Genomic DNA, 57080 nt, shown 5'->3' with positions numbered 1-57080 from the left:
CGGGCGCCCGCTGCTCCGCGTCCAGTGAGACCTGCAACAGCAGATGGTGCGAGCGCCCCTCCAGCCACAGCGCGGGTATGCCCCGGCAATGAACCTGGAACTCGGCATCTCGGCGCCGCTCGACGAACTGGAAGCCCTGTCGTGGCCGAGAGTCCACGAACTGCATCGCCTGGCGGCGCAGTTGTGAGAATCGATCGTCGTTGATGTTTTGGAACGCGACAGGCGAGGGCACTAGCGTCGCCGGCCACTGCGCCTGTGCCGCAACCACCACCACAAGACAGAGCGCGGTGGCCGCCCAGCGCCACCAGGCCACTCAGCCCTCCGGATGCAGTCGGGTACTGGCGTGTGCGGCAAGGCCGATTCCGGCCATGATCAGGCCCTCCATGACGCGAGGGCCAACGTATTGCTCCAACTCGCCGTTCTCGCGGGCGCGCTGCGCGGCCAGCAGGATCTCCAGCACCACGCGAAGGCCGGCCAAGGAGCAGTCGGTGTCCGCCAGGGCGATGCGTCGACCTGGCATCTGATGGCGTTCCGGCCAGGGCTGGCCATCGGAGGCGGCGCCCGAGCCGATGCTGTGCAGCAGGGCGATGAGGGTGTTCGGGTCCAGCGCAGGGCCATTCGCAGGCGTGTCGCGAATCGGGTGCGGGGCAGGGGAGTGGGGCTGGTTCATGGCTGGCTCCTTGCGTGCATGCAGAAGCCGCCACCGATAAAGGTGGCGGACGGTGCGAGGTTCGAAACCCGGTGTGCAATCAGACCGGCGGGCGCAAGGCCCCCACGCACCGCCCGCCATAGCCGGCTGACGGATTGCCAGTCGGCACCACGGGGGGTGGTGCCGACTAGCAAGCGCTTTTTACGATTGCACAACCGGGGTTTCGAAGCCCGGCCACCTGTTCAAGGTGGCACAGCAAGGAATACGCCCGGTTGTGCCCGTTGCCAATGCAGTAGGGCCGATGCCGTCACCACATTCAACATTTTCAGAATCGTTGCATATGGCGCAACGGGCCTGGAGCCTTGCGCCGCAAGGCTGTTGTCGATGTCGGCGGTGCACGCCTGACGAGTGTCGGCATCCGCCCGGCGAGGCCGTGAGCGAGGCGGATACGACAGAATTGCCAGAGGCTGCCAGGCGTCAGTAGCCCTTCAACGCGACCTTGGTTCGCTCCAACCATGCGGCATTGTGGCTGCGCGCGTGCCGCGACCAGTGCTGCGCATCGTCGATGATGCTGGCGAACAGGCTGCGGGCCTGCTCACGATCGTCGGGCTGCGGCTGCGCCATCAACCATTCGGCGTACAGGCAGCGAGCGGCCGCATCGTTTCCGCATTCCACGGCGCGCTCGAATGCGGCGCGGGTGCCGGGCGCTTGGGCGGCAGCCAATGCCTGCGCGTAGAGCAGGGTCTGTTCCGCCTTGCGGCGCACATCCGGATGGCGGGCGAACAGGCCGTCCAACGCATCCACCGCAAGCGAGGGCTGCCCGGAATCGAGGCGGGCACGCGCCAGACCAGTAAGGATGTGGGGGTCGTCGCCCAGTGGCGAGCTTGCGGCCTGCTCAAGCAGGGTTCTGGCTTCCTCCGCCTGGCCAGCATCCAGCAGCGTCATGCCCAGGCGAACCCGATTCTGCACGGTGGGCGTACGCGCCAGTTCGGCACGCGCGTTGCGCAGGTCCTGGCCCGGGTCCATGAGCTGCTTGGCGGAGCGGATTGCCTGCCGCGCGCCGCGCGAGTTGCGGACTTCCGGGAAGTAGATCGCCAGGAAGTAGACGACGCTGCCGAGCAAAGGGAACGAGAAGAGCAGGATGAGCCAGTAGAGGCTCTGGCCCGAGCGGATGGCGTGTACCGCGAAGTAGATGGCGGCCAGTACGTGGAGTCCGATTCCGATATAGGGCATGTGTGCCGCCTCGTCCTTGTGAGGGGTGGAACTATAGTGGGGGAGGGGTGGGGCGCCAATGGGCGGGGTGATCGAGCGTGACGCGTCACGTTAATGGGGTGGGTTCTGCAGGACGGAGCGCTGCATGCCACTATGTGGCGGGGCTGCATTGATCGAAGGGGATACATGGAACGTACGCAGAAGACGCTAACGATGGCTGATGTTGCTGGATGGGGTTCGGCGCTCGTCACCTTTGGATTGATTCAAGGCGCCTTCTACCTGAAGGCGTATTGGGGCCACTTCGGCCTGGATCCCTTTCAGTTTGTTGCGGTGAGTGAGCTTGCGCTGGCAGGGCTTGCAGGGATCGGCATGGTGTTGTTCTTCATACTGATTGCGCTGCTGCTTGGAGGGTGGGTCGAGGGAAAGGTGACAACGACGCCGTCCCAAGCCAATCTGCTGATGTGGCTGATCCTGACTCTTTGTCTTGTTGGAATGGGTGCCTTGCTTTGGTGGTCCAATGCCTGGCCCGTTTTGATAGGTGTGGCGCTGACGGGCATATGTGCAATGGCAGTACGCCTGTCTCCAGTGTTGCCGGCCGCCGTGAAGGAGTCGCCCTGGCTGGTCTATGCGCTCGTGATGATTGTCTATGTCCCGATCTCGTCAAACTGGCTTGGCTTCGAGCGCGCCAACGCGATTACTTCTGGCGGCAGCAAGTACACGGTCAATGTGACTATTGATGAGAATGTGCAAGGCGGCCTGGGCCTAGTGGGGCGTTTGGGTGATAGCTATGTGCTTTGGGACCCGGTACAGAAAGCTGCAGTTCTTATGCCAGTGGAAGACGTGAGTAGGCTGGAGATTGCGCAAAAATCCGTTCCGCCTGCCAAATCAGCTCAGTCGCGATAGGGGATTTTATTGGGAGTGTCGAAGACATCATGTTTCAAGCCGACTGCGCTGGTACGGGGAATAGGCCAGAATCAAGGCTTGAGATCGCACTTGGCCGACGACGCCACTGACTGATGGCATTTCCCGTTGATGAACTCTGCAATGGGTGACAATCTAGCTGGAACTACCTCAGGCCTCAAACGGATGATCGAGTCAACTTATTGGCGGCAAGAGCTGCGCGCAGAAGTGCTGTGGCTTAAGCGGCATCGCAATTATCGAAGATGGTCCGAGAAGCAGCTGGTCTTGTATGAACGCCGTCTAATGCTAGTAGCCTTCCAGGTCCGCTCCTTGCTTGAGCGCCCCAAGGTCAACGATTGTGCTCGAAGCGTTCGACTACCTGCAATTCGCTACAAGAAGATCGGCATCAAGCCATTCACATTTTTAGGCGCAGGATTTCCGGAAGATCGATTTGATATTGCGAACCCTGAGGCTGTTGATCTAGGCGTTCTCGATGTTTGCAATCAGCTTATTCACTACTATTGGATGCAGACATGGTCAGAGGGCACTGAATTCAAGGGCATGCTCGTCTTCTCCGACTACATGCGGCACAAGTGGGCCTACGAATTCTTGATCGAAGACCTTATATACATCTTCAGCGTATTTGCTGATGAATCGTCTGCGGCCACCAGTATCAGCTTTGAGTGGAACGAGAAGAGGCAAGACTACGTGACTCACTTCGCTCGTTGATGGCGAATGGCACGGCACCTAGCCATTGCTCCGCAGCATCTCTTCTTTACGCACCTTTAAGGCAATAGGCTCTTAGCTGGGCAGGGAAGTCCTGGCCGGGCAGGGGGTTAGCAAGATCTATCGGGGTAGGTAAGGGGCTCTGTCGAACCGTAGCAGACAGGCCACTCTGAGGGCTCGAGGCGATCGGCGTTTTGGGGATGAGCGCCTATCGCGCCCTTGAGGAATTTATGGCGGCGCGTTCTGGCTATCTTTTGTTGCAATGAAGGCCTGACACGCGATAGTTGGACCGAAGGCTTACGTCATTCACAGAGAGGGGGCGATGATTAAATCTGTAGCCATAGAGAACATTAGGGGCATCAAGGACTCCACGTTTCAACTCGACATTATTCCTAACAAGCCTTCACTCCTTGTCGCTCCAAATGGATTCGGCAAAAGCTCGCTTGCCGCGGCGTTCGCCGCGCTCAAGACCAAGAGGTTAGAGCTTCCAAAAGATCAGTTCCACCTTGGAGATGAATCGCTCGCCCCAAAACTGACCCTCACGATTAGGAAGAATGGCGAAATTTCCACCCTCGTTGCAGATGAGGGCTGCAACGGAATTGCGGCATCCTTTGATGTCCATGTGATCGCCAGCCGGCTTCGGGCGAAGGTCACCAAGCACAACTTAGGCAGGTTCACGACCGCAACAGCGTCACTGGATATCAGCGACTTGGTGCTGGTCCAGACCATTCCCGCCAAGGCAAAACACGCCTACGACGTAACGGAGATGCGCACTCGCTTTGGGCCATCCGGCAAGGCCTTCCAGAACCTCAGCAAGACACTCGGGAACCCAGCGCTAGCCGACGGCTTGATTGATCTGTATGGCGTGATGGACAAGATGACGGGTGTCCGCATTCAAAATGACATAGAAGAGGTAACTGCGTTGCTTCAGGCTCAGGCCGGAACCGTCGACGAAATACGAGCATGGGCTAGTGATGCCCTCGCGCTACGCCTTGAAGCGATCGACGCCGTCAAGGCGTTGGCTGATCTCTTGGCGATGGCTGCCGGCCCCGCCCAAGCCCGTATCGACGCTCTGCTCTCGGGCCTGCAAGTGGCGCTGACCTACCTAGGTAACAAGAAGGCCTTCAAGGAAGCGTGCAAGTATCTCTCGTATGTCAACGAAAAGGAGAGCTTTGAGGACATCATCAAGGCGTTCGGTTCCACATGGAAGAGGGTGAGGCCTGCTGAGCGCAATGGGAGTCTCGTCGTCTCCTTCCCGCCAGCCCTGCATATATCTAATGGCCAGCGTGACTCTCTGTGCTTTGCGGCGGAGCTAAGGAAGATTGAGCGATCCATCTCGTCGCGCGACATCATCCTCGTTATTGACGAGGTGTTTGACTACCTGGACGACGCCAATCTCGTAGCGGTTCAGTACTACATCACCAGGCTTATCAAGAAGGTCCGCGAGAAACAAAGGAACATGTATCCATTGATTCTTACGCACCTGAATCCTTACTACTTTAAGAACTTCACGTTCGCTAGTCAGAAGATCTATTTCCTAAAGAAGTCCAAACCGACCATCAACAAGGACTTTCGCGCCCTTATCGCAAAGCGTGAAGATCCATCCATTAAAGAAGACATTGGCCGCTATTATCTGCACTATGATCCGTCGCCGGTTGACGTAACGGCACAGTTCCAGGCTCTTGGCCTGAAGGAGTCCTGGGGAGATTCGATCGCATTTCATGCTTACACAGAAGCGGAGTGGAACAAGTACGTCAACGAATCGGACAACTATGATCCATTTGCCGTCTGCTGCTTTGTTCGTGTCAGAATTGAGAAGATTACCCATGACGCGATCCAAGGTCAGGCTCGGAAAGCGGATTTCCTCGACAAGTTCATGACGAAGAAGAAGCTGGATTTTGCCGTCGAGAACGGTGTCGACGTTGACGACACGATCTACCTCCTGGGAATTATCTACAACGAGGGCATGCACGTTCACGAAAACGTAGATGACAGTAGCCCCATTGTTTCTAAGCTGGAGAATCGGACTATTCGCCATATGCTCATCGAGAGCGTAAGGGAGTAAGCCGCTCTTGTGCCTGGCAGGCGGTGAGCGACAGCCAGGCCAGATATTCGGGAAACAGCTCGCGGCCTTCGGGCGTGATCAGACGATCACCGAGGACAGAAAAACCAGCCCAAGGGCCGGTCAGTCAATGCGGTGGTGCGGGTCGAACTCAATCATGCCGCGATCTCATCCTTGGCCGGGGACTGAGGGCGCAGGCAAGAGCCGAGCCAGAGGCCCAGCCATTGCCATGCGGAAGAGACGAAGGCTCGGATTCGGCCGATCCATGATTTCGCATTCTTGGTACATATCCAATGTGTTGCGCCCGTTTTCACTACGCGACAGTAAGCTCTTCCGCTCAACGACTACGTAAATCCGTTGCGTTTCGGCCATGCGCTCCGGTGTTGCGTCTGCATCGCCCCCGAACGCAACGTTTAGGCATTCCCACCTAGGCGCCACTGTTGCACCGATTGCGGCCCACTGGCTCAGATTGACGACGAGTCCGAAGTGGGGATGTCCCGATATTGCCAATGCCCCATAGCGTGACACACGTCACATTTGATAGGCTGCTGTCGACACAATGGGTGTCATCTTCGAAGGATCGATATGGCGGTTTTCGTCGTGACATGGAACTTGAATCGAGAGGGGGCAAATTATGATGCCCGCCGCACCGCTCTGCTCAATCAGATTGGGCGATACCAGAACGCCAGTGATCCAGGCCTTGAAAGCGTTCGGTGGGTTGCGGCAGACACTGCTGAGAAGTTGTGTGGGGATCTGATGCAGCGCTTGGATAAGAACGATCGAATATTCGTTTGCCAGCTACATCGTGGGGCCTATCAGGGCTTCCTTAGCCAGCCCGTCTGGGACTGGATCAACCCGCGGCTATAAGCACAGCGGCGCCGTCGATAGAAACGGCGGCGCCGAGAATTCCTTGCACCATACGCACAGCCAGTATTTCGGGGTAGAACCCGGTCATTCAGCTATTGAGCCGAAGCGGACATCCTGCCTATCCCAGCAGATCTACCTTCACGGACCAATCCGGCGATCCTTTGAAATGGGTTTAGAATCCACTAAGAGAGCGAGCCCTTTGGGACAGGCGCTGAAGATTCGGACAAAATCAAACTGAGTAGGGGTGCCAGATGCACTTGAAGGTGTTGGCTGTCCGCAATTTCAGGCGGCTTAAAAATGTTGTAGTTGACCTTGCTTCCGACATCTCTATTTTTGTCGGTGCCAACAACAGCGGCAAGACATCAATCGGGCACGCACTCCAGTTATTCACTGGCTGTGGCCGCTTCAACATTCACGACTTTAGTGCCGACCTTTGGGCCGACATCGTTGCGTTTGGTGAGGGCGATGGCGAGGCGAGCCTTCCCACAATGGAAATTGACGTTTGGTTCGAAATCGGCCCGGACGATGTTCATCGTGTCATCGATCTTCTTCCCAGCCTTGCTTGGGAAGGCAAGCTGGTTGGGATGCGTATTGCCTACGCGCCCACCAATCCCGCGGCGACGCATGCACGCTATATCGAAGTGCGCCAGCGCGTGCTCGATGCGGTCGCAAAGGGTAAAGACGGAGCGCCCGCCTTCGATCCCTCGCCACGTAACCTGCGGGAGTTCCTGCGCGACAGGCTACATTACGAATATGAGCTGCGCTATTTCGTACTCGACCCCGCGCGGTTTGATGCGAACATGGCGGCAGAGCCTGGCTATGACCCGGCTACGCTCACCGGACGCGACCGGAGCGGCCGTGAGATCTTGAAGGGCCTTCTCCACATTGACTTCTTGAACGCACAACGCCATCTCTCGGACGGCCCAGGTAGCTCTCGCGCCGAGGATCTCTCCCGTGTACTCAGTCGCTTCTACGGGCGCAACCTCGAACAGAAAGGCGAAGATATCGAAGCGTTGCGCGCCCTCGCAGCATCCGAAGTCTCGTTTAATGAGCATCTCGAACGAGTGTTCGAACCGACGCTCAAGAGCTTGTCGAAGCTCGGCTATCCGGGCCTCTCAAACCCGCGCATGATGATCCGCTCGGCCTTGGACCCTGCCCAGATCATGAGCGGTCGAGATGGCGCGATCGTTCACTATGCGTTGGGAGCCGATGACGGGAAGCCCGATCCGCCTACCTTGCCCGATCGGTATAACGGTCTTGGCTTCAAAAACCTCATCTTCATGGTCGTCGAGCTACTCGACCTCCACGCTCAATGGCTGGCGGTCGAGGAAAGCCGTCCGCCGGTCCACCTGATCTTCATCGAGGAGCCCGAAGCGCACCTCCATGCCCAGCTTCAACAGGCCTTCATCCGCAAGGTGATGGACATCCTGGCGCTCAAGGGCGAGGACCGCACGCACTATACGAGCCAGCTCGTCGTCACGACCCATTCGACTCATATCCTTTACGAACGAGGCTTCCGGCCGATCCGCTATTTTCGTCGAAGCCGTGCACAGAATGTGTCGACCTCCGATGTGCTCAACCTCTCGGTTTTCTACGACAGCACCGATCCGGACGTCCGAAGCTTCCTCGAGCGCTATTTGAAACTCGCGCACTGCGATCTGTTCTTCGCCGATGGCACCGTGCTAGTCGAAGGCAATGTCGAACGGCTGCTGTTGCCACAGATGATCGCCAATGCCGCGCCGCGGCTGCAATCGACCTATCTCACCGTCCTAGAGATCGGCGGAGCGTTCGGTTACCGATTCAAAACGCTGATCGAGTTTCTCGGACTGACAACGCTCATCATCACCGATCTCGACAGCGTGTTCGGTCCACTGGGACAGGATGGCAAGGGTGCGGCACCCGCTGGTCAACCGGAGGCCGCGCAACCAGCCGCCGCGAACGCGCAGACTGCCGAAACTGACGCTGAGGATATTGACGATGACGAGGAGGATTTGCCTGCGGCTGCGGAGAAGCCCGGGAAGGCGTGCATAGCCGGTCATCCGGGCGCGGCGACGTCCAATCAGACTTTGCTTCAGTGGCTACCGAAATGCGACACGGTCGCTGCCCTATGGGAGGCGACGGCTGAGCAGAAGATCCAGGCGAGGACGGACGACAATGACGCTTTGGTACGCGTTGCCTACCAGTGCCGGACCGATGTAACTTGGGGCGGAGAAACCCTGGCGCTGGCCGGGCGCACGCTGGAGGAAGCATTCGCACTCGAAAATCTTGGCTGGTGCCAAGACAAGAACCGTAAGCCGCTTCAGCTCCGCATCGCCAAGGCCGACGAGAAGAACCTGGACACGCTTGCGGAACGCATCCACAAGCGCGTGCAGGCTAAGAGCTTCAGCAAGACGGACTTCGCGCTAGCCTTGTTAGCCGAAGATCCGAGCAGTTGGTCGGTCCCAACCTATATCGCCGAGGGCCTGAGCTGGCTTGAGACCGCGATTGCGCCGCCGGAACCGGACGAGGATCTGCCGCATGAGGACCAGTCGCATGGAGACGCGCCCCAGTGTGCACCGGCCGCCGCCAACGAGGTGGCAGTATGACAAGCCGGATCGGCAGTCCTGACACACAAGCCGATCTAGATGTTCGAGCTTGTCTCGATCTGACGCCGCCACGCTCGTTTGTCATGGTCGCCGGTGCGGGGTCGGGGAAAACGACCTCGCTGATCAAGGCTATCGCGCACCTAGCCGAAACCCGCGGTCCTGCCCTGCGCCGCGCCGGGCAGCAAATCGCCTGCATTACATATACCGAAGTCGCCGTCGGTGAGATTTCGGCCGATGTCGGGGCCTCGCCGCTATTCCGCATCTCGACTATCCACAGTTTCCTGTGGTCAGTCATCCGGCCGTTCCATTCGGATGTTGCGAATTGGGTAGCCACCCGCATCGACGAGAAGATCGCGGAGCGACGCGCGCACTACGACAAGCCTCGGACTCAGGCGAAAATGAAGGCCCGCCTCGAACAGGAGATCGCAGATCTTGAAGCCGAGCTGACTACGATCAGTGAAGTAGAGAAGTTCGTCTACGGCACCGGCAGCAGCTACGCTGAGGGCATTCTTGGCCATGACGACATCCTCAAACTCACCCCAGCCTGCGTTGCGGCGCATCCGCTGCTGAGGCAACTCGTCGCTAAGCGCTTTCCCTACATCTTCGTCGATGAGAGCCAAGATACCAATCCGGAGGTCGTCGAGGCGTTACGGCACATTGCGGGCGAACATCCTGGCCTGTGTGTTGGGTTCTTCGGAGACCCGATGCAGAAGATTTATATGAGCGGAGCAGGCGCTGTCCCGCTGAACGACGGCTGGGCGGAGATCACAAAGCCCGAAAACTTCCGGTGCCCAACATCGGTGCTTGGGGTCATCAATGCAATCCGCGCCCCTGGCGACGGTCTTGAGCAGGTGCGTGGTCGGTCGATAACCGTTGATGGCATCGAGCAGCCGCTTGCCGGCACCTCCAATCTGTTCATCCTACCGGCGGACACGGAGCGCAGTGCGCGTCTCGCGGCCGTTAGGCAGTGGCTGGCCACCGAAACCGGCGACGGCCTGTGGCTAAGCGACGTGCGGGAAGGTGATGTCCGCCTACTTGTACTGGTGCACCGCATAGCGGCCAACCGGCTCGGGTTCCCTAATCTGTATGCTGCGCTCAATGACCGAGCCCCAATGAGTCTGAGTGAAGGGCTGAGCGATGGCACAGCCTGGCCGCTCCGTCCACTTGTCCAACACATACTTCCGCTAGTTGTCGCGGCGCAAGCGGGCGATCGGTTCACAGTGATATCGACCTTGCGCAGCGAATGCCCGAGGCTTGAACCAGCGCGGCTTCGAGGACAAGCGACGGCTCCCGTTCTTACAGCACTACAGCAAGCGCTCGACGGGCTTGTCGGTCTGTTGGCAGCAGGATCGCAGGCGACTATCCGGGACGTCTTGACGCATGTGCGAGATCACGAGTTGCTGCGCCTCGATGATCGCTTCGCCATGCATCTGGTTGCAGAGCCTGTGGATGACGGCAGCAGCGGTTTCGAGAACGTCCAAGCCTATCTGGCATGCGGTGTCGACGAACTCTGGGCCTACCGGCGCTACTTTACAGAGGAGTCACCGTTCGCCACGCATCATGGGGTGAAGGGTGCCCAATTTGAGCGCGTATTGGTCGTCATCGACGATGAGGAAGCGGGCTTCCGGCAGTATTCTTACGGCAAATATCTCGGGTACGTCCCCCTCTCGGACAGGGACGAAGCCAATCTGGCGGCAGGTGAAGAGTCCGTACTTGATCGAACCCGTCGCCTCTTCTATGTGTGCTGCTCGCGAGCAATGAAGGACCTAGCAGTCGTGGTCTTTGTGCCCGAAGTCGCAGCGGCCCGCAATGCGATCGTTGCTCAGAATCTGTTCCCTGAGGCCACAATTCGAGGGATAGAACATCTGAACTAGCGCCAGTATGGGGATCTATTGGATGACTACCGTACGGCCACGACGGGAGCGGCGACTTCTGGTGGGGAACAGACTCTAAAGGTTGGAGATCCGGGATGTTTATCGGGGTAGGGCGGCTGAGACCACTCCTTCAGCCTGCATCTTGCGCGTTAAGCAATGACCGCCCGACAAGACGCACCGGGTCAAAAGAGAACACGTGCTCCAGCGGCGCATCATGGCAGCGACCAACCAGCCGGTCCGGAAAAGCGGCCCGTCCGTGATCCAAATCCACCTCAGCCGAACAGATCGGGCAGGTGCCCCAGTGGCGCACGACGGCGAACTCGCGAGATTTCAACTTTCGACCTGGCGCTGGCATGGTGCGGAGCTGACCGTAGAGCTCGCTGAGAGCCAGGAACGAGGGCCCTGCCATGGTGACCCGCTGTATGGGCAGGAGGAACACCGGCCGCGATAACCACCAGAGCCCGGTCGTCACCAACATCACAAGGCCGAACTGGGCCAATGTTGCGGTGGTCACCGCGTGGCCGCGGCTCCATGAGGTGTACAGCCAGAACCAGGCGAGTCCGATCAGCACCATGTTCAAGGCCGCGGTTCCGATGAGCACGTAGCCGCGCCAGGACTGCACCGGGAATGGCCGGCTGCCCACCAACAGCCGGAGCCATAGCGCAGGCTTGGCCGGATCCATCTGGTAGCGGATCAGGGTCGGATCGGCCTCGGGCGGCGCGACGTCCTCCTCAGGCTCCACCTCGGGCGTCGGGCGGAAATCGAAGGACAGTCGAGAGGGCAGGCCACGGCCGCCCCCCTTTTTGACCACGAGGTAAGGGGTCAGGGTAGAGCCAGCCTGCGCGCATCGCTGCCGAAGCTGCTCCTGTCGCGATTCCCACCAGTTCTCCAGCTCGGCCGCCCTGAACACCTTGGACTGGGCATCGCCCGTTCCTTCCAACTGCTGAAAGAGCGCCCGAAGGGTGATGGTGTCCGTAGTGGGGGGCGGCTCGCCGCGCGAGATGGCGGTCAGGGTCGTTTCCATGACCTCCCGGAGGACCCGGGCGTTGCGCTGTTGCCCCCCCTCCCGGTCCAGCCAATCAAGCGCCAATTTGAGGGATTCAACCTGTGGATTACCCGTTTGGGCGGGTTTAGATCTGTTTGCGTCCATGGCCTGCCGCGAATTTCTGCTTTCCCTCCGATCAAGGAAAGCGCCATGGACACCATCCCAGAGCCGTTCTCACTTCGCAATCCGTCGGGCAACCCGCTGGCGCGGCGTGGCGGGTTCCGCGTCCCGTTTGGCCTGAAGGATGGCCGTGTCTGGGCCCCCAGCGAGGTGCCCAAAGGCAAGGCGTGCGGCTGCATCTGCCCGGGGTGCCATGCCCCGCTGGCGGCCAAGGCCCAGGAGAGCCGCCGCAAGCGCCCTCACTTCGCCCACCTGACCGACACCGGCTGCCAGACGGGTCGCGAAACCGGGATCCACGAGCGGGCCAAGCAGCTGATAGTCGACCATCAGCGGCTGGTGATCCCGGCCTGGACCGGTGACCCGATCGACATGCCCAACCCTCCGCATGCCCGCGACGACGATGGCCGGCTCCACTTAGGGCGCCAGGTCGACCAGCCGAGCCGCAGCATGGCGTTGCGCGACATCGAGATCGAGCGATCGTTTGGCAGCTACAAGCCCGACGTCGTGGCCCGGGATTCAGTTGGGGAGCTGCTGATCGAGATCCGCGTGACCCATGCCGTTGGCGATATCAAGGCGGCACGAGTCCAGGCGCAAGGCCGGAGGATGATCGAGATCGACCTGTCCAAGCTGCACCGTGACATTCCCCACGACCTGGCAGCCTTTGAGCACGCCGTGCTCGATGACGCCGCCAATCGCAGTTGGATCTCGTGTCCCGAGGCAGTAGCGGAGTGGGAGGCCTCCAAGCAGGAGCTGGACGAGCAGATTGCGGCGAGGAACCTGGAGATCGCACAGCTGCGGGATCAGATGGCCAAGGCCGCCCAAGCCCGTCAGGAGCGCGAAGCCCAGGAGACCAGGGATAAGGAGGGCCGGAAGGCCTACATGCGCCGCCAGAAGCGTGAGATCCACGCAAATGACCTGAGTCAGCTCATGGAACTGACCTCGCCTGAGCGGATCGAACGAATCTTGCGAGAGTATAGGGTCAGCGCGGAAGACCGCGTCAGCGAGCTCCTGGACGCCGTGCCAGCGGCGATTCGGTCCGCCTGCCTTCGAGCCCACGAGGATGCATGGATCTTCGGGGTGGATCCGGCTCTTTGGCAACTCCTGGCCCATGACCACTTCGTGGCAAAGCGGTCCCCGGGTGATCGCTTCAACCAGAGGGACGTCGCCACCTGGGTGCATCGGAGCTTCCAACCGGAGCCGGCGCTGTACAGGCTCTTCATCACCCAGTACGCCGCCCGTGCCGAGGCCCAACGGGCAGGGTTCACCAAGAGGAGACTGGCCTACTGGGTATTCACCGACGAAGAGAACGAGCGCATTCCGAACTTCTACACCCCCGTCAACGATTTCGTCGACAGACTGGAGTCCGCCCGGGTCATCCGGCAACTGCCGGCGCCCAGAGGCGAGTGCGAAGTCCTTCCGCCGCCCGCCGCCGGCTGGCTCCCGGGCGCCTACGTGGCCCCGGGCGACGGTTCCGGAGACCGATAGCCCCCGCTTGTCGCTCTTTGAGCCGACGGCACCTAGAATCGAGGGTTAGAGGGGCGCGCGATTTTATGCATGCCATTGATTTCAAATGACATGGAGTCTTGTCGCCCTCATTTTTCCTTCGATTCACTGCCTTTCCAGGATCCGGATTCGTGACAGCACTTGAGTCATCTGCCGGCTATGAAGGACTAGGTTCCAGTGGGAGACAAGATGCCAAGCCATGCAACGCTCGCCAGAACCAAAACGGCCAAGGTCGCCTCCGTGAACAGACTCTGCCTAAGCTTGATGACTGCCTGTGCGCGATTGCCTGCCTTCAAAGCTGCCTCCAGGCTCGGGCTCAACCGATACCGATTGGCAGCAGCCAACGCCAGCATGCCTGCGAAAAGCAAGAGCTTTACCATCAGCAGCCGGCCATACAGCGTCGAGATGAGCGGATCAAACGATGGTCCGGCGATCAACAGGTAATTGAGAATTCCACTCACGACGAGTGCAGCCACGATCGCTGTACCTATGCGAGCAAAGCCATTCGACGTCCGACTGAGGACCGCTACCGGGTCTTGCGCGACATCCTGCTTGTGGGATGCCAGCATCAAGAACGCCACCAATGCGCCCACCCAAGCGCCCGCTGCCCAGAGGTGCGTGATATCCGACGCAAGATGGATGTAGCCGCGAACGCCGTCGTCCATCGCGCCGTGGCCTGCCCACGCAAGGGTTGCCAGCGCCACGCCGGTGGAGAGCGCCATCACTGCAAATCGCAAGGTAGCGTTCAATTTCAACATTGCGACGAGCATACACACCAACAGCGCGAGGATGCGAATGCACCAGGCGATGCCCATGTGCGTGCCCGTAATGAGCATGTCGAAGACGTGCATTGACAGCTCCGCGTAGCTCTGGGCACCGGACATGGCCTTGGCCATGACCGTCATGCCCCACATCGACAGGGCAATGCCGATGGCAGCGGATGCGCCAATGAGGACGCGATAGCGGCGCGAGATCGTCGAGGATCGCTCGTCGTTGCCCAAAGCATAGAGACCGAACATGGCGACGCCAAACGCCGCCGCCAGGTCCAGATACAGCGCCAGGCGCAGGACGATGGTCAACCAATCCCCGGCCATGGGCTTACTTCACCTTGAAGGTGACGTTACCCGTGATCGGATGCGTGTCCGAGGAGACGGCACGCCATTCGACGCGATAGTCACCGGGCTGGAGCGCCTGTGCCGGCGTGATGACCATGGTCTTGCCGTCGCCGGCAGCCGCGACGCGGGCGTTGATCTTCATCGGGCCATGGCTCGCCATTCCCGGCATGCCAGTCATGACAAGGCTCGCGGCGGAGAACTGCGGCACCAGCGTCTCGGAGAACTTCAGTTCGATGGTGGCTGGCGCAGAAACCTGCGACTTGTCGGCCGGCGTTGAAGACACCAGCGAAGGATGCGCGAATGCGGCGGTGGCGAACAGACCAGCAGCGATCGGCGCGACGAGCTTGGCGATGAAACCTGAACGGGTCATAGAAGTTTCTACCTGGATGTGTGAGGTGTGGTTTAAGAACGAAATGCCGAGATAAGGCTTGCACCTTTGCAACGGCGTGGAACGAAAGAAACGGTTTGCTGGGCGATAGCAGGCTCCTGTAGTTTCAGAAAGAAAATCCGGTCACAGTCGGCTCGCTCTCAGGCGCAAGGCGTTGCCAACGACCGACGCCGAACTCAGGCTCATCGCCAATGCTGCGATCAGCGGCGACAGCAGCCAGCCCGTGAGGGGATAGAGAACCCCGGCGGCGATGGGGATGCCCAGTGCGTTGTAGAGGAAGGCGAACATGAGGTTCTGCTTCATGTTGCGCACGGTACTCACCGAGAGCGTGCGAGCGACAGCGATGCCACGCAGGTCACCCTTGACCAGCGTGACCTGGGCGCTGTTCATCGCCACGTCGGTTCCCGTTCCCATGGCGATGCCCACGTCTGCCTTCGCCAAGGCCGGCGCGTCGTTGATGCCGTCTCCGGCCATGGCGACGATGCGTCCTTCTTTCTGCAGTCGCTCGATCAACATGAGCTTGTCCGCCGGCTTGACCTCACCATGCACCTCGTCGATGCCTAGGCGTGCACCGACGGCTTTGGCGGTGGTCTGCCCGTCCCCGGTGGCCATGATGACCCGCAGGCCCGCAGCCTTCAACGCGGCCAGGGCCTCGGGGGTGCTGCCCTTGACCGGATCGGACACGGCGAGCAAGCCCGCGAGCTGCCCGTCCACCGCCAGGTACATGACGCTGGCCCCTTCGCCGCGCAGAGCTTCGGCCTGGGGTACGAGCGGTTCCACCGATACGCCAGACTGTTCCATCAGCACTGTGTTGCCCAACGCCAGTTGCCGGTGCTCAACCTTTCCGCGCACGCCGATGCCGGTTCCCGATTCAAAGCTCTGAGGCTTCACGAGTTGGAGGCCCTGGGCACGCGCAGCCTGCACGATGGCGTCGGCCAGGGGGTGTTCACTGCCCTGGTCCAGGCTGGCCGCAAGACGCAGCACCTCATCGTTCGTAAAGCCGGGGGCTGCGACGACCTGATCGAAAGCAGGTCGGCCTTCGGTCAGGGTTCCTGTCTTGTCGATGACGAGGGTATCGACCTTGCGAAGATTCTCGATCGCCGCGGCATCGCGGAACAGCACGCCCTGCGTGGCGCCACGGCCCGTTGCGACCATGATCGACATCGGCGTGGCCAGACCCAGCGCGCACGGGCAGGCGATGATCAGGACGGCCACCGCATTGATCAGTCCATAGACCCAGGTGGGCTGTGGCCCGAAGAATCCCCATACAAAGAGCGTCGTTACCGCAATGGCGACGACGGCCATCACGAAGTAGCCGGCAACGACATCGGCCATGCGTTGCATCGGTGCCTTGGAACGCTGCGCCTGGGCGACCATCTGGACGATCTGCGATAGAACGGTGTCCGAGCCGATCCGCTCCGAACGCATGATCAGCGCGCCGCTGGTGTTGAGTGTGGCCCCGATGACCTTGTCGCCCGCGCGCTTGCTGACGGGCAGCGGTTCGCCGGTCAGCATGGATTCGTCAATCGAGCTGCTGCCCTCGTGCACGATGCCATCCACCGGCACCTTCTCGCCGGGGCGGATGCGCAGCAGGTCGCCGACGTGCACATGGCTGAGTGGCACGTCTTCCTCGCTGCCGTCCGCATTGATGCGCCGCGCCGTCTTGGGTGCCAGCCCCAGCAGCGACTTGATGGCTGCCGAAGTCTGGGAGCGGGCCTTGAGTTCCAGCACCTGGCCGAGCAGTGTCAGCGAGATGATGACGGCGGCGGCCTCGAAATACACGCCGACCCGTCCCATGGACATGAAGGAAGCTGGAAACACTTCCGGCGCAACGGTTGCCACAACGCTGTAGATGAATGCCGCACCCGTTCCCAGGCCGATCAGTGTCCACATGTTCGGGCTGCGGTTGACCACGGACAGCCAGCCGCGGGAGAAGAAGGGCCAGCCGGCCCACAGCACGATCGGCAACGACAGCACCAACTCGACCCAGCTCTGTGTAGCCATGTCCATCAGGTGCAGCCGCTCGCCCAGCATCGCCAGCGCCAGGACCACGAGCGTCAGCGGCAAGGTCCACCAGAAGCGACGCGAGAAGTCACGCAACTCCGGGTTGTCGTCATCGAGGTCGGGCAGCAGAGGCTCAAGCGTCATCCCGCACTTGGGGCAGGTTCCCGGATGATCCTGGCGGATCTCCGGGTGCATCGGGCAGGTGTAGATGGTTCCGGGCGCGGTTGGCGATGCCGCCGGGGCCGGTGAAACTGCGGTGCTGGCATGGTGATGCGGTGCATGGCCGCTGCCTGTGCCTATGCCCGCGTCACCGCTGGCATATCGCGCCGGATCGGCGTCGAATTTGGCCTTGCATCCGGTGCTGCAAAACAAGTACGTGTTCCCCAAGTGCGTGGAGCGGTGCTCCGACGCCGCCGTGACCGCCATGCCACACACCGGATCTCGCGTCGCGGCATCGGGCTGCGTGTGGCTTGAGGACCCGCCCGCGTCGTCACTTCCAGCATGGCTGGCGTGATGGTGGTGGGTATGCGGGCCGGACGTTGTGGCACCCGCCGCCATGCCTGCGTGCTCATGTCCTGAAGACTTGCTGGGTGAATTCATAGTGACAAGTGCCCTCCGCCGTTAACTGTTGGTGTCTGGTGATCGCAGCAGGCCGCAGGCGCGCAAGGAGACAAGCGCGGCGTCGCGTGCTCGCACGGTGCGAGTGCCTCGACTCATTGCTTCTGCTCCTTGGAGGCTGCGGCACCTTCCTCACCCTGACGCGCGGCATGATCGTGTCCGCCGGGGCCGTGACCACGGTGTATGAACAGGTGCATCAGCGGACAAGCCGCCAGCAGCAGGAAGGGGAGATAGCCGGCAACATGGGCCGTGTGCTCCTTGAGCAGGAAATACGCGGCGACAGCGGCGATGACGAGGAACGCCACGCCGTAGCGCGATCGCCAGAACCGGGGACGATCGCTGGGGGTCTGTGTGTGCTGATGCTGCATGGCATATCTCCACAGAGAAGGGTTGATGGATGGTCAGCGATGCGACTGATAGACCGTGCTGCTACCGTTTTTCCCGATCAGCAGCACGTCGTAGGCGTCCTTGCGTCCACCATAGGCCGGACCATCCATGCCGGGCGAACCGACCGGCATGCCCGGCGCCGCGAGGCCGATGGCCTGCGGGGCTTCGCGCAGCAAGCGTTGAATGTCCGAGGCAGGCACATGACCCTCGATGGCATAGCCGCCGATCTGCGCCGTGTGGCAAGAACCGTACTTCTGCGGGATGCCCAGCCGCGTGCGCGCTGCGGTGTTCCCGGTGTCGAGAACCTGCACATCGAAGCCTGCGCCTTGCAGGTGTGAGAGCCAGTCCTTGCAGCATCCGCAGCTCGGGTCCTTCCAGACCTTGGCAATCGGTCGGCTCTGCGCCAGGCTCGGTCCTGCGAGTGCCATCACCAACAAGCCAGCGATCAATGCCTGGCGTCTCGGCACTTTGCTCTGGCTTCTGTCGTAGTGCATGTTCATGGATTGCCTCTCATCAGATGATCGAACCCGCTAGGTTCTAGAACCAGAATCGCACGCCAGCCACCCAGCGCGTCTGCTGCGCACGGCCGCCTTCGGCACGCACATAGTCCGCGGTGCGTCCGAAGCTGCCCGCCCGTTCCACGCCGATATAGGGGGCGAACTGGCGACTGAATTCATAGCGCAGGCGCAAGCCAGCAGACGCTTCGGCCAGGCCCTTGCCGATACCGCGTTCCGGGTCGTCCTTGCCATAGAACTGCAACTCGGCGCGAGGCTCCAGAATCAGTCGCTGGGTCAGCAGCAGCTCGTAGCTGCCCTCGACACGCAGCGCCGTACGTCCACCACTTCCCACGTAGCCCGTCGCCTCCAGCTCGAACCAGTAGGGGGCGAGGCCCTGGATGCCGAAAGCCAACCATTGACGGCTCGGGCCTTCTCCGTTATCCACCCGAACGCCGAGCTGGGTGTCCCAGTACGGTGCGACGGCGTGCCCCCAGAGAAGCTCGGTACGCGATTCTTCGAGCTTTCCATTGGCGATATCGCCTTCGGCCTTCACGACGGCCTTGTTGTAGGTCGTCCCATACCACGCCTGGAGGTCGTAGGCCGTGGAATCGTCCCCTTTGCGCGTGAAGCGGCGTTCCAGGGTTTCGCCGCGCAACGAAAAGAACCTGTGTTCGTCGGCCAGCATCAGCCGCGGCACACCGGGTACGGCGTAGTCGCCCGATCCCAATGTCAGGCCATTGGAGTAGCCATGCGGATCGCGGGCGTCAGGAGGCGCCGACCCGCCCTGCATCTGCATGTTGCCGTGATCCATGGCCGGGGCCGCGGTCGAGCCGCTCGCCGACGTCGCGTGACCCGCGTGCGGGTCGGCGGCAGGAGCCACGGTCTGAGTGGATGGCGCGGCCGTTTGAGCGTCGGCCTGGCCGTGCGCTGCATGGCCGTTCTGTGCTTGTGCCTGGGCGGCGACGCTTACCAGGGCCAGAAGCGTCGTGGCCAGTGCGCGAGTGGGGAGTGCTTTGGACATTCTTGGTCTTCCTTGTGCGCTGGGTTCAAGACACCACGACTTCGCGGAACATGCCGGCATCCATGTGGAACATCAGGTGGCAGTGCCACGCCCAGCGGCCGAGCGCGTCGGCTGTCACCAGGAAGCTGATGCGTTGTGCCGGCTGCACCGGCAGGGTGTGGCGGCGCGCAAGGAAGCGACCGTCGGGGCTTTCCAGCTCGCTCCACATGCCGTGCAGGTGCATGGGATGGGTCATCATGGTGTCGTTGTGCAGAATGACCCGCAGCCGCTCGCCGTGTTTGAAGTGCACCGGCGTGGACTTTCCGAACTCCAGCCCGTCCAGGGACCATGCGTAGCGTTCCATGTTGCCCGTGAGGTGCAGTTCGACCTCCCGGCCGGGGCCTCTCTTGTCCAGCGGCCCCGACGGGGTATGCAGATCCGCGAGGGTCAACACGCGCCGACCGTTGTTGCGCAGTCCGATGCCGGGGTCATCGAGGTTGGTGCGCGCCATGTCAACGCGCATGTCCGTGCTGGCACCATACTCGGTGCGAGCGTGGCGAGCAGTAGTGCTGGGCACGGCCAGTCCCCCCGCCGCCGCGGCGTGTTGGCTGTGATCCATCGCCATGCCACCGTGGTTCATGGCGCCGTGATTCATGCCTGCCATCGCCCCATGATCCATCCCGGACATCGAACCCGAGCCCATCCCGGTCATCCCGGTCATGCCCGTCATGCCCGTCATGCCCGTCATCCCGGTCATCTCCATGGCCTGGCCGGACCCGCCATGGTCCATGCCCCCCATCATGCCGCCCATCATGTCGTTCATGGTCAGCCATTCGACCGGATCGAGGGCAGGCACGGGAGCTTGAAGACCTTCACGCACGGCCAGCGTGGCACGCGCGTAGCCTGTCCGGTCCATCGCCTGGGCGAAGATCGTGTAAGCGTCATCCCGTGGCTGGACGATCACGTCGACGGTTTCGCCAGGACCGAATCGGAACTCATCGACGGTCACCGGCTCCACGTCAACACCATCGACGTGCACCACCGTGAGTTTCAGTCCTGGAATGCGTACGTCGTAGAAGGTGTTGCCCGCACCGTTGACCATGCGCAGCCGCACGCGCTCACCCGGTCGGAACAGCGCCGTCCAATTGCCGGCGGGGGTGACGCCGTTGGCCAGATAGGTCAGCGTGGCGGCAGACAGATCTGCGAGATCCGTCGGATTCATCCGCATCTCGTTCCACATCTTGCGCTTGTCGATCGCAGCGGCCGTGCCTTCGCGCGAGGCGTCCCGGAAGAAGTCGAAGACGGTAGGTTGGTTGTAGTTGTAATAGTCGCTTTGGGACTTGAGCTTGGTGAACACCCGCATCGGGTCTTCGTCGGTCCAATCCGAGAACAGCAGCACGTGGTCACGGTCGGCGTGGATGGTCTCGGCGCCAGCGGGGTCGATGATGATCGCCCCGTACATGCCCGTGAGTTCCTGGAAGCCGGAGTGCGAGTGGTACCAGTAGGAGCCGCTCTGCTGAACCTTGAAGCGGTACGTGAAGGTCTCGCCGGGAGCGATGCCATTGAAGCTGATGCCCGGCACGCCATCCATCTGATACGGCAGGATGATCCCGTGCCAGTGAATGGATGTGGCTTCACGCAGCTTGTTGGTTACACGGATTGTGACGGTGTCACCCTCGCGCCAACGCAATGTCGGTGCCGGCAGCGAGCCGTTGATGGTCGTAGCCACGCCTGGCTTGCCCGTGAAGTTCACGGGCGATTCGGCGATCACCAAGTCGAACTCGGTGCCCTTCAGCACAGGGGCGGCACCGCGCGTCGCGGAGCCTTGCTGGGCAAATGCCTTGAACGCAGGCGTGGACAGCCCAGCGAGAACGCCGCCGGCGGCTAACCCTTGGACGAAACGCCGACGAGAAAGGCCCTGTGTGGGCACGATAAAAAAGGGTGAACGAGGCGGCATGGCCTGAAATCCTCCATAGATGACTCGGAAGTCGTTCTAAACGCCACCCCATCCTGAGCGGCACAGTTCGACGCAATGCAGGTAATGCTATGGGTTGGGCACTTTCCATCGAATGACCCCTGAATTACATTCATGTAATGTTCGTGTCATGTTCGTGGAAGCTGGCAACCAGTAAATTGCTGATTGAAAGTGGATGAATGCGTACATCGTGAGCGGCTATTTTTCCGCGCCGTAGCGATTTCATGGGACATGCGATGAAACTGCTGGTCGTTGAAGACGAGAACAAGACGGCGGATTACGTCCGCCAAGGTCTCATGGAGGCGGGATTCGTCGTGGATCTGGCGCGCAACGGATTGGACGGACACCACCTGGCCATGGGCGAGACATACGATCTGGTGGTCTTAGATGTCATGCTGCCGGATGTCGATGGCTGGCGCATCGTGCGTGCCCTTCGAGATGCCGGTAAACAGGTCCCTGTGCTCTTTCTGACGGCGCGTGGCGGTGTAGACGACCGTGTCAAGGGATTGGAACTGGGAGCGGACGACTACCTCGTCAAGCCATTCGCGTTCTCTGAGTTGCTGGCGCGGGTGCGGACGCTGCTGCGACGCGGAAGCGCTCCGAGCCAGCCTGATCGCATCCAGGTTGCCGATTTGGTACTGGACTTGGCGCGCCGGCGCGCAAAGCGCGCTGGCCAACGCATCAATCTCACCAGCAAGGAGTTCGCGTTGCTTGAGCTCCTGGCCCGTCGCCAGGGGGAGGTCCTTCCACGTTCTCTGATCGCGTCGCAGGTATGGGACATGAATTTCGACAGCGACAGCAACGTCATCGATGTAGCCATCCGCCGTCTACGCGCGAAGATAGACGATGCGTTCAATCCGAAGCTCATCCACACCGTGCGTGGAATGGGATACACGCTCGATGCGCCCGATGATGCCCCTGCGCCATAAGCCGCGGCAAAGCCGTCCAGCGTCGCTTGCATTAAGGGTCACGGCCCTGGTTGGTATCGCCACGACCTTGGTGTTCCTTGTGTTCAACTGGGTCATTCTCCGGTCGTTGGAGCACCACTTTGCTCAACAGGATGCCCACGAACTGGAGGCAGTGACAACCGCTTTGGCTGAGCCCTTGCACCAGCTTGCAAGTGACTTCGCAAGCGACGAACTGAAGCAACACTTGGCCAACGCAGTCGCAGGACATCATGGAATGGCGTACGGCGTCTACGATGGGTCTGGCAATAGCATCTATGCCACGCCCGGTCCTGACCTGTCTAAACTTGCCAGTAGCAAAAAGTTGGTCAACCGCATCACCGCTGACGATTTGACCGTGTGGCAGGAGGATCAGAGGTCATATCGAGGTGTGGTGGTACAACTGCCTGCTGACGATTCAGCGGCGTCCGGCTACCGCATCGTCGCCGCCATGGACATCGGCTTTCATCTCGACTTCCTGGCCGAGTTCAAGCGCATGCTCTGGTGGGCAACCGGCTTGGTAATGTGTCTGGCGCTCGGTGTGGCTTGGCTGGCGGTGCAGTGGGGCCACCTGCCGATTCGCAAGGTCAATGAAGAGATTCGGGCGATTCGCTCTTCAAAGCTGGATGTGAGGCTGGATCCTCGGGATGTGCCGATCGAACTGGCGGAACTGGTATTCGCCTTCAACGATATGTTGGCGAGAATCGAGGAAGGCTTCACCCGGCTATCACACTTTTCCGCAGACATCGCGCACGAGTTGCGCACGCCCGTCACCAACCTGGTCACGCAGACTCACGTGGCGCTTGGCCAGCCGCGCAGCAACGAGGAATACAGAGAAATCCTCTATTCAAATTTGGAAGAGTTTGATCGGATGGGACGCATGATTGGTGACATGCTGTTTCTTGCCCAAACGGAAAATGATCCCCGTAACTTGCGTCTGTCTACCATTGATCTGTCCGAATTGGTGCGGAGTCTGTTCGACTATTTCGAGGCGCTGGCAGAAGATAGCGGCATTACGCTTGGTGTTAAAGGGGCGATCGGCAGCATAGCGGCGGATCGGGAAATGCTCACCCGGGCGCTGAACAATCTTCTCTCGAATGCAATTCGACACACGCCTCGCGGCAAGAGCATTACGGTCTTGCTTTCGCAGGATGAGCAGTGGACAACGATCAGTGTGGTCAATCCCGGTGAGAGAATTCCTGAGCCCGATCTACCAAAGCTCTTCAACCGCTTCTACCGAGTTGATCCGGCACGGCAACGAAATACGGCCGGCGCCGGTCTTGGCCTTGCCATCGTGAAATCGATTGCGGAGGCACATGGTGGCTCCGTTGCCGTGACCTCCAGTGAGCTTTTCATCAGGTTTGACTTGGTATTGCCCCATCGGGTTCACCCCCGTTTTCACGGACACTTACAAGAAGGCCGATTCAGGCCATGAGGAGTGTTCATGTCAAAGCGTCGTAAGTTCAGTGCCGAGTTCAAGCGTGGTGCAGTGGAGCAAGCCAGTCGGCCAGGTGTCAGCTGCGCCCAGGTAGCCCGTGAGCTGGGCATCCGTGACAGCCTGCTGACTCGCTGGAAGCGGGAGGCACAGGCGGTGGGAAAAGCCGCCTTTGTTGGCACCGGTAGCCCGCGTGACGAGGAAGTTGCCCGGCTCAAGCGCGAGTTGGCCAGGATCACCAAGGAGCGGGATTTTTTGCGCGAAGCGGCGACGTTCTTTGCCAAGGGATCATCCTGAGGTATCAGGTGATCGAACGTTGCCGCGATGAGTTTCCGATTCGCCTGATGTGCCGCTGCCTGCGGGTATCGACCAGTGGCTACGACGTAGGGTGCTGGGCGCCAACGTCTGCGCATACGCTGCCAGGTACCGCGCTACGCTGTCAGGTGTGGCTGGGAGGTGGCCCTGCCATTCGACCTCGAAGTGCCGCAGCGCCGACGCGTAGCTGCGCACCGTGTTTTGGCGCGTGGCCGCATCGAGGTAGCGGTCTAGTTCGGTCACCGATGTATGGCCTCGACAGAGGTCGGCTGTCGCAGGGTCGACAGAATCGTGCACTCAGCCCGCTGCCCGCCATGGCAACTAAAAATTACCCGTTCCAGCTCGCCGGCCATGCGCTGCAGGTCGGCCATCCGCGCACGCACGTCGGCCAAGTGGCTGCGGGCCAGCCGATCCACATCTGCGCATGAAAGGGCCTCATCCCCGGCCAACTGCAGCAAGCTGCGGACCTCTTCCAAGCTGAAACCCAGGTCCCGACCGCGCGCAATGAAGCGCAACCGTTCAATGTCCGCCGGGCCATAGACCCGATAGCCATTGCCCGAGCGCCCCGGGCGCGGCAGAAGTCCGATCCGCTCGTAATAGCGGATCGTCTCCAGGTGGCATCCGCTGGCATCGGCAGCCTCACTGATTTTCATTCGTAGGTACGCTTGACTCCGTAGTAGCTACAGACTTTACGCTCACAGCCTGTGCCATGCCAGCCCGCCCGGCGCGGCTTCCCTGCGACTGGAGAATGATCCGATGACTGACTGCGGCTGCCATCACGAGGCCAAGAACGCGCAGGAGCGGCGCGTTCTCTGGATTGCCCTGGCCTTGAACGCGGCCATGGCCGTGATCGGCGGCATTGCGGGCTGGATCGCCCACTCCACCGGCCTGTTGGCAGACGCCCTGGACATGCTCTCCGACGCCACCGCCTATGCCATTGGCCTGGTCGCCATCGGGCGCACGGCCCGCTTCAAGGCGAACGCAGCCTGGGTCAGCGGTAGCGTACTGATGGTGCTGGGCGTGGGCGTGCTGGTAGAGGTCGGCCGTCGAGTGATGTACGGCGCCGAGCCGGTGAGTGGCTGGATGATCGGCACGGCGCTGCTGTCGCTGGTGGTCAATATGACTGTGCTGCGCATGCTGGCGCCGCTGAAGTCCGGCGAAGTGCACCTGCGGGCGACCTGGTTGTTCACCCGCGCCGATGTCGTGGCCAACGTCGGGGTGATTCTGGCCGGCCTGTTGGTGTGGTGGCTGGGCAGTCCGTACCCGGATTTCGTGATCGGCGCCCTGATCGGGCTGTATGTGATCAAGGAAGCCGTCGAGATTCTGGGTGATGCCCGCCGCGCACGTGCCGACGCACGCAAGACCCCTCCATGACCGCCCTTGGCCGGATGCGGATGTACCTACGCTGGCTGCTGCTATCGCAGCTGGCCGTGGGATTGCTGGTCCAGCCGGTCTTGGGTATGGCGAGCGAAATGCACGTTCAGACCCATCGGGCCGCTGCCGCCCATGGGCCGGGAGCGGCCGCACCGACACCTGAGCGTGGCATTGGCGCCCGCTGAGTGGGTACTCCGCAGTAGATTCGTGTGAATCACTCGCTTCCGGACCGCGGCCGAAGCATCGCCGATTACTTTGGCCTGCGCTGCGGAAGTAACTCCACCGTTGCTTCTGGCAGCGCGCCCAGCTGCGCCAGCTGGTCCCTTGAGCCGCTGTACGATTCATAGAACTGTGCCCACTTGCTGAAGCCGCCCAGTTCGCCAACTGCGCGGATCATCGCGACGTGGGATGCCGTTAGCAGAGCGACCTGCGATTCGAGCTCGGCGATGCGCACATCGCGATCTGCCAAGGCGCTGGCCGCTGCATCACCAGAGAGCTTTCCCGGCCTGCCTCGCCAACGACGGAATTCGGCTTGCCGCTCCTGATACTGCGCAAGCATGCGGCTGCGTTCTACGCTCCGGGTGATCGACGACGCTGCATTGATTCGCGGATGCAAACGTGCAACTGCCCGCGCGGTGATGTCCTCATCGCGGGCGAGGAGGTCGTCCAACACCTGACGCATTTCAGGGTCAGGCTCAGATGTCTGTTTTTCCAAGGTGTCGCTATCCATCCATAACTCCCGTGCGGCGAGGAAGAGAGAGGTCGGGACCATCGGGGAAAGGCTTCTCGCCTTGCTTGGTTGCCAAGAGTGTGCGCACGCCGTCAAGTCGGACCTTTGCATGTTGAATTTGGTTTGTGCGGCCGATGCTCTTTGAAGGCTTGGTCTCTGCGGCCTCGACAGCCGCGGCCAACTTGAGTTCTAGGGTGCGCAGATGGCGACGGTTCTCTGGCAAGTTTGTCGCCGAAAGATGGCGACAGCCGGAAAAGCACTCAAGATGTTTCGGGCACGGATCGACAGTGAAGCTGTTCAAGCAATGCCCGTAGGGAGTCGCGTGAAAGCCATCGGCTTCGACCTTCAGGAACTCGAACGCGGCGGTGTCACCCTCGGTGCTCTGGATCTTCTTGAACGCATCCACGATTGGACCGCTGGCTTTTCCGGATTGGATCATCTTCGCGACAGTGCTGGCCTTCTCGCCGAGCGCCATTTCCACGTCTGCAGGCAGTTCGAGTTGATCCAACTCTTCCGCCAGGCTGCGATGATCGTACTCGTAGCTTTGGGCCACGCTACGGCGATTGAAGCGTTTGGAGATGATGGTGTCGGCCACGCCGAGACGGAAAAGCTCGGTGTTCTGTAGGTGACGCAGGGTGTGGGAGGTGAGTACCAAGTCTTTGTCCTCGTCAGATTGCGCGTACCGTTTGAACAGCGTGTCGCGGGACTTCTGTTCGCCCAGGGAAAGGTTCACCAGGCTTGTATCGGGCCGACCAATGGAGACGTATCGGGTGACATCGCAGACCCCATTGTTTCGCTCCTCAGCAAGGGATCGTTTCGGATGCAGGAAAAGAAATTCCCAGGAAGCAAAGCTGCGATCGGTCAGACTGAAAAGGTCGGTGTCCGGCAACTTTGATCTGGCCGCGAAACGAAGGTAATTTTCAAGATCCCCGATCTTGACGTAGACCTGGCTCATGTCACGCCTTCCATTGGGTGAAATTGCCTTGCCTTCAACGTCTCTCAGCACCAATGCGCCACCATCTTTGCCCTCGAATCCCGCCATCCGGCGAAAGTACATGCGAGCGGTCGCACTCATTTCACCTTGAAGACTAGCATTCAAGCTCTCTTGAACTTTCTGGAGCTCGTCGAAGCAATCAGCGGAATAGTTCTGACGGCACTTCTGCGTCCAATACTGCTTCTTGTCCTCGGCCAGGTCTAGCCAGAAGGCGTTTCCGGAAAGGCGAGGGTAGATTTGCGTGGTCGGCACCAGCTCGCTGAGCGCAAAGTCTGGCAGAACGCGCCCTGTTTCAGTCTGCTTCCTCAGCGTGCTTCGTAGCGGATTTGTGATTGCCTCAGCACGGGTCAGGGTCTCACTCACGATCTCCTCGAACATCTGGGGAATGTAGTGAGTCTTGGCGACGAGCACCTTGCTATCGGCATTCTTTGCCTGCTGCTTTTCCGCGAAGTGCCGGATCATGAGCGATTGCGAATACCCACCTAGCTCCCCGGCAGGCCGCTGCTTGGAGTCGTAGTAGTGCCGGTCCGTTCGCCACTCAGCGGGAAGGAGCGTGGCCTCTCCAATTCGGAAGCCCGTCAAGATCATGATCCGAATGGCTGCAAAGCGCAGTTCGTCCATGAAGGTCTGGGGCTGCTCGGTCATGACGATCCGGACCAACTCCCAGAACGCGCGACGTTCGGGCAGGCGCTCGGCGCGTTTGCGATCTTCCAGGTTGTGCCGAATCTCCGCTTGAGAACTGAGAAATCTGGACCGTCGAGTGACTCTAGGCTGGAGTCGTGCGGCGGCGAGGGCAGGGTAGAGCGGTCCCACATCGGCCAAGTGGTTGGTATCAAACAACACCTTGGTCAGCCCCGCGATCAAGTCGCCAAGCTTGCCTGATGCCTGGATGCTGTTGCCGGTACGAACCGCGAGAGCCATCTCGTCAACAGTGATGCCCCACGGCTCGGTGCCTCCCGCGCATGTAGCGATCACGCGCAAGGGACGTGCCACATTGTTGGCGATGTGACCGAACGAGTTGCGGCGAACAAACAGCTGTTCAATGACGGCAGCTTTGATGAGGTCTTGCCATGCTGGCGAAAAAGTGCGAGCAGACAAAGCCGGCAGCCCGTTGGAAGAGCGGGATTCGTTGATCGCATCAATTGCCGGACGTTCCGAACTGAAGTGGCGCAAACGATGCTTGGGAGCAACGCCCCCTGCTAACGTAGTGAGGTCCCATTCATGCCCTTTGATCGCAGTGCCGCTCTGGTCCAGAGGAATTTCCCAAGGAACCCCATGCGTCGCGGCCAGCTCCTTTCCGAGCTTGATGAAAGCGGAGAAGTGAGGGTTCAAGACGGTGCACCTTCTAGCTCAGCCACCACTGCCTGAACCTCTGCGATCGTCCGTTCAAGCTGTAGATAGGCCGGCGAAATCGCGTCGCCGCGGGATGAGTCATGGAAGAACCGCGCCACACCCCGAAAGTCGGCTAGAACTCTCGAGTGCGTCTGAACGTCGTGAATCGGCATGAACTTCCTGCAGCCATAGCAGGACAAGATCGGGTTGTAGGGACACGCAGCCTGCCCGGAGGTGCACCCACCGATCCCCGCGATCGGAACACCATGTGGCGCTCCGCCTATCTGCTGGGACTCCTTCAATTGAGCGAGCTCTTCTGGACCGATAAACCGATCGTGGGCGATTCGAGCCACGCGTTGATAGATCTCGGAGATTCCCAGTGCCTTGTTCACCCGCTCCGCCTGGTTGGCCGATGTTTCGTAGTACACGAGCGCGGTAGTCATATCCGAGTGCCCAAGGAACTCGGCCAATTCCTCTTGGCTTGCGCCAGCGTCAACGAGGCGTTGAGCGGCTGTATGTCGTAGATTGACGGCAGTCGCGCCAAGCTCGAGCAGATCGCGGAGTAGGGAGCTGATGCGACGACTTGCTTCATTTGCGGATGTGGCGCCGAACACCCTAGCGCCCGCGTCATCGCCATCAACCTGAAAGCGCCGTTCGATCTCGACGAAAAGAGGTGTCCACTCGCGTTTTACTCGTCTAATCAGCGGCTTGGCGGCACTAGAACTCCGCTGTTTCGCCATGCGGAATGTGATGTGGACGGAAGCGAACATGTCGACGGATTCGTGACGAACTTTGACGTCACGAAACGTGAGCATTGCGATCTGAACCGGTCGCATCCCGAACTGGTACGCACACAGCAGCATCGCTGCGTCTTGCACATCTTCGAGGGTCAGCGACGACGCTTTGGCCTGGATTGCCGCTTCGTCCAAAAAACGAACTACCGCCGCTTCATCATCCACCGAGAGAAACGCTTCGCCAGACCGGACGACGGCGTACTTGTCGTTGAAGGGAAGGGGCAGGGCGGATATCACACCGTGATAGGAGTCAGCCCATTGGTTGAGTCGATATTTGCATAGCAGTCGCAGGATAGATTTCGCGCACGCGTACGCTTCCGCCGGCAGGTCGCGTGCAAAAAATGTCGCCCAGAATGATCCTATTCCTGTTGGTGCTACCCCCAACAACCTGACGATTTCTGCCTCGCCGATTGCCTTGCTGCCACGGGCGTACTTGCTTGCCGACGATGGAGCCAGGCCTTCACCCAGGAGGTACAAGAAGACGTGTTTTATCAACAAGGCGAGTTGCTCGGACAGATGATCAAAGCCAACTTTCACAACCCGGCCATCGATATGAACCGCAAAACATTTGGCATTGGCTGGATCTCGAATTGATCGTTGCTTTCCGTCGAAATCGTCGTAGTACCGAATCACCGGAGGCAACGACGGTAGTTGAGCAACTATTTCGCAAGCCCCAGCTTCCAGCTGCCATTGAATATTTTCATTTCTAGCCATGTCGCGCTCCAAGCGAGGCCTAGGAGGGGATCGCTCTTAGAACGGAAACTCTCTCGTCTAACGCGTCGTTCCAGACTGACGAGAGACGATCTTCAAACACTGCCCGGGCATAGCGAACTGGCATCTGTGACTCTCTGGACCAACCGAAGAAGGCGCGCAACTTCTGCAGGGCTTCGTCCATCGAGTCCCCTTGCTGGAGCAATTGATTCAGCCGCACCACGGCGCACGTGTGGCGGAGGTCATGGGGTGTGACGGACTGTTTTCCGCTACGGTCCTTTAATTCTTGGCGGATCGACGGTGGTAGGCAGGCGGATATTTTTGCGAACATCTTCGTCACTGATTCTGTCGACAACGGGCTGTTTTGCTGTGTGTTCAGCAAGAAGGCGTGGCTAGGCTTTCCTCGATAGTTTTCGACGTAGGTTTGGATCAGCCCAGCGATAGCGTCACTCACTGGCAGTTGACGGACCGAACTTGCCGATTTGATGCTGGGCTTGGAGTACCTCGGATCATCATCGTCGTCGGAATATTGGCTTTCTTGCACGTTCAACCAGCAACGGGATCGCTGCTGTCTTTCATCAAAGGCGTTTTTGATCACGTCCGCGGTAAGGAGCAGTAGCTCGCCGCGTCGAAGGCCTTGGTGGAGCATCAACAAGAAGGCCACGAAGGCGAGCCATCGGGTATGCCTGCGTGGAAAAGGATTGCTGGCAGATGATGGGTCCAGGACTTCGTATAACGCCTGGACTACGCTCGCCGGCAGCGATCGGATCTGATTCGTGTGCCTGCTTTGACGGATGTGCAGTTGCCCGTACAGTTCGGACAAGCGATGCAACCGGGCCTCAATCTGTCGGAGCCGGTTGGTTGAGAGCGTTGTCTTGGACAACCAAGTAACGATCGACACGACGAATTCAAGGCCTGCTCGCCAGCGGGATTCGTCCGCTGGGCCCACGGAGGGTTGATTTCGGATCGATATGAACCAGGACTCCAGGATGTCGGCGAGCACGGCATCGTTCAGGCTGCCCAACGCGTCATCTAGCGCATGGCTGCCAAACAGGCGGTCAGCATGGCCGTACAGATTCTCGATGTACCGAAGTTTCTTGATCTGGCTGGATGCGGCGAGGTCGTGGTTGGCCATCAAAGCCCAAACGCCAGCCCAGTACCGTGGCAACCTTTGTGCATCATCGATAAGCAAGGCACCACGTAGCGAGCTTGGAACCAGAGTATCTGTGAGCAGGCAGAGCACAGGCAGATCCCATCAAACCAAGCAGCCTAATTTGTACCATTAATCATGCTTACTGTTGCGGTCAAAGGAGCTCAAGGCGGTCTTCCACGCAACACCAGGGGAAGTACCACTTTTTCGCATAATATATATTATGTTCTAGCCAGACTGGCCCGGGCGACCGCCGCCCGGGCCCAACCCGCGCTGCAGGCTCCCCCTTCAAATGGCCGCCCCAACACCGGCAGAACCGCGCCCCACAGGCCGAGCCTTTCTCACCCCGTATCCAAACGCCCTCGTGTAGGCTCGGCGCACCACTTAAGGACGGGTTTGGCGATGCGCCTGGCTGATTTTATCGGACGGAATGCGCGAGAAATCCTCGACGACGCGGTGGCATTCGCCGAAACGCAGGCACCCGATACCGTCGAGTTCAGCGCAAAGCAACTTCGGAATCATCTTCCCCAGATTCTTCAGGCGGTCATAGACGATCTCAGATCGCCGCAGACAGACTCCCAGCAGCTCGCAAAGTCCCACGGGCTTGCACCGTTGAAACCCGGTCCCGAGTCCGCCGCGTCCTATCATGGCCGAACCCGCGCCATCGCCGGCTTTGGCCTCAACCAGATGGTGGCTGAGTATCGAGCGCTTCGGGCTTCGGTACTTCGGCGATGGGCATCCGACCAGCGGCTGGTCACTTCATCGATCGATGACATCCTTCGTTTCAATGAGGCCATCGACCAGGCGGTGGCCGAATCCCTTGCTCAGTTCTCTGCCGAGGTCGAATCCTGGCGGCAGATCTTCCTCGCGGCGCTCGGGCATGATCTCCGAGGCCCCTTGGCAGCGATCATCTTCTCGGCAGACACCCTGGCCAGTGGGCTGCAGGACCCAGCTTTGGCCAAGCAGGCCGAGCGGATCATCAACGGCAGCATGCGCATGAAAAAGCTGCTGGACGACCTGCTGGCTTACAGCCGCAGCAAGCTGGGCGATGGGATGGCCATTCATCCGGTGGACTGCGATCTTGCCCAATCGCTTGGCGAGGAAGTCGAATTGCTCCGCGCTGCCCTGCCCCACGTCCCTATCACGTATGAGGTTGAAGGCGATGCCCGCGGTTGCTTCGATGCCTCTTCGTTGCGCGAGGCGGTTCACAACCTCACGACCAACGCCGCAAAGTACGGCGAACACGGCACCGATGTGCGGATCAGCCTTGAGGGCCTCGCCGACCAGATCCTGATCACGGTGAGCAACACGGGGGCCGAACTGTCGGACGAAGTGTTCAACAGCCTGTTTGATCCCTTGCGCCGAGGCTCGCTCAACGCGTCACAGGGAGAACACGCGAGCCTTGGCCTCGGCCTGTTCCTGGTGCGGGAAATCTGCCACGCGCACCGCGGCACTGTCCATGGAAGATGGCGTGATGGCCGCACCTCATTCGTCATCACGCTCCCGAAGAATGCTGATTGAGGCGACCGCCCTTGCGACGGCACTACAGGAACCTGTGCATCACGAAAACATCGACCAACCCGCGCTGGCCATGCCGGAAGGCCTCTGGCAGCGTCCCAACCACCGCAAACCCCAGCTTCCGGTACAGCGCCACCGCCGGGCCGTTGGTGCTGACCACGTAATTGAACTGCATGGCCAGGAACCCTTCCGCCCTCGCCCGCTCCAGGCTGTGTTCCACCAGGGCTCGGCCCACGCCCCGCCCCTGTGTCGCGGCGTCGACCACATACGTGGCGCTGGCCACATGCGCCCCAAGGTCAGGGAAATTCGGGCCCATCTTGTACATGCCCACAACCCGGCCCTCCAGCACAGCTACATGAGGTGCCTGGGCCTGGAACCAATGCGCGCGAAACGTCTCGACAGCGAAAGAGCCAGCAAAGGGCAGCGCATCCTGCGTCGCAATAGCTTGCTCGAACATGCCCCACATCACGTCGAAATCGCCTGCACGGGCGGGCCGGATATCCATGCGACTCCTGCAGATCTGTGGTGGTGACCAGGCCGGACACTACCAGAATCCAACGCCTGCTCCGTAGCTGCTTCACGCGCCACCGCCATCGGCTCGGCAATAGTTCCAGATATTCCGGCCTTCAGAGCAGTAGATGCCCCCTGTTTCCGCGCACATCCCGCACCGGCTTCGACGGTGGCGTGTTCCTGCCTGCGTCCTGCTGGGCATCTACCTGCTGTACCTGCTGGCCGGCAACATCTTCCTCAACACACCGCTGTTTGACCAGGTCACCAACCGCAAGCCGCACAAGTTCGTGATGACCACTGGGCCGGCCATTACCGTGCTGCCAGGCCATGTCATCGCCTGGAACGTGCACATGCGCGGCCATGTGAACCACACGGTCTACGTGCTGCACGCCGACCGCGCCAGCGCTCGTCTGGCGGTACTGCCCCTGTTCCAGCGCGAGGTGCGGGTGCCCCGGCTGCAGGCCACCGGGGTTTCGGCCGAGATCAGCCGCGTGGAAGAGGCCATCCCGCCACCGCCGCGCAGCGACCGCGGCTGGACCCTGCGCTTCGATGCCATCCACAGCGACAGTATCCGCAGCGCACGTTTCGGCAAGCTGCTGATCATCGGCCAGGGCCAGGGCACGGTGGGCTTCCTCAAGCAGCTGCGCGGCGGGCCGTCGGAACTGTTCGAATCCGAGGTTGCATTCAGCGATGCGGACACCAGTTTTGACGGCGTGCAGCTGTTGGGCGACATGGATCTCACCGCGCGCTTCAGCTATCCGCGCCATTATCGGGACCAGGCGCCCGGCCTGGCCAAGTTGAAGCTGCTGCATGCCCAGCTCGAGGTCGATGCCCGCAGCCAGGGCCTGCGCATGGACACCAATGCCACAACGCCGAAGATCTCCAGCGCACCAGTGCCCGGACGGCTGCAGGCCGCACTCCACCTGATCGATGGCCAACTGCAGCCCGGCGACCACGCGCTGTGGCAGGTGCCGCTCTACCTGGGCGACGGCGCCCCCGATCGCGGCATGCTGGCGCTGCAACTCAATGTGGCCAAGGACCTGCGCCTGCAGGCCCGCTTGCCGCAAAAGTCCGGTTCAGGCAGCGAGGTGGATGCCGATCTGCATATCAGTGGCCGGGACATTCCCTTCCAACAGCCCGCACTGCTGCTGGAACGCAGCTCTGGCACAGTGCGCGGCGAATGGACGTTCACCTCGCTCAACTGGATCCCTGCCCTGTTCGTGCGCAAGCCGTGGCTGCAGCTGGATGGCGGCGGCACGCTGAAGGCGGACCTGCGCCTTCGCAACGGCGAGCTGACCGAAGGCAGCACCGTGGACATTCCTGCAGCCGAAGCCGTGGCCGAGGTGGCGGGTGTGCGCTTGGCGGGCACGGCCAGCGCCCACGGCGAACTGAAGGCCGGCACGCCCAGCCAGGCGCGGCTGGCCGTCCGGTTGCCCCGCTTCACCGCGCGGCCAAGCGATGCCAAGCACGTGCGCCTGTTCGACGGCCGGGATCTGGCCCTGGACCTGACCGGCGATGGCCGCCTGCAGGAACTGCGCAAAGGCGTCCGCGCGCAGCTGCGCTTCAGTGAAGCCACCATCCCTGATCTGACCGCCTACAACCGTTACCTGGGCTCGCCCCAGGTGCGACTGCTCCGTGGCACCGGCACCGTGAGTGGTGATGCGACCCTCGATACCGACGGGCGCGTCGGCCATGGCACGGCCCGGCTGTTGGGGCGCAACGCCAGTGCAAAGGTGGCAGGGCTGGACATGGGCGGCGATATCGACGTGAACGCAACACTGCGCCGGGGAGACTTCAACCAGCGTCATTTCGATCTGTCCGGCACCACGGTCGAGCTGCGCAACGTGCAGGTGGCGGGCACGCAGGGCTCGACGGCATGGAAAGGCCGCGTGGACTTCAGGCGTGGGCGCATCGATGCGCAGTCGCCGTTCCAGGTGGATGCCACCACGGACCTCGATCTCAGCGATGCGCGACCGTTGCTGGCGCTGTTCGCAGAGCGCACCGACTACCCGCGCTGGACCTTGTCCCTGCTGGATTCCGGACAGGTACAGGCGCAGGCGACGCTGCGCTGGCGCCCTGGCCATCTGGTCATCGATGGCCTGCAGGCCGAGAACGACCGCCTGTCGGTGCGCGCGCGGCTGGATCTGCTGGAACAGCGCAAGCGCGGTGATCTCTATCTACGGTGGGGGCTGCTGGGTGCGGGCATCGAGCTGGACGGCGACCAGCGCCAATGGCATCTGGCCAAGGCACGCGAGTGGTTTGACCAGCAGCCTTCGCTGCTGCCAGCGGGCCAGGGCACGGGTGCTGCAGGCTCGTCGCCCTGAAGGCAACCGTCTGCATCCATTTGCGGCCCCGGTGCGTATACACCGACGCCCCAATTGACGAGTTGCACGCAATGAACAAGCGCACACAGGCCTATGGCCTTCTGGGATGGGTGGCGATCACCTTCGCCGCCGCCGCACTGGGCGCGTGGGCCTCGACGTCCGCCGCCAGCTTCTATGCCACCCTCGTCCTGCCTGCATGGGCGCCGCCTGCCGGTGTGTTTGGCCCGGCATGGACCCTGCTGTACGCCATGATGGCGATTGCGGCGTGGCTGGTCTGGCGGGAGCGCGGCTGGCGCGGCGCGCGGCCTGCGCTGTGGCTCTATCTGGTGCAGCTGGCCATCAATGCACTGTGGAGCTGGCTGTTCTTCGGCTGGAAGCTGGGCGCCCTCGCCTTCGCCGACATCCTGGTGCTGGTGGCGCTGGTGTGCGCGACGATGCTCGCGTTCGTGCGCGTCCGCAAGATGGCAGCCGTACTGCTGCTGCCCTATCTGGCCTGGATTTGCTTCGCCTCGGCGCTCAACTTCGCAGTCTGGCGAGCCAACCCCGGGCTACTGTGACAGCGCGCCGCATCACTTACGCCTGGGCCACGACCTGTGGGCGCCAGTTCCTCAACAGCGCCGGCTTGACCGCCTGCTGCCCGCAGCCGGTGGGGCAACGCACCACACGCGCCGACGAATGGCTGACCAGGCCTTGTCCTTCTTCGGCCTTGAACACCGTCTCGCAGGACAGGCAACGGGCCACCAGCGAATACAGGTGCAGCAACCGGCCACTGGCGGGGTCCTGCAGGGCATCCACATCCAGCAGTTCGAACTGGCAACTGTCAGCCAGCATGCGGTACGGCGTAGAAGGCAGGGTCTGCAGGTTCACGGGCGTGGTATCCGACGGAAGTCGAGCCACCCTAGGGCAGCCGCTGTCGAGCCGGCGTGCAGCGCAGATGCACTGGCCGCGAAGCCGGCAGAGACGCCTGCCGCATGCGCATCGCTGCTTGTATGAAGAATTCAGTTTCAGATGGAGGACACGCCACATGCACAGGGAGGTAGGCGGATACGCTCTTTTGCTTCACCATCCATGGTTACCGGATACACCGCTGGGTCGTTCCTGCCCTTCACGAATCATGAGTCCCGCCCTTGATGCCTTCTGCTGAGCCCACGCACGACGCTGCCCTGTCGCGTTGCGCGCGCGAACCGATCCATACCCCCGGCGCGATCCAGCCGTACGGTGTGCTTCTGGTGGTGGAACCGCACTCGCTGCAGGTGCGTGAGCGCGCCATCAGCCACCCCGCCCTGCTGCAGCAGTTCGGCGAGCCATTGATGCAACACGTCGCCGAGGTGCTGGGTGGCGTGCTGGCGCCGTTCCAGGCGGTGTTGCAGCAGGCCACGGTCGGCAGCAGCGCACACGTGGGCGCGGTGCATCTGGATGGCCATGGCCGCCACCAGCTGCTCGTGCACCGGTCTGCAACCGACCTTCTGGTTGAACTGGAGGCGCCGGTTCCGGGCCAGCCCGGTTCGCTGGAAGAGCTGTACCCGGCGATCCGCGAGCTGATGTCCGGCATCGAGACCGCCACGACGGTGGAAGACCTGTGCAGGCTGGCCGCCGCGCATGTGCGACGCCTCACCGGCTTCGACCGCACCCTGGTCTACCAGTTCGATGCAGGCTGGAATGGCACGGTGGTGGCCGAGGACGGCAACGGCCTGCTGCCATCCTATCTGGACCTGCGCTTCCCCGAATCGGACATTCCCGCCCAGGCGCGTGAGCTGTACCGCCGCAACCGGGTGCGCCTGATTGCGGACAGCGATTACACCCCTGCGCCGCTGTTGCGCGCGGAAGCGCATCGCGACGCGCCTCCCACCGACCTGAGCCTGGCCGTGCTGCGCAGCGTCTCGCCGGTGCACCTGCAGTACATGCGCAACATGGGCACCGGGGCATCAATGTCGGTGTCGCTGGTGCACGAAGGGCGGCTGTGGGGCCTGGTGTCCTGCCACGCGGTGCAGCCGCGCCGCCTGCCGTACCACGTGCGTACGGCCTGTGAGTTCATGGGCCAGATCCTGTCGCTGCAGATCGCGCTGAAGGAGCGCGCGCGCGCGATCGAGGAACGCGTGGCCCGTCGCTCGGTGCTGGTCAAGCTGCTGGCACGCATGGCCGGGGACGAAGAGTTCATGGCGGCGCTGCGCCACGATGAGGCCAGCCTGCTGTCCCTGACCGGCGCGGCCGGCGCGGCCATCGTGCACAAGGGGGACTGCATGCGCGTGGGGCAGTGCCCGCCCCCCAGCGAGGTGCTGGCCCTGGCCGACTGGCTGGCCAACCAGCACGCCGGGCAGGAAATGTACTGCACCGATCATCTCGCCGGCGACTGGTCGCCTGCCGCGCACCTGACCGACGTGGCCAGTGGCCTGCTGGCGGTGTCGATCTCGCAGCTCCATCACAGCTACCTGATGTGGTTCCGGCCGGAGGTCGTGCGCACCGTGCGCTGGGGGGGCGACCCGCGCAAGACCGAGGCACCCGGCGTGGCCCTGTCGCCGCGGAACTCGTTCGAGGCGTGGAAGGAGACCGTGCAGCAGCGCAGCCTGCCGTGGAGTGATGCCGACTGCGATGCCGCGCACGAAATGCGCACCGCCATTGTCGACATCGTGCTGCGCAAGGCCGAGGAAATGGCGGAGCTGAACGAACAGCTGGTGCGCAGCAACAAGGAACTGGAAGCGTTCTCCTATTCGGTCAGCCACGACCTGCGCGCTCCCTTCCGCCACATCGTCGGCTACTCGGAGCTGCTGGGCAGCTCTGCGGGCGAGCGCCTCAACGACACCGAACGTCGCTTCCTCGACACCATCGTGGAATCGGCGAAATCTGCCGGCACGTTGGTGGATGACCTGCTCAGCTTCTCGCAGATGGGCCGCTCGACGGTGGGCAGGGTGCGGCTGGACATGGCTGCGCTGGCCGAGGACGTACGCAGGACGTTGGCCCTGGACTATGCCGGCCGCGAGGTGCAGTGGACGCTGGCGCCGCTGCCGGAAGTCGAGGCCGATCCGACCATGCTGCGCCTGGTCTGGCAGAACCTGCTGGGCAACGCGATCAAGTTCACCCGCGAGCGCGAGCAGGCGGTTATCGAGGTCGGCCACGAACGCAACGACGACGAAGACCATTTCTTCGTGCGCGACAACGGCTGCGGCTTCGACATGCGCTACGTGGACAAGCTGTTCGGCGTGTTCCAGCGCCTGCATCACGTCGAGGAATTCGAAGGCACCGGCATCGGCCTGGCCAATGTGCGCCGCATCATCGGCCGCCACGGCGGCCGCACCTGGGCCGAGGGCGAACCCGGCAAGGGCGCCACGATCCATTTCACCCTACCCCGTTCCACAGGAGATCACCCATGAGGGACCTGCGGCCGATCCTCCTGGTCGAGGACAGCCCCAAAGACGCCGAACTGACGATGGCCGCGTTGTCACGCTGCCAGCTGCTGAACGACGTCATCCACGTGCGCGATGGCGCCGAGGCGCTGGACTACCTGCGCTGCGAAGGCAAGTTCGCCGGCGCCATGCACGGCGGCCCGGTCGTGGTGCTGCTGGACCTGAAGCTGCCCAAGGTCAATGGCCTGGAAGTGCTCGAACAGGTCCGTGGCGACGCGCAGCTGAGCAGCACCCCGATCGTGATGCTGACCTCCTCGCGCGAGGAGCAGGACCTGGTGCGGAGCTACGAACTGGGCGTCAATGCATTCGTGGTCAAGCCGGTCGATTTCAAGGAATTCTTCGATGCCATCCAGGGGCTGGGCATGTTCTGGGGCATCACCAACCAGCCACCGCCGCACCGGCCCAACGGTTCGGGGCAGCACCATGCGTGATGGATCGCGCCGCAGTGAGCGCCTGCGCATCCTCATGCTGGAGGACAGCGCGCTTGACGCGGAGCTGATCAGCGCACAGCTGCAGCGCGCAGGCCTCGACTTCGAGGCCGAGCGGCTGTGGACCCGCAATGCGTTCATCGAGGCGATCGACAATCGCCCCTTCGACATCATCCTGGCCGACCATGTACTGCCCGGATTCGATGGCGATGCCGCCCTTGCGCTGGCGCGCGAGCGCATCCCGCACACGCCTTTCATCTTCGTCTCCGGCACCCTGACCGAAGAGCTGGCCGTGCAGGCCTTGACCCGCGGCGCACGCGACTATGTGGTGAAGCAGCGCCTGCAGCGCTTGCCGGATGCCATCCGTCGCGCACGGCAGGAAGCCCACGAGCGCAACCAGCTGGTGCAGGCGCAGGCTGCGCTCAATGAGAGCCAGGCGCAGCTGCAGCAGGTGACCGACGCCGTTCCGGCGCTGATCGCCCGGCTCGACAAGGACCACCGCTACCGCTTCGCGAACAAGGCGTTCCTGGATTGGCATGGCGTGAGCCAGGCCGAATTGCTGGGACGCCTTGCCCGCGATGTCAGCGGCATCAGCGCCTTCGAACGTGCCCTCCCCAGCCTGGAACGCGTGCTGCAGGGCGAGCGCACCAGCTTCCAGGTCGAGCTCGTGCATCGCAGCGGCCAGTCACGATTCGTGCAGATGGACTGCGTGCCGGAGCATGCCGCCGATGGCAGCGTGGCCGGCTACATCTGCATGGGCAGCGACGTATCGGTGTTGAAGCAGGCCGAACTGGCCCTGCGTGAGGACAACCAGGCCCTGGAGCAGCAGGTGCAGGCGCGCACCGCCGAACTGCGGGCCAGCAAACGGCGGCTGCAGGCAATCTTTGAATCCAGCTTCCAGCATCAGGTGCTGCTGGATCTGTCCGGGCGCGTGGTCGATGCCAATGACGCTTCATTGGCCGCCGTGCTGGCGGACAAGAAGGACATTGTCGGCCAGCGCTTCGGCGAATCCCTGTGGTTCGCCAACACCGACGGCGTCGGCGCGGTGGTTGACCAGGCCGTCGCCGCGGCGGCGCAGGGTCGCAACTCGCTGCATTCCCTCGAGCTGGAACTGCCCACCGGCCGGCGCAGCTTCGACGTCTCGCTGCGCCCGCTGCTGGACGCCGACGGCGTGGCCACCGCCGTGGTATCGGAGGCGGTGGAAACTACTGCGCGGCGGCAGGCCGAGCATGCGCTTCGCCAGTCGCAGAAGATCGAGGCCGTCGGCCAGCTCACCGGCGGCATCGCGCATGATTTCAACAACATCCTGACGGTGATCTCGGGCAACATCGAGCACGCCATGCTGCTCAGCGAACGGGCCGGCGAAGCCGGCGCGATGGCCAGCCGTGCCCTGGACAATGCCCTGAAGGGGGTTGGCCGTGCCGCCAGCCTCACCCAGCGCCTGCTCGCCTTTGCCCGGCGCCAGCCGCTGCACAGCCAGGCAGCCAACCTCAACGAGTGCCTGCTGGACATGCAGGACATGCTGCGGCGGGCGCTGGGCGAACTGGTGCAACTGGACATCCGCACCGCCGAGGACATCTGGTGCGTGGAGATCGACATCAGCCAACTGGAAGCGTCGGTGCTGAACCTGGCGGTCAATGCGCGCGACGCGATGCCGCACGGCGGCCGCCTGGTGATCGAAGTCGACAACAGCCACCTCGACCACGACTACGCCGCATTGTTCCCGGATGCTTCCCCCGGCGAGTATGTGATGCTGCGGGTGCGCGACAACGGCCACGGCATGGACGCGGCCACCCTGGCGCGCGTGTTCGAGCCGTTCTTCACCACCAAGCAGGTCGGCCGCGGCACCGGGCTCGGCCTGTCGATGGTGCACGGCTTCGTGAAGCAGTCCGGTGGCCACGTGCTGATCGATTCGGTGGAAGGCGGCGGTACCAGCATCACCATGATGTTCCCGCGCTCGCCTCTGGCGCTGCCTTGCGAGGCTCGCGTCCCGCAGACGGGCCTGGCCGGCTACTCGCCACGCGAGGAAACCGTGCTGGTGGCCGAGGACAACGACGATGTCCGTGCGCATACAGTCGACGCGCTGCGCCTGCTGGGCTACCGCGTGCTGGAAGCGCACGACGGCCCCTCGGCGTTGCGGCTGCTGGAACGGCCGGACACCAAGGTCGACCTGCTGTTCTCGGACGTGGTGATGCCGGGCATGTCCGGCTGGGAGCTGGTGCGTGAGGTGCGTGAACGCTGGCCGGCAATCGCGGTCCTGTTCACGTCAGGCTATCCACGCGACCACGATGCGGTTGGCGCGCTGGGGCGTGCAGCCGCCCTGCTGCCAAAGCCATTTACCCGCAGTGACCTTGCGCTGGCAGTGCGCACCGCGCTGGAGGCTGCGCCGCGCTGAGGTCAGGCGGACGCATCGCGCATGCCTGCCGCGATCCGGTTGATATCCGCGCACTCGATCGTGGCCGGCGGGTTTTCTCTTCCGGCCAGGGCGATCATGGCCATGCCCAGCGCCAGGTTGCTGGTCATCAGCGAGGGCGCGAGCGCACCGGCCAGTTTCATCAACGGTGCGCCGCCCCAGTACAGGGGTTTCAACAGGGCATGCCGGGTACCTGTCCCCGGCACCGGCCGGACCCCGCCCGGACGCAGCATCACCGCGCGCAGCGGCAGCGCCTGCAACGCCCGCTCGGTCTCGCCCTTCACCCGCAGCGGCATCAGCCGGCTTTGCGGGTCCGCGCCTGCGCCGGAGACATACAGGAAGGACCCCTGCGGATTCACCGCAGCCCAGGCGCGGGCCACTGCCAGTGTGGTGTCCAGGGTCACGCGCCGGTACTCGGCCTCGGCAGTGCCAACCGGTGGCGCACCGGCACAATAGAAGCATGCGTCGTACCCGGCCAGTTCATCACGCTGCGCGTCGATGTGCAGGAAGTCCGGGACCACCCGTTCGCTGCCGGGTCCGCGCAGGCTGCCCGGGCGCCGCACCAGCGCGGTCAAGCCGGCAACCTGCGGCGAACGCTGGCAGGCCAGGGCAACGCCCTGCCCCACCAAGCCTGCAGCGCCGGTCAGGAGAATCCGCAATGTCCGTGCCTGAGCCATGGCCAGGGCCGCACTAGAGTTTCACGAACCGCTGGATCTTGCGCGCCAGCCACCCGCTGAACACCAGCGGTGCATCCAGCGCCGACACGCAGATGCACGGCACCCCCGGCGCGGTCACCGGCTGATGCTCCACGTCTTCATCCAGGTCCGCCACGTCGCCGGGTGCGAACAGCCCCAGCGCATCGTTGTAGGAACCGCGCAGGATCTGGGTCAGCTCGCTGCGGCCATGGCTGTGCATGGGCAGGCATTTGCCCGGGGCGATCCTCAGCATGATCAGCGAAGGCATCTGCTCGGCACGGATGCAGTGCACGCCGGGTGCCATCCAGCGCCAACGCAACCCACTGAGCGATGCCCCGAAGTAGGGGTGCAGCGAGGCAGGCAGATGGTCCGGGTCGGCCTCGGGCCGCTCCTTCGGCACGGGACGCGCGGCCTGGTCCATGGCAATCGGCATTTCCGCAGCCAGCTGCATCAGCATGGCCTCGCGCAGCTGTTCGCGGCGTGGATCAGGCGCGGGCGGCTGGGTCTGCTCGAGCAGCACCGAGCCGATCGCCTCGGCCTCGCGCAGGCGCTGGCGGCAGTGCGGGCACTGCTCCAGATGCGTACCAGCGACCACGCTCAGTGGCGCGGGCAGCGCGCCTGCGGCATAGCTCATCAACGTCGATTCGTGCAGGTGGTGGCGCGGGTTCACAGCGCACCTCCCACTTTGGCCTGCAGCTGCAGGAACGCGCGCCGCAGATGCGACTTGACCGTGCCCAAGGGCATGCCGATCGCCTCGGCGATCTCGCTGTGGCTCTTGGCCTCGAAATAGGACATGCGCACCAAGCGCGCCTGCACGGCGGGCAGTTCGTTGATGCGCTGGCGCAGCCGGGCCTGGTCGGCAAACTGTTCGGCGCTGCTGCGTTCGATCACATCCAGGGTTGCTGCGTCCTCGACGGCTGCCTGCACCTGCATCCAGCTGCGCTCGCGGCGGATGCGGTCAATGTGCAGGTTACGGGCGATGCGATACAGCCACGTGCTCAGCGCACCCTGCGCGGGATCGAAGTCGGCCGCGCGCAGCCATAGCCGCAGCAGGCTCTCCTGCGCCAGTTCCTCGGCCACCGCGTCAGGCACGCCCAGGCCCCGCAGGTATACGCACAGCCGCGGCATGAAGTAATCATAGATCCGCATGAAACAGTCGCGGTCACGAAGCCGTGCCACGCCGTCCATGTCACCGGCCCAGTTCGTCGGCTCGCTGCTCGGCTGCTGGGAACTGGACACGATGCGTGCGGTATCGAAGTTGAGGGGGTTGCTGGCGGCGTCAGGGTACATCGGCGTTCGCGGCGGGCGGGTGAAGGTCTGTCCTCTGTACGCGCAGGGGCCGTGATTGGATGCAGCCGCTGCAGACGCATCCAACCGCCCATCCCCGCCGTATGACCTCAGCCCTCCTTTCCCGGATGAACGCGATGCGTACCGCCTGGCTGCTGCTGTGCCTGCCCCATGTCGCGCTGGCCGCGCCCTGGCTGCGAAGCGAGGGGGTAGCAACGTCGTCGCGCGGCGACCTGCTCTACCGCGAGGTGCACTGGCGACGCGATGCGGCCGAGGGTGCCGAGCGCTGGGTGCTGTACCAATGCGCGGACGGGCGGCCTTTCGCCCGCAAGCACCTGCCGGCCAGCGCGGACCCACAGGCGCGCGGCTATACCCTGGAGGACCGGCGCAGCGGCCAGAAGGCCGACGTCGAGGCCGCCAGCGGCAGGGTCTCGATCGCGTGGAAGGAGGATGCCGGCAGCCCACCGGTGCAGCGCGAGCTCGACCTGCCGACCGGCGCGGTCATCGACGCAGGGTTCGACGCGGCGGTGCGCCTGCATTGGCAGGCGCTCATGCGCGGCGAGCGTGTGACCCTGCCCTTCCTGGTTCCAGCGCGGCAGCGCTACTTCCCGGTGCAGGTAAGGCGCACCGGCCCGCAGCGCTGGCAGGGGATCGATGCGCAGTCGATCGAGGTCAGCCTGGACACCTGGTACGGCGGCATCGCGCCACGCCTTGCGCTGGTATATGCCAGCGCTGACCAGCGCCTGCTGGAGTTCCGTGGCACCAGCAACCTGCGCGATCAACGCGGTGCCTATCCACAGGTGACGTTGCGCTTCATCGCCGCAGCGGCTGGTCGCCCCGCCAGCGAATGGCAGCAGGCCTGGGCGCAGCCGCTGACAGATCGCTGCACCGTTACGGCCAGGTGAAATCCAAATTTCCTGCCGCGCTCCGCATCCAGTGGGCCTTCTGCCGCGTAGAGGAAGACACGAAACCCGCCGAGATCCGCCATGGCCTCTGTAGCGCCCCTCCCCCGTCGACGCTGGCGCCTGCTGCGCACGCTGCAGCGCTGGTTCGATACCGGCAACGCCGCAGAGGCCACCGGCGAGCGGCCGGGGCGGATCGACTGGGTGCGCGCCGTGCCCTTCGCGCTGATGCACCTGGCCTGCATCGCAGTGATCTGGGTGGGCATCTCGTGGACAGCGGTGATCGTGGCTGCAGCACTCTATGCGGTGCGCATGTTCGCCATCACGGCGTTCTACCACCGCTACTTCTCGCATCGCACCTTCCAGGCATCGCGGCCGGTGCAGTTCGTGTTCGCGGTGATAGGCGCCTCCAGCGTACAGCGCGGGCCGCTGTGGTGGGCCGCCCACCATCGCCACCACCACCGTCACGCCGACCAGCCGCTGGACCCGCACTCCCCCCGTGAGGGCGGCTTCTGGCGCAGCCACATGGGCTGGTTCCTGACCCGCGAGGCCTTTGCCACCGACCTGTCGCGGGTGCCCGACCTAGCGCGCTACCCGGAGCTGCGCTGGCTGGACCGCTTCGATACGGCTGTGCCGGTACTGCTGGCCGCAGCGCTGTATGCACTGGGCGCCGGGTTGGAGCGCTGGGCGCCAGGCTTGCATACCTCCGGCTCGCAGTTGCTGGTGTGGGGCTTCTTCATCTCCACCATCGTGCTGTTCCACGCCACGGTCACCATCAATTCGCTGGCCCATCGCTTCGGTCGCCGCCGCTTCGAGACCCGCGATGACAGCCGCAACAATCTCTGGCTGGCGCTGCTCACCTTCGGCGAAGGCTGGCACAACAACCACCACTTCTTCCCGGGCACCGTCCGCCAGGGCTTCCGCTGGTGGGAAGTGGACCTGACCTGGTATGGACTGCGCGCGATGGCGGCGCTTGGGCTGGTCAAAGGGCTCAAGCCGATTCCCGAGTGGGTGCTGGCCAAGGCGAGGTACTGACATGCGCATCGCGATCATCGGTTCGGGCATTGCCGGACTGGCCAGCGCCTGGTGGCTGGACGGCGAACACGACGTCACGCTGTTCGAGGCCAACGACTATCTGGGCGGCCATACCCACACCCACGACGTGCAGGTGGATGGCGTCCGCATGGCGGTGGACACCGGCTTCATCGTGTTCAATCCCCAGCACTACCCGCTGCTGACCGCACTGTTCGACGAGCTGGGCGTCGCCTCGCAGCCGACCACGATGAGCTTCTCGATGCACAGCGAGCGCAGCGGCGTGGAGTACAACGCCACCTCGCTGGATGGCCTGTTCTGCCAGCGCCGCAACCTGGTGTCGCCGCGGTTCTGGGGCATGCTGGCCGACCTGCGCCGGTTCTACCGCGATGCCCCCCTGTTGCTGGCAGAAGACGAGGGCCCAACGTTGGGGCAGTACCTGCGCAGCCAGCGCTACGGCGATGCCTTCATCGACGAGCACCTGCTGCCGATGGCCTCCGCGCTGTGGTCGTCCCCGACGGCCACGGTGATGGACTTCCCGGCGCGTTATCTGGCCCAGTTCATGGCCAACCACCAGATGCTGCAGATGACCGGGCGTGCACCGTGGCGGGTGGTGAGCGGTGGATCGGCCCGCTATGTCGACGCCCTGCGCGCCCGCTGGCGGGTGCATGAGCGGCTGGAGTGCCCGGTACAGTCGGTCGAGCGCATGCCGTGGGGCGCTCGCGTGCACAGCGCGGCCGGCGTGGAAGGCTTCGATGAGGTCATCCTGGCCTGCCACAGCGACCAGGCCCTGGCGCTGCTGCGTGACGCCGACCCCATCGAACGCGACGTGCTCGGCGCCATCCGCTACCAGGCCAACGAAGCGGTGCTGCACACCGACGCGTCATTGCTGCCGCGCAACCGCAAGGCGTGGGCGGCATGGAATGCCCATGTGCCCCGCGACCCTGCCGCGCCCTGCACGGTCAGCTACTGCATGAACCAGCTGCAGGGCCTGCCCGGCAGCACGCCCCTGGTGGTAACGCTCAACCGCAGCGAGGCAATCGACCCGGGCAAGGTGCTGCGCACCCTGCATTATGCGCACCCGGTGCACGACCATGCCGCAGTGCGCGCGCAACAGCGCTGGGCCGAGCTGCAGGGCCGCCGCCACACCTGGTTCGCAGGCGCCTATTGGGGCTGGGGCTTCCATGAGGACGGCATCCGCAGCGCCCGCCGCGTGGTCGATGCACTGCGCACCTGTGAACCGCACCACGTCATGGCGGCTCCCGGCGAGGTGGCCGCATGAGCGCCAGTGCGCTCTACTTCGGGCAGGTGGCGCACCGCAGGCACCTGCCACACCCGCATGCGTTCCGCTATCCGATCGCACAGCTGCTGCTCGACCTGGATGAACTCGACAGCGTGTTCGCCGGGCGCTGGCTGTGGTCGATCAATCGCCGCAATCTGGCCGAGTTCCGTCGCAGCGATTACTTCGGCGATCCCGCGCGGCCCTTGGCCGATGCAGTGCGCGACCACGCTGCATCAACCCTGGGCTACCGGCCCACCGGCCCGGTCCGCCTGCTCACCCATCTGCGCTTCGCCGGTCACGTGTTCAACCCGGTCAGCTTCTACTACTGCTACCGGGCCGATGGCAGCACGCTGGACTGCATCGTCGCCGAGATCACCAACACACCCTGGAAGGAGCGTCACGCCTACGTGCTGCCGGTCGCAACGGCCACGCAGGAAGGGACCTCGCTGCGCTGGCGGTTCGACAAGTGCTTCCATGTCTCGCCCTTCATGCCGATGGATTGTCATTACGACTGGCGGTTCAACTGCCCTGATGAGGACCTGCGCGTGCACATGCAGGTCTGGCGCGACGGCGCGCGCCAGTTTGATGCCACCCAGGTCATGCAACGACACCCCCTGGATGGCCGCGGGCTGGCCCGCGTCCTGGCCTGCTATCCACTGATGACCACCCAGGTGGTGGCCGCCATCCACTGGCATGCGTTGCGGCTGTGGCTGAAACGCAATCCCGTACACGACCACCCTACCCTTGCCGAGAAACCGCGATGAATTCGATGATTCCTTCGGTCGCGCTGCCGCGCCCCGGCGCATTGGATGCCTTCCTGCGCCGCCGCCTGCTGGCCCAGCTCGCCCCGATGCGCGACGGCCGCCTGTGCGTGCGCGACGCGCTGGGCGAAGTCTGGTTGGGCGATGCCCGCGGTGAGCTGCATGTCACCGTCACCATCGAGGACCCGGCGTTCTATCGCAAGGTGGCGGCCCAGGGCAGCGTCGGCGCCGGCGAAAGCTACATCCATGGCGAATGGCGCTGTGACGACCTGGTCGCCCTGATACGGCTGCTCGTGCGCAACCGCGATCTGCTCGACAGCATGGAACACGGCCCGGCGCGCGTGGGAGGCTGGCTGCTGCGCGGCTGGAACCGCCTGCGCCGCAACAGCCGCGAAGGCAGCCGCCGCAACATCGCCGCGCACTACGACCTCGGCAACGACTTCTTCGCCCTGTTCCTGTCACCGGACCTGATGTATTCCTCGGCCCTGTTCGCCGAAGAGGGCGAGTCGCTGGAATCCGCCTCGCGGCGCAAGCTGGACCGCATCTGCCAACAGCTGCAGCTCAAGCCGGGCGACCGCGTGGTGGAGATCGGTACCGGCTGGGGTGGTTTTGCGCTGCACGCGGCGCAGCACTACGGCTGCCACGTCACCACAACCACGATCTCCGCCGAGCAGCATGCACTGGCCAGAGAGCGCGTCCGCGTCGCCGGGCTGCAGGACAAGGTCACGCTGTTGATGCAGGACTACCGCGACCTGCAGGGCCAGTTCGACAAGCTGGTATCGATCGAGATGATCGAAGCCATCGGCGCCGAATACCTGGACACCTACATGGCAACGCTGCAGCGCCTGCTCAAGCCCGATGGTGTCGCCCTGCTGCAGGCCATCACCATCGAAGATCACCGCTACGAGCAGGCACGGCGCAGCGTCGACTACATCAAGCGCTATGTGTTTCCGGGCAGCTTCATTCCGTCGATCAACGCGATCATGGCGGCCAAGACCCGATCCAGTGATCTGCAGCTGGTCGCCCAGCAGGATTTCGGTCACTCCTACGCACTGACCCTGCGCGCCTGGCGCCAACGCTTCCTTGCCCAGCTGCCCGCTGTGCAGGCACAGGGCTTTGATACGCGCTTCTGCCGGATGTGGGAGTTCTACCTGGCCTATTGCGAGGGCGGCTTCCTGGAGCGTTCGATCGGCGTTTCGCATCTGCTGCTGGCGCGCCCCGGGCATCGTCCCGCTGGCGCATCGGGTCAAGGCGGCTGAGGTGCGCCGGTTCTGGGCCAATCTGCTTGGCAACCAGCTGGTCTGGCTGTGCGCCGTGGCCGGCGCCGGGCGCGGCTGGCAATGGCCGGCGCTGCTGGCAGCGTCGCTCTACATCGGCAGCCAGCTGCTGACCTCGCCGCAACCTCGGCTGGATCTTCGGCTGATGCTGTTGGCGATGGCCTGCGCGTGGCTGGTCGACGCCAGTGCCGCCGCCAGCGGCACCGTACGCTACGCCGCGGCCCCGCTGGGCTGGACGCCACCCCTTTGGATCATGGCGTTGTGGGCCGCGTTTGCGATGACGCTGACCACTTCGATGCGCTTCCTGCTTCGCCACCCTGCCCTGCCAGCCGCGTTCGGCCTGCTGCTGGCCCCGCTGGCCTATCTCTCCGCAGCGCGCGGTTTCGATGCGGTTCGATTCACTACGCCGCTGTGGCAGGGCCTGCTGGTACTGGGGGTGGGCTGGAGCATCGCGCTTTCGCTGCTGTGCATGGCCTCTCGTCGCGGCTCCCGCACCATTCCACCGCCCTTGGCCGGAGCGCCGTCATGATCAATCTGGTGTGGGTACTGCTGTATGCCGTGCTGGTGATGAGCTGGGGCTGGGCCTGGCAGCGGCGCCACCGCAACATCGGCGTGGTCGATGTGCTCTGGGCCAAGGGCGTGGGTGCTTCGGCCCTGTTGCTGGCGTGGCTCGGCGATGGTGCGGCGGCGCCACGCATTGCACTGGGCGTGCTCGGTGGCCTGTGGGGCAGCCGACTGGCACTGCACCTGTGGCATCGGGTCCGCCATGAACAGGAAGACGGTCGCTACCGTTATCTGCGCGAGTACTGGCAAGGGCATCAAGCCAAGATCTTCGGCTTTTTCATGGCCCAGGCACTGCTGGTCGTGCTGTTCGCCCTGCCCTTCGTCGCGGTGGCTGCCAATCCACAGACCAGCATGACGTTGTGGGTCGTGGCCGCCGCACTCGTCTGGCTGCTGAGCGTCGGCGGCGAGAGCCTGGCCGACCATCAGCTGGCCCGGTTCCGCGCGAATCCGGCAAACCAGGGTCGCACCTGCCGCGCCGGGCTCTGGCGTTACTCCCGCCACCCCAACTACTTCTTCGAGTGGCTGCACTGGTTCAGCTATGTCCTGCTCGCGGTCGGCTCGCCGCTGTGGTGGCTGGCGTGGTCCGGCCCGCTGCTGATGTATGTGTTCCTGCGCTACCTGAGCGGCATTCCGTTCACCGAAAAGCAGGCGCTGCGCAGCCGCGGCGACGATTACCGCGCCTACCAGCGCAGCACGCCGATGTTCTTCCCCTGGTTCCCTCGTCCTTCCAAGGAGCATTCCGCATGAGCGCGATTCCGTCACTGACCCCGGCCGACGACGCGGAAACCGGGCTGATCGCCTGGGCCGAACGCGGCCTGGTTCCCGATGCCGCGCTGCGCGCCGGCATCCGTCGCCTGTGCGCGCAACGCCTGCACGAGGAAATGCTGGGCGGTATCGAAGCACAGTCCGCACGCTTCGGCCGTCGCATCGCCGAGCTGGCCGACAGCCCGCTCGCGCTGCATACCGACGCGGCCAACCGCCAGCACTATGAGGTTCCGGCGGCCTTCTTCCAGGCCTGCCTGGGCAGGCGCCTGAAGTACAGCAGCTGCTACTACCCCACCGGGCGCGAAACGCTGGACCAGGCGGAGGACGCCATGCTGGAGCTGTACGGCCAGCGCGCCGGACTGGCCGATGGCCAGCAGATCCTCGAACTGGGCTGCGGCTGGGGTTCGCTGACCCTGTGGATGGCCGAGCGCTATCCCACCGCCGCGATCACCGCCGTGTCCAATTCGCACAGCCAGCGCCAGCACATCATGGCGCAGTGCCAGGTCCGGGGGCTGCACAACGTCGAGGTGATCACCCGCGACGTCAACCAGCTCGAGCTGCCAACTGCACGCTTCGACCGCTGCGTCTCGGTGGAAATGTTCGAGCATGTGCGCAACTACGAGCGCCTGCTGGCGCGCATCAGCCAGTGGCTGAAGCCCGACGGCGCGCTGTTCGTGCACATCTTCGCCCACCGCACGCTGATGTACCCGTTCGAGACCGAGGGCGGCGACAACTGGATGGGCCGCCATTTCTTCACTGGTGGCCTGATGCCGGCGGCCGACACGCTGCTGCATTTCCAGCGCGACCTGCGGCTTGACCAGCGCTGGTTGCTGGACGGCACCCACTACCAGCGCACGGCCGACCACTGGCTGGCCAACCAGGATGCAGCACGCGAGGCGGTGATGCCGGTGCTGGTCGCGACCTACGGCCAGGCCGCCGCGAAGATCTGGTGGCAGCGCTGGCGCATGTTCTGGATGGCATGCGCCGAGCTGTTCGGCTACGACGACGGCCAGCAGTGGCTGGTCGCCCACTATCTGTTCCGCCCCCGTTGAGGTGTGACATGCGCATGCGCTCGCTGCTTCCCCTGCTGGCATTGAGCCTGTTTGGTTCCGGCTGCAGTTCCACCGATACCCGTCCCCTGCCCCGCCCGCCCTCAGTGGACGTGCCACGCTTCATGGGCGACTGGTATGTGATCGCCCACATCCCCTCATGGCCGGAGCGCAAAGCTTTCGACGCGGTGGAGAGCTACGCATTGAAGCCCGACGGGCGCATCCAGACCACCTTCACCTATCGCAAGGGCAGCTTCGACGCCCCCCAGAAGTCGATGCACCCTGTGGGACGGGTCGAGAAGGACGGCAACGGCGCCATCTGGGGTATGCAGTTCATCTGGCCGATCCAGGCCGAGTATGTGATTGCCTGGCTGCGCGATGACTACGGCCAGACCATCGTCGCGCGCAGCAAGCGCGACTACGTGTGGTACATGGCACGCACGCCACAGGTGTCCGAGAGCGACTACCAGCAGGCCGTGCAGCGCATCGCGGCCATGGGTTACGACACCGCAAAGCTGAGGCGCGTGCCGCAGTCGGTGCGCTGAGCCATCGGTCATCCCCACGCAGCACCTGCTGACGGCAGGGCGTGTCGACATCTGCTTGCGCCGGATGTCGCATTCATCACCGCTGCCGCATCGTTCATCCGGCACGCGCGCAGCCGCTGCCGGAACCGTGCGTACAGACAGCGGCGCCGCCCTTGGCCTGCCTGCAGCAGCTGGCGCCGGGGTCGCGAACGCTCAAGACTCGCCCGCGGCGGCCGCTAATGGCCAATGCAGGGCTGTGCGCGCCGGCCACAATGGCCGGCGATGGGTGCATCCCGGCCGCAGCCGATTTCACAATGGAAGGAACAGGCAGTTGAAGGAAGAACGACGCAACGCGTTGCAGGCCAGTCATCGCGCGATCCTCAGCTTCTGGCACAGGGTTGAGTTCTTCATACCCTACGATCTGCAGGGCCAGGTCCTTGAGTCGAAGGACGCGGACTGGAGCGTACGGCAGCTGTCCAGGGATCAGCTCGAGCGATTGGACCCGAAGGATCTGTGGTCCCCACCCCTGCCATTCGGTCGCAGGCTGAGCGGATTCGATGTCTACCTCGGCATATTCGACAAAGCCCAGCTGGCCGATATCACCCACCGGGTACTGGCTGAGACGCCAAGCGGAGACGAGTCGCTGGAACAGGACGAACGGGCCGAACTGGAAGGCCTGACCTGCGCGGCCAGCCTGCGGGCAAGCGCCGAGGGCGTGCTGCAGCTGGGTGAAATCTCGGTATCGACCGTTCCGTGGGCACTGGGCACGATCTCCAGGCGTGGCTTGCAGGGCCTGGACTTCGACGCCTTCCAGGCAAGCCTTGAAGCACTCAAGCGCGACGTAGCAACGTTCCGCAGCGCCGCTGCCACCCCCGCCGGACAGGGTGAGGGCCCAACGCCCTGCAGCCCCGACGACCTGTTGCGCCTGCTCGACATCCTGTGCAACTGGTCGGGTCATGACCCTTCCGCGGGCGACGCGTCCGCTCCGCTGCTGGTCATCCGGGCGAAAAGCGTTGAAGACAAGCCGAAGCCGGAACGGGCAGCAAAAGCCACACCCCCAGGGCCGGACAACGAGCCAACGGCGGAAGCGGACGACGCCGAGGACGACGAGGCCCAGCCCGAAGAGGACGCGGAGATCAGCATCCTCAACAGTTTCTTCGTCGAGGATATCGCGCGGGCCATCGGCGCACTCGACCAGGGCAAGGCCAGTGCGCCGCTACGCGCCTATCTGAGCCCATTGCCTGAAAGCCGACGCGAAGACCTTTACACCCCAGAAGGCCATGCGCTGATTGCCGACCGGCTGCGCCCGCGCCACATCAATCGGGGCCACTGGCCCGGCGATCCTGCACACACGATGAGCCTGATGCAGCAGTTCGCTGTGAACAGCATCTTCGAGCAGGTGCGCGATTCAGGCATCTTCTCGGTCAATGGCCCACCCGGAACCGGGAAGACCACGCTGTTGCGTGAGGTCTTCGCTGAGAACATCGTGCGGCGCGCACGTGCATTGTCACAGTACGCGACGCCAGCCGCTGCGCTCGGCCCAGCCCGCGAAGTGAACTTCGAAGGTGAGAAGCCGTGCAGGGTCTCGCCACTGAAGGCCGACCTGACCGGCTTCGAGATGGTGGTCGCATCGTCGAACAATGCCGCCGTGGAGAATATTTCGCGTGACCTGCCGAAGAGCCGGTCACTGGGCAAGCCCGGAGGATCGCGCTGGCGCAACAGCACAGGGGACGTGACCTTCGACTACCTGCGGCCACTGGCCCGCAACCTGCTCGAATGGAACGGCAGGGGCGCCTATGAACGACCGGCGGCAGACAGCGATGCCTGGGGGTTGATCAGCTGCGCGCTGGGCAGGAAGGCCAACCGCGAGGCACTTGTGCGGGCCATCAGCAGGAGCGCCCCAAAAGATGGCAAAACCCCCGCACCGAAGGGCTACGACCGCGCCCGCCACCAGTCGCTCTGGGAGTGGCGGGACAACCCAGCAGCCATGAGCTTCCAGCAGGCCAGGCAGGCGTTCGGCAAGGCCGATGCGATCGTCAATGGCCTGGTCGAAAAGCTTGATCGGCTCGCCTCGCTCAGCCGTGAAATCAGCGGCAACGATGAGGAGAGCTTCTGCCGGCAAACGACTTCTCAGCTTCGCGATGCACAGCGCGCGCATGAGGAAGCTGCACAGCAGTGCCGTGCACTCGAGGGCCAGCGCAGCAGATCCGATGAACAGCTCGCCCTGCTCAAGGCGCAACGCATCCTGCTCAGGGAAGAGAAGCCTGGCTGGTGGGCCCGCATCTTTGACCGGCAGCGCGCGCACAGCCATGCGGCCGCAATGGTGCAGAACGCAGATCATCAGCACCGATGGACCCAGCGCGGGCTCGAACTCGGGACGCAATGCGATACGGCGCAACAGCACCTGGGCCGAACCGCGAGCACCCTGGCCGAGGCATCGGCCGCCGCGGAGGCACGGGCGCAGCAATGGGCTGGAATGACGCAACAGCTCGAACAACTGAAAGCCGAATTCGGCACCGCGTCCCATCCCGCCGACGCGGCCGAACTGGAAGGTCAGGACTGGCAGATCAAGGGAGTCTGGAACAGCGAGCAGCTCAACGAGCAGCGCGCCAACCTCTTCGTGGCGGCACTGCAGCTTCACCAGGCCTGGCTGCACGAAGTCGTGCAGAAGGGCGGCGGCTTCGCCCAGAACGTCATTGCACTGTGCCACCTGCTGAGTGGCAAGCGGCTGCAGGAGCCACGCGATGCGCTGGCCATCTGGCAGAGCCTGTTCATGATCGTGCCGGTTGTCTCCAGCACGTTCGCCTCGGTCGCACGCCAGTTCCGCCACCTGGGGCCGGACTCGATCGGCTGGCTGTTCATCGATGAAGCTGGCCAGGCCGTGCCGCAGGCGGCGGTCGGTGCACTGCTGCGCTCCAGGCGCGCGGTCGTGGTGGGTGATCCGCTGCAGATCGAGCCGGTGTTCACCGTGCCGGTCAAGCTGCTGCAGGCGCTGGGCCGAACCAGCGCACTGCCTGCAGGCGTGAATGTCTCGCCCGACAAGACCTCCGTACAGGTACTGGCCGACGAGGCCAACCCGCTCGGTGCCCGCATGGAGTCGGGCGGCTCGCCGCTCTGGATCGGCAGCCCGCTGCGCGTGCATCGTCGCTGCGTCGAACCGATGTTCTCCATTGCCAACACGATTGCCTACGAGGGGAAGATGATCTTCTCCAACCCCTGGGAACCCAGTGCGGCGCGGCCACCCGCCGACAGCCTGGACATCGGCAGCAGCGCCTGGGTACACGCCCCCGGCCGCACCAGCGACAAGCAGGTCGTGCCGTGCCAGATCGACCTGGTGCAGCGGGCGTTGGCCGCGCTCTATCACAGCACCGGAAGCCTTCCCCCGGTCTACATCATTTCGCCCTTCAAGCGCATCAAGAATGCCCTGCTCGAGCGACTGCGGAGCCAGGACGCCTGGCTTGGCCCGGATGCCCCACCCGGCACGCAGGCGCCACGCACCACCGAACTGCACACGTGGTGCAGGGAGCGCGTCGGCACCGTGCACACCTTCCAGGGCAAGGAGGAAAGCATTGTCTGGATGGTCCTGGGCTGCGACACGGATACGGTGGGCGCGGCGCACTGGGCCTCCAGCAAGCCCAATCTGCTCAACGTCGCCGTCACCCGTGCCCAGCACCGCTGCTTCCTGATCGGAGACACCGCACTCTGGGGCGGCCTGCGCCACTTCTCAGACGCCCATGCCAAACAGTTGCCCCGCATCACCCCGGCGCAGTTCCTGGGTCGCATGTCGATCCCCCGCGTGCAGACTCGATAGCCCTGCCCTGCCCTGACGGCGTCAACCAGTCAGGTCAGGGGCGCAGGGTCACGCCGGCGTGACGCGTCACATTAATGGTTCCGGCAGCCACGACGGGACGCCTGCAGCACCCCATCCATTTACGTCACGAATGCGTAAGCCCCGGCCGATCAACTGCGTCCATCGATCTTTAGGAATAGTCGTAAAAACGCAACGAATTCGATGTTCGACGCGACAGCGGCGCCAGAATGGCGGCCACGCCCATGGGCGCCGACCACCTCCCGCGCATGAATGGATTTCCTGCACCGCGTCGGCTTCGCCTGGCGCTCCTGGACGATCACGAAGTCGTCCGTCGCGGCACCGCCCTGCACCTGTCAGGCGATCTCCGCTTCGACATCGTCGCCAGCCACGGTTGCAGCAACGAACTGCTCTGCAGCCTGCAACGCACACCAGTGGATGTGGCCATCATCGATCTCACGCTTGCCCGTGACGACCTGGGTAGCCTCGAGCTGGTTGCGCTGCTGCGCCGGGAATTCCCGCGCACGCCATTGCTGGCCTTCGCCACGCTCTGCCCCACCACCAACCTCAACAGCCTGATCGATGCCGGACTCAACGGATTCGTCAGCAAGGCCGAACCGCTTGCTGCATTGTCCGACGCCATCGTACGTGTTTCCCAGGGCCTGACCCGGGTTCCACCGGACGTCAGGCTGGCCGGCGATCGCGGCGAGCTCAGCCGCAACGAGCGCGAAGTACTCGGCCTGCTGTTGGAAGGCTTGACGGTCTCCGAGATCGCATTGCGGCGGCACCGCAGCATCAAGACTGTCAGCACGCAGAAGGTGGCTGTGCTGCGCAAGCTGGGATTGCGCAGCGACGTGGAAATCTACGCACTGCGCGAACGACTGGAGACACCGTGAGGCGCCAGCCGCCGTTGCGCCGCCGCTTCCTGTCCACGGGGCTGCTGGCGCTCCTTCTCCTGCCGGCTGCCTCGGCCGAAGATATCCGCTCGCCACGCTGGCTGCCGGGCAGCACTGTACGGGTCGCCACGACTCCCTCCCTGCGCCCCCTGCCCGCGGCCCTGGCCGATCCGTCATCACCGCCAACGCTCGCCCATGGCTATGCCAACCTGGTGGCGCGGCACGCCCAATTCCGTTTCCTGGAACACCCCTACCCGACAACCGCCGCATCGATCCTCGCTGTATGCCATCACGAGGCTGACCTGGTCATGGTGTTTGGCGGCGCAAGGCACCAGGCG

49 protein-coding genes and 2 pseudogenes (2 of these 51 only partly in view) are annotated in these 57080 nt (G+C 63.2%); 28 read left to right on the top strand and 23 right to left on the bottom strand.

The genetic code is table 11. The features are described from left to right. From AC5P7I_RS14035 to AC5P7I_RS14025, 3 genes are all read right to left on the bottom strand, one after another. Positions 1-313, bottom strand: partial view of a hypothetical protein gene (locus AC5P7I_RS14035; RefSeq protein ID WP_262087634.1) — the 5' portion only. 158 nt of this gene lie to the left of the window's left edge; only the first 313 of its 471 coding nucleotides appear in the window; the start codon lies at positions 311-313; its stop codon lies beyond the left edge, outside the window. Continuing rightward, a complete protein-coding gene (locus AC5P7I_RS14030; RefSeq protein ID WP_169411866.1) occupies positions 314-670 on the bottom strand; it encodes a hypothetical protein in 357 nt (118 codons plus the stop codon). 456 nt (positions 671-1126) lie between these two features. Next, positions 1127-1882, bottom strand: coding sequence for a tetratricopeptide repeat protein (locus AC5P7I_RS14025; protein ID WP_262087631.1), 756 nt, complete (start codon positions 1880-1882; stop codon positions 1127-1129). A 165-nt stretch (positions 1883-2047) separates the two neighbouring features. Here AC5P7I_RS14025 and AC5P7I_RS14020 point away from each other — a divergent pair, with 165 nt between their 5' ends. The 3 genes from AC5P7I_RS14020 to AC5P7I_RS14010 all read left to right on the top strand — a co-directional run bounded on the left by AC5P7I_RS14020 (position 2048) and on the right by AC5P7I_RS14010 (position 5552). Further along, entirely contained in the window at positions 2048-2764 is a 717-nt protein-coding gene (locus AC5P7I_RS14020; RefSeq protein ID WP_169411065.1) for a hypothetical protein, read from the top strand. A 129-nt stretch (positions 2765-2893) separates the two neighbouring features. After that, entirely contained in the window at positions 2894-3490 is a 597-nt protein-coding gene (locus tag AC5P7I_RS14015) for a hypothetical protein (protein ID WP_212577252.1), read from the top strand. A gap of 319 nt (positions 3491-3809) precedes the next feature. Beyond that, positions 3810-5552 (top strand): hypothetical protein, encoded by a 1743-nt coding sequence (locus AC5P7I_RS14010; protein WP_169411063.1) that lies wholly within the window; start codon positions 3810-3812, stop codon positions 5550-5552. Here AC5P7I_RS14010 and AC5P7I_RS14005 read toward each other — a convergent pair. Next, the gene (locus AC5P7I_RS14005) at positions 5530-5631 is read right to left on the bottom strand and encodes a hypothetical protein (RefSeq protein WP_262087729.1); all 102 of its coding nucleotides are present in this window, start codon (positions 5629-5631) and stop codon (positions 5530-5532) included. The genes AC5P7I_RS14010 and AC5P7I_RS14005 overlap by 23 nt on opposite strands. 1036 nt (positions 5632-6667) lie before the next feature. On the opposite strand from AC5P7I_RS14005, the gene AC5P7I_RS14000 reads away from it, so the two are divergent. Next, the gene (locus tag AC5P7I_RS14000; protein ID WP_262087625.1) at positions 6668-9001 is read left to right on the top strand and encodes an ATP-dependent nuclease; all 2334 of its coding nucleotides are present in this window, start codon (positions 6668-6670) and stop codon (positions 8999-9001) included. Continuing rightward, complete coding sequence (locus AC5P7I_RS13995; protein ID WP_262087623.1) at positions 8998-10875, top strand: UvrD-helicase domain-containing protein; 1878 nt, start codon at positions 8998-9000, stop codon at positions 10873-10875. Before AC5P7I_RS14000 ends, AC5P7I_RS13995 begins: the two co-directional genes overlap by 4 nt. Before the next feature lie 130 nt (positions 10876-11005). Here AC5P7I_RS13995 and AC5P7I_RS13990 read toward each other — a convergent pair whose 3' ends face one another. Continuing rightward, positions 11006-11899 carry a hypothetical protein gene (locus AC5P7I_RS13990; RefSeq protein WP_174842291.1) on the bottom strand — a complete coding sequence of 298 codons (894 nt, stop codon included), beginning with the start codon at positions 11897-11899 and terminating at the stop codon, positions 11006-11008. A gap of 171 nt (positions 11900-12070) precedes the next feature. Between AC5P7I_RS13990 and AC5P7I_RS13985 the strand changes: the two genes are divergently transcribed. Beyond that, entirely contained in the window at positions 12071-13525 is a 1455-nt protein-coding gene (locus AC5P7I_RS13985) for a competence protein CoiA family protein (protein WP_262087618.1), read from the top strand. A gap of 185 nt (positions 13526-13710) precedes the next feature. On the opposite strand, the gene copD is transcribed toward AC5P7I_RS13985, so the two are convergent. The 7 genes from copD to AC5P7I_RS13950 form a co-directional block, all read right to left on the bottom strand. Then, positions 13711-14622, bottom strand: coding sequence for a copper homeostasis membrane protein CopD (gene copD / locus AC5P7I_RS13980; RefSeq protein WP_445978320.1), 912 nt, complete (start codon positions 14620-14622; stop codon positions 13711-13713). Positions 14623-14641: 19 nt separating this feature from the next. Beyond that, positions 14642-15028: a copper homeostasis periplasmic binding protein CopC gene (gene copC / locus AC5P7I_RS13975; protein WP_057386257.1), complete on the bottom strand. Its 387-nt coding sequence runs from the start codon at positions 15026-15028 to the stop codon at positions 14642-14644. Positions 15029-15169: 141 nt separating this feature from the next. Further along, complete coding sequence (locus AC5P7I_RS13970) at positions 15170-17608, bottom strand: heavy metal translocating P-type ATPase (protein WP_445978319.1); 2439 nt, start codon at positions 17606-17608, stop codon at positions 15170-15172. Positions 17609-17763: 155 nt separating this feature from the next. Next, complete coding sequence (locus tag AC5P7I_RS13965) at positions 17764-18036, bottom strand: DUF2933 domain-containing protein (RefSeq protein ID WP_262087612.1); 273 nt, start codon at positions 18034-18036, stop codon at positions 17764-17766. A gap of 33 nt (positions 18037-18069) precedes the next feature. Further along, entirely contained in the window at positions 18070-18555 is a 486-nt protein-coding gene (locus AC5P7I_RS13960; protein WP_262087610.1) for a DUF411 domain-containing protein, read from the bottom strand. 37 nt (positions 18556-18592) lie between these two features. Beyond that, positions 18593-19573, bottom strand: coding sequence for a copper resistance protein B (locus AC5P7I_RS13955; protein ID WP_262087608.1), 981 nt, complete (start codon positions 19571-19573; stop codon positions 18593-18595). A 25-nt stretch (positions 19574-19598) separates the two neighbouring features. Then, entirely contained in the window at positions 19599-21509 is a 1911-nt protein-coding gene (locus tag AC5P7I_RS13950; protein ID WP_005408884.1) for a copper resistance system multicopper oxidase, read from the bottom strand. A gap of 254 nt (positions 21510-21763) precedes the next feature. On the opposite strand from AC5P7I_RS13950, the gene AC5P7I_RS13945 reads away from it, so the two are divergent. The 3 genes and pseudogenes from AC5P7I_RS13945 to AC5P7I_RS13935 form a co-directional block, all read left to right on the top strand. Continuing rightward, a complete protein-coding gene (locus AC5P7I_RS13945) occupies positions 21764-22456 on the top strand; it encodes a heavy metal response regulator transcription factor (RefSeq protein WP_262087605.1) in 693 nt (230 codons plus the stop codon). Further along, positions 22437-23906 carry a heavy metal sensor histidine kinase gene (locus AC5P7I_RS13940; RefSeq protein ID WP_445978318.1) on the top strand — a complete coding sequence of 490 codons (1470 nt, stop codon included), beginning with the start codon at positions 22437-22439 and terminating at the stop codon, positions 23904-23906. Before AC5P7I_RS13945 ends, AC5P7I_RS13940 begins: the two co-directional genes overlap by 20 nt. Positions 23907-23915: 9 nt before the next feature. Next, positions 23916-24286 (top strand): annotated as a pseudogene (locus tag AC5P7I_RS13935) (transposase); the annotation flags it as partial. Here the strand turns inward: AC5P7I_RS13935 and AC5P7I_RS13930 are convergent. Together AC5P7I_RS13930 and AC5P7I_RS13925 are read right to left on the bottom strand one after the other, a co-directional pair. After that, a pseudogene (locus AC5P7I_RS13930) lies at positions 24285-24464 on the bottom strand (Tn3 family resolvase); the annotation flags it as partial. The pseudogenes AC5P7I_RS13935 and AC5P7I_RS13930 sit on opposite strands and share 2 nt — an antisense overlap. Beyond that, entirely contained in the window at positions 24461-24874 is a 414-nt protein-coding gene (locus AC5P7I_RS13925; RefSeq protein ID WP_262087601.1) for a MerR family transcriptional regulator, read from the bottom strand. The gene AC5P7I_RS13925 and the pseudogene AC5P7I_RS13930, both read right to left, overlap by 4 nt. Before the next feature lie 103 nt (positions 24875-24977). On the opposite strand from AC5P7I_RS13925, the gene AC5P7I_RS13920 reads away from it, so the two are divergent. Further along, a complete protein-coding gene (locus AC5P7I_RS13920) occupies positions 24978-25595 on the top strand; it encodes a cation diffusion facilitator family transporter (RefSeq protein ID WP_174842203.1) in 618 nt (205 codons plus the stop codon). A gap of 250 nt (positions 25596-25845) precedes the next feature. Here AC5P7I_RS13920 and AC5P7I_RS13915 read toward each other — a convergent pair whose 3' ends face one another. Genes AC5P7I_RS13915 through AC5P7I_RS13900 form a run of 4 tightly spaced genes read right to left on the bottom strand, consistent with a single transcriptional unit; the run spans position 25846 to position 31291 of the window. After that, on the bottom strand, positions 25846-26325 hold the full coding sequence (locus AC5P7I_RS13915; protein WP_017354456.1) for a hypothetical protein: 480 nt from the start codon (positions 26323-26325) through the stop codon (positions 25846-25848). Continuing rightward, the gene (locus tag AC5P7I_RS13910) at positions 26318-28651 is read right to left on the bottom strand and encodes a hypothetical protein (protein WP_262087599.1); all 2334 of its coding nucleotides are present in this window, start codon (positions 28649-28651) and stop codon (positions 26318-26320) included. Before AC5P7I_RS13910 ends, AC5P7I_RS13915 begins: the two co-directional genes overlap by 8 nt. Continuing rightward, positions 28648-30159: a tyrosine-type recombinase/integrase gene (locus AC5P7I_RS13905; RefSeq protein WP_254620666.1), complete on the bottom strand. Its 1512-nt coding sequence runs from the start codon at positions 30157-30159 to the stop codon at positions 28648-28650. The genes AC5P7I_RS13910 and AC5P7I_RS13905 overlap by 4 nt, the downstream gene beginning before the upstream one ends. 19 nt (positions 30160-30178) lie before the next feature. Further along, positions 30179-31291 carry a site-specific integrase gene (locus tag AC5P7I_RS13900; protein WP_262087595.1) on the bottom strand — a complete coding sequence of 371 codons (1113 nt, stop codon included), beginning with the start codon at positions 31289-31291 and terminating at the stop codon, positions 30179-30181. Positions 31292-31708: 417 nt separating this feature from the next. Here AC5P7I_RS13900 and AC5P7I_RS13895 point away from each other — a divergent pair, with 417 nt between their 5' ends. Continuing rightward, a complete protein-coding gene (locus AC5P7I_RS13895; RefSeq protein WP_495222164.1) occupies positions 31709-32827 on the top strand; it encodes an ATP-binding protein in 1119 nt (372 codons plus the stop codon). A gap of 22 nt (positions 32828-32849) precedes the next feature. On the opposite strand, the gene AC5P7I_RS13890 is transcribed toward AC5P7I_RS13895, so the two are convergent. Continuing rightward, on the bottom strand, positions 32850-33329 hold the full coding sequence (locus AC5P7I_RS13890) for a GNAT family N-acetyltransferase (protein ID WP_169411059.1): 480 nt from the start codon (positions 33327-33329) through the stop codon (positions 32850-32852). Positions 33330-33462: 133 nt separating this feature from the next. On the opposite strand from AC5P7I_RS13890, the gene AC5P7I_RS13885 reads away from it, so the two are divergent. Both AC5P7I_RS13885 and AC5P7I_RS13880 read left to right on the top strand, forming a co-directional pair. Continuing rightward, a complete protein-coding gene (locus AC5P7I_RS13885) occupies positions 33463-35658 on the top strand; it encodes an AsmA family protein (RefSeq protein ID WP_197620883.1) in 2196 nt (731 codons plus the stop codon). A gap of 71 nt (positions 35659-35729) precedes the next feature. Further along, a complete protein-coding gene (locus AC5P7I_RS13880) occupies positions 35730-36215 on the top strand; it encodes a TspO/MBR family protein (RefSeq protein WP_169411055.1) in 486 nt (161 codons plus the stop codon). A gap of 16 nt (positions 36216-36231) precedes the next feature. On the opposite strand, the gene AC5P7I_RS13875 is transcribed toward AC5P7I_RS13880, so the two are convergent. After that, entirely contained in the window at positions 36232-36525 is a 294-nt protein-coding gene (locus tag AC5P7I_RS13875; protein WP_495222163.1) for a hypothetical protein, read from the bottom strand. Between the two features lie 263 nt (positions 36526-36788). Here AC5P7I_RS13875 and AC5P7I_RS13870 point away from each other — a divergent pair, with 263 nt between their 5' ends. The 3 genes from AC5P7I_RS13870 to AC5P7I_RS13860 are packed head-to-tail and all read left to right on the top strand — an operon-like array spanning position 36789 to position 41882. Next, positions 36789-39026: an ATP-binding protein gene (locus AC5P7I_RS13870; RefSeq protein ID WP_197620884.1), complete on the top strand. Its 2238-nt coding sequence runs from the start codon at positions 36789-36791 to the stop codon at positions 39024-39026. Continuing rightward, the gene (locus AC5P7I_RS13865) at positions 39023-39490 is read left to right on the top strand and encodes a response regulator (protein ID WP_014647135.1); all 468 of its coding nucleotides are present in this window, start codon (positions 39023-39025) and stop codon (positions 39488-39490) included. Before AC5P7I_RS13870 ends, AC5P7I_RS13865 begins: the two co-directional genes overlap by 4 nt. After that, complete coding sequence (locus AC5P7I_RS13860; protein WP_262087588.1) at positions 39483-41882, top strand: response regulator; 2400 nt, start codon at positions 39483-39485, stop codon at positions 41880-41882. Before AC5P7I_RS13865 ends, AC5P7I_RS13860 begins: the two co-directional genes overlap by 8 nt. A 2-nt stretch (positions 41883-41884) precedes the next feature. On the opposite strand, the gene AC5P7I_RS13855 is transcribed toward AC5P7I_RS13860, so the two are convergent. From AC5P7I_RS13855 to AC5P7I_RS13845, 3 genes are read right to left on the bottom strand one after another with little or no spacing between them, the layout of a single operon-like run. Continuing rightward, complete coding sequence (locus AC5P7I_RS13855) at positions 41885-42577, bottom strand: Rossmann-fold NAD(P)-binding domain-containing protein (RefSeq protein ID WP_032961090.1); 693 nt, start codon at positions 42575-42577, stop codon at positions 41885-41887. A 13-nt stretch (positions 42578-42590) separates the two neighbouring features. Further along, on the bottom strand, positions 42591-43265 hold the full coding sequence (locus AC5P7I_RS13850; protein WP_075075968.1) for a ChrR family anti-sigma-E factor: 675 nt from the start codon (positions 43263-43265) through the stop codon (positions 42591-42593). After that, positions 43262-43885 (bottom strand): sigma-70 family RNA polymerase sigma factor, encoded by a 624-nt coding sequence (locus AC5P7I_RS13845; protein ID WP_014647131.1) that lies wholly within the window; start codon positions 43883-43885, stop codon positions 43262-43264. Before AC5P7I_RS13845 ends, AC5P7I_RS13850 begins: the two co-directional genes overlap by 4 nt. 134 nt (positions 43886-44019) lie before the next feature. On the opposite strand from AC5P7I_RS13845, the gene AC5P7I_RS13840 reads away from it, so the two are divergent. The 12 genes from AC5P7I_RS13840 to AC5P7I_RS13785 all read left to right on the top strand — a co-directional run. Then, entirely contained in the window at positions 44020-44787 is a 768-nt protein-coding gene (locus AC5P7I_RS13840; protein WP_495222162.1) for a hypothetical protein, read from the top strand. 81 nt (positions 44788-44868) lie between these two features. After that, a complete protein-coding gene (locus AC5P7I_RS13835) occupies positions 44869-45819 on the top strand; it encodes an acyl-CoA desaturase (protein WP_075075970.1) in 951 nt (316 codons plus the stop codon). Between the two features lies 1 nt (position 45820). Next, positions 45821-47098, top strand: coding sequence for an NAD(P)/FAD-dependent oxidoreductase (locus AC5P7I_RS13830; RefSeq protein ID WP_049439856.1), 1278 nt, complete (start codon positions 45821-45823; stop codon positions 47096-47098). Beyond that, positions 47095-47862: a DUF1365 domain-containing protein gene (locus AC5P7I_RS13825; RefSeq protein WP_014647127.1), complete on the top strand. Its 768-nt coding sequence runs from the start codon at positions 47095-47097 to the stop codon at positions 47860-47862. Before AC5P7I_RS13830 ends, AC5P7I_RS13825 begins: the two co-directional genes overlap by 4 nt. Beyond that, complete coding sequence (locus AC5P7I_RS13820; protein ID WP_049405283.1) at positions 47859-49118, top strand: SAM-dependent methyltransferase; 1260 nt, start codon at positions 47859-47861, stop codon at positions 49116-49118. The genes AC5P7I_RS13825 and AC5P7I_RS13820 overlap by 4 nt, the downstream gene beginning before the upstream one ends. A gap of 1 nt (position 49119) precedes the next feature. Further along, positions 49120-49665: a DUF2878 domain-containing protein gene (locus AC5P7I_RS13815; protein WP_262087586.1), complete on the top strand. Its 546-nt coding sequence runs from the start codon at positions 49120-49122 to the stop codon at positions 49663-49665. Further along, a complete protein-coding gene (locus AC5P7I_RS13810; protein WP_046430504.1) occupies positions 49662-50447 on the top strand; it encodes a DUF1295 domain-containing protein in 786 nt (261 codons plus the stop codon). The genes AC5P7I_RS13815 and AC5P7I_RS13810 overlap by 4 nt, the downstream gene beginning before the upstream one ends. Next, positions 50444-51517: an SAM-dependent methyltransferase gene (locus tag AC5P7I_RS13805; protein WP_262087585.1), complete on the top strand. Its 1074-nt coding sequence runs from the start codon at positions 50444-50446 to the stop codon at positions 51515-51517. The genes AC5P7I_RS13810 and AC5P7I_RS13805 overlap by 4 nt, the downstream gene beginning before the upstream one ends. An 8-nt stretch (positions 51518-51525) precedes the next feature. Then, on the top strand, positions 51526-52059 hold the full coding sequence (locus AC5P7I_RS13800; RefSeq protein ID WP_111206860.1) for a lipocalin family protein: 534 nt from the start codon (positions 51526-51528) through the stop codon (positions 52057-52059). A 310-nt stretch (positions 52060-52369) separates the two neighbouring features. Continuing rightward, positions 52370-55849, top strand: a complete 3480-nt coding sequence (locus tag AC5P7I_RS13795; protein ID WP_262087583.1) for a DEAD/DEAH box helicase — start codon at positions 52370-52372, stop codon at positions 55847-55849. Between the two features lie 242 nt (positions 55850-56091). Then, positions 56092-56742, top strand: a complete 651-nt coding sequence (locus AC5P7I_RS13790) for a response regulator transcription factor (protein ID WP_232503899.1) — start codon at positions 56092-56094, stop codon at positions 56740-56742. Continuing rightward, positions 56739-57080 carry the 5' portion of an ATP-binding protein gene (locus AC5P7I_RS13785; protein WP_262087580.1) on the top strand. 1371 nt of this gene lie beyond the right edge of the window, so 342 of the gene's 1713 nt are visible here — the first part of the coding sequence; its start codon is at positions 56739-56741; the stop codon falls past the right edge of the window. Before AC5P7I_RS13790 ends, AC5P7I_RS13785 begins: the two co-directional genes overlap by 4 nt.

The organism is Stenotrophomonas sp. YJH_SMC_138, assembly GCF_059369855.1.
This window is presented reverse-complemented; position numbering and strand designations above follow the sequence as displayed.

Excerpts from the sequence above, each read along its gene's own strand:
- AC5P7I_RS13820 (WP_049405283.1), top strand. The coding sequence starts at position 47,859 with ATGAATTCGATGATTCCTTCGGTCGCGCTGCCGCGCCCCGGCGCATTG.
- AC5P7I_RS13995 (WP_262087623.1), top strand. The coding sequence starts at position 8,998 with ATGACAAGCCGGATCGGCAGTCCTGACACACAAGCCGATCTAGATGTT.
- AC5P7I_RS13925 (WP_262087601.1), bottom strand. The coding sequence starts at position 24,874 with ATGAAAATCAGTGAGGCTGCCGATGCCAGCGGATGCCACCTGGAGACG.
- AC5P7I_RS13845 (WP_014647131.1), bottom strand. The coding sequence starts at position 43,885 with ATGTACCCTGACGCCGCCAGCAACCCCCTCAACTTCGATACCGCACGC.
- AC5P7I_RS13905 (WP_254620666.1), bottom strand. The coding sequence starts at position 30,159 with ATGGCTAGAAATGAAAATATTCAATGGCAGCTGGAAGCTGGGGCTTGC.
- AC5P7I_RS13970 (WP_445978319.1), bottom strand. The coding sequence starts at position 17,608 with ATGGCGGCGGGTGCCACAACGTCCGGCCCGCATACCCACCACCATCAC.
- AC5P7I_RS13945 (WP_262087605.1), top strand. The coding sequence starts at position 21,764 with ATGAAACTGCTGGTCGTTGAAGACGAGAACAAGACGGCGGATTACGTC.
- AC5P7I_RS13825 (WP_014647127.1), top strand. The coding sequence starts at position 47,095 with ATGAGCGCCAGTGCGCTCTACTTCGGGCAGGTGGCGCACCGCAGGCAC.
- AC5P7I_RS13960 (WP_262087610.1), bottom strand. The coding sequence starts at position 18,555 with ATGAACATGCACTACGACAGAAGCCAGAGCAAAGTGCCGAGACGCCAG.
- AC5P7I_RS13990 (WP_174842291.1), bottom strand. The coding sequence starts at position 11,899 with ATGGAAACGACCCTGACCGCCATCTCGCGCGGCGAGCCGCCCCCCACT.
- AC5P7I_RS13885 (WP_197620883.1), top strand. The coding sequence starts at position 33,463 with ATGCCCCCTGTTTCCGCGCACATCCCGCACCGGCTTCGACGGTGGCGT.
- AC5P7I_RS13840 (WP_495222162.1), top strand. The coding sequence starts at position 44,020 with ATGCGTACCGCCTGGCTGCTGCTGTGCCTGCCCCATGTCGCGCTGGCC.
- AC5P7I_RS13985 (WP_262087618.1), top strand. The coding sequence starts at position 12,071 with ATGGACACCATCCCAGAGCCGTTCTCACTTCGCAATCCGTCGGGCAAC.
- AC5P7I_RS13965 (WP_262087612.1), bottom strand. The coding sequence starts at position 18,036 with ATGCAGCATCAGCACACACAGACCCCCAGCGATCGTCCCCGGTTCTGG.
- AC5P7I_RS13800 (WP_111206860.1), top strand. The coding sequence starts at position 51,526 with ATGCGCATGCGCTCGCTGCTTCCCCTGCTGGCATTGAGCCTGTTTGGT.
- AC5P7I_RS13950 (WP_005408884.1), bottom strand. The coding sequence starts at position 21,509 with ATGCCGCCTCGTTCACCCTTTTTTATCGTGCCCACACAGGGCCTTTCT.
- AC5P7I_RS13915 (WP_017354456.1), bottom strand. The coding sequence starts at position 26,325 with ATGGATAGCGACACCTTGGAAAAACAGACATCTGAGCCTGACCCTGAA.
- AC5P7I_RS14000 (WP_262087625.1), top strand. The coding sequence starts at position 6,668 with ATGCACTTGAAGGTGTTGGCTGTCCGCAATTTCAGGCGGCTTAAAAAT.
- AC5P7I_RS13895 (WP_495222164.1), top strand. The coding sequence starts at position 31,709 with ATGCGCCTGGCTGATTTTATCGGACGGAATGCGCGAGAAATCCTCGAC.
- AC5P7I_RS13835 (WP_075075970.1), top strand. The coding sequence starts at position 44,869 with ATGGCCTCTGTAGCGCCCCTCCCCCGTCGACGCTGGCGCCTGCTGCGC.
- AC5P7I_RS13940 (WP_445978318.1), top strand. The coding sequence starts at position 22,437 with ATGATGCCCCTGCGCCATAAGCCGCGGCAAAGCCGTCCAGCGTCGCTT.
- AC5P7I_RS14010 (WP_169411063.1), top strand. The coding sequence starts at position 3,810 with ATGATTAAATCTGTAGCCATAGAGAACATTAGGGGCATCAAGGACTCC.
- AC5P7I_RS14015 (WP_212577252.1), top strand. The coding sequence starts at position 2,894 with ATGAACTCTGCAATGGGTGACAATCTAGCTGGAACTACCTCAGGCCTC.
- AC5P7I_RS13920 (WP_174842203.1), top strand. The coding sequence starts at position 24,978 with ATGACTGACTGCGGCTGCCATCACGAGGCCAAGAACGCGCAGGAGCGG.
- copC (WP_057386257.1), bottom strand. The coding sequence starts at position 15,028 with ATGACCCGTTCAGGTTTCATCGCCAAGCTCGTCGCGCCGATCGCTGCT.
- AC5P7I_RS13900 (WP_262087595.1), bottom strand. The coding sequence starts at position 31,291 with ATGGCCAACCACGACCTCGCCGCATCCAGCCAGATCAAGAAACTTCGG.
- AC5P7I_RS13790 (WP_232503899.1), top strand. The coding sequence starts at position 56,092 with ATGGGCGCCGACCACCTCCCGCGCATGAATGGATTTCCTGCACCGCGT.
- AC5P7I_RS13810 (WP_046430504.1), top strand. The coding sequence starts at position 49,662 with ATGATCAATCTGGTGTGGGTACTGCTGTATGCCGTGCTGGTGATGAGC.
- AC5P7I_RS13860 (WP_262087588.1), top strand. The coding sequence starts at position 39,483 with ATGCGTGATGGATCGCGCCGCAGTGAGCGCCTGCGCATCCTCATGCTG.
- AC5P7I_RS13830 (WP_049439856.1), top strand. The coding sequence starts at position 45,821 with ATGCGCATCGCGATCATCGGTTCGGGCATTGCCGGACTGGCCAGCGCC.
- AC5P7I_RS13955 (WP_262087608.1), bottom strand. The coding sequence starts at position 19,573 with ATGTCCAAAGCACTCCCCACTCGCGCACTGGCCACGACGCTTCTGGCC.
- AC5P7I_RS13865 (WP_014647135.1), top strand. The coding sequence starts at position 39,023 with ATGAGGGACCTGCGGCCGATCCTCCTGGTCGAGGACAGCCCCAAAGAC.
- AC5P7I_RS14025 (WP_262087631.1), bottom strand. The coding sequence starts at position 1,882 with ATGCCCTATATCGGAATCGGACTCCACGTACTGGCCGCCATCTACTTC.
- AC5P7I_RS13890 (WP_169411059.1), bottom strand. The coding sequence starts at position 33,329 with ATGGATATCCGGCCCGCCCGTGCAGGCGATTTCGACGTGATGTGGGGC.
- AC5P7I_RS13805 (WP_262087585.1), top strand. The coding sequence starts at position 50,444 with ATGAGCGCGATTCCGTCACTGACCCCGGCCGACGACGCGGAAACCGGG.
- AC5P7I_RS14020 (WP_169411065.1), top strand. The coding sequence starts at position 2,048 with ATGGAACGTACGCAGAAGACGCTAACGATGGCTGATGTTGCTGGATGG.
- AC5P7I_RS13880 (WP_169411055.1), top strand. The coding sequence starts at position 35,730 with ATGAACAAGCGCACACAGGCCTATGGCCTTCTGGGATGGGTGGCGATC.
- AC5P7I_RS13870 (WP_197620884.1), top strand. The coding sequence starts at position 36,789 with ATGCCTTCTGCTGAGCCCACGCACGACGCTGCCCTGTCGCGTTGCGCG.
- AC5P7I_RS13855 (WP_032961090.1), bottom strand. The coding sequence starts at position 42,577 with ATGGCTCAGGCACGGACATTGCGGATTCTCCTGACCGGCGCTGCAGGC.
- AC5P7I_RS14030 (WP_169411866.1), bottom strand. The coding sequence starts at position 670 with ATGAACCAGCCCCACTCCCCTGCCCCGCACCCGATTCGCGACACGCCT.